This window comes from Citricoccus alkalitolerans (assembly GCF_039528175.1).
Taxonomy (GTDB): Bacteria; Actinomycetota; Actinomycetes; order Actinomycetales; family Micrococcaceae; genus Citricoccus; species Citricoccus alkalitolerans.
Genome location: NZ_BAAALH010000002.1, coordinates 449,205 through 506,389 on the forward strand (window position 1 = coordinate 449,205; position 57,185 = coordinate 506,389).

Genomic DNA, 57,185 nt, shown 5'->3' on the forward strand with positions numbered 1-57,185 from the left:
GGCGTCGTTCTGCGCCTGATCTGGCATTGTCGGGGCAATCCCCACTGGTGCGGACTGCCCGGAAAGTTGTGCGGCTTGAGTTCTGCACGCGACGTCAATTTTACAGGTGTAAAGTTGTCTTTCGTCGGCCACAGAAACAGGAGGCACGGATGGACGAGCAGTCGTCAACGGAGCATCGTGAGCACCAGGGTCAACCCGACGTCCCGCCAGGGCGGTCGCTGGCACCCCTTTTGGGCGCCGTCACGGCGATGCTGGACGAGGACACCGACCCCACCGCACTCAACGTCGCGGACATCTCCCGCCGCGCCGGCGTCAGCCGCCCCACGTTTTACAAGTACTTCAAGGACGTCCCCGCCTTGGTCCGGGCGGCCGCGTTGCAACGGATGGAGGCGACGTTCGAACGCGTGCCCCCGGTGGAGCTCGGGGACACCTGGACCATCTTCGCCCGGGACACCTTCCAGACCCTGCTGACCGATCTGGCCGAGCACCGCCGCTTCTACCTCTCGGCCATCGCCCTGAACCCGACCGACGTGACCAGCGATTTCATCCGCTACATCTCCCACCGGCTCCTGGCCTACTCTTCCCTCGGCCCGATCATCCACCGTCGCAAAGGTCCAGACACCGCCACCCAGCGCGCAGAGTTCCTCGCCGCGGGCACCGTCTGGCTGGTGCAGCAGTGGCTCGCCTCCTCCGCCGACCCGCTCAGCGAGGTCGCAGACATGGTCGAACGCCTCTCAGCCCTGCTCCTGTCCAGCTCGGGCGCCACGGAGCAGGAGATCGCCGCGGTCCGCTCGGCATCGCCGGTCCCCACCACCATCGCCACACACCCCAGCACGACGCCGGCCGGCGCCTCCCCGGAAAGGAACGCCTGATGGCGCAGCACCGGAACCGCAAACCCACCTTCCGGCTGCGGAACAGCACCACACCGTGGGCAACCGCCGATCAGCACGGTCAGCGATACGGCGTGCCTGAGTGTCCTGATGCCGATTCGACCCGCCCGACGGCCCTTTCCGTCACTGCTGCCACCCCTGAGCACCGAGCCAACCACGAGCCCGAGCCGCCCCAGGCCGGGCCGTCCACACTCAAGAAGTACGGCGGCCTGGCCTGGTTCGGGGTGATCCTGTTGGCCCTGGCCATCATCCCCTCCCTGTACTCGGGGCTGCTCACCAGTTCCAACATGGATCCGACGGGCCATCTCGATGCGGTGCCGGCCGCCGTCGTGAACCTGGACGAGCCAGCCGATTCCCAGGGCGAGGCGATCCACCTGGGCCAGGACTTGGCCGAGGAGCTGGTGCACCCAGACCCGGACTCGGACAACCTGGACTGGCGGCCCATGGGTGAGACCGAGGCCATGACCGCTCTGGAGTCCGGGCACGTCATGGCAGTGCTGACCATCCCCGAACAGTTCTCCGCGCACGCGGCCGGGTTGTCCACGGGCGAGGCCACAGACGCGGAGCAGTCCACCCTGCGCATGCAGACCAATGACGGCGCGAACATCATCATGGGCACGATCGCCAAGACCATCGGCGAGACCGCGTCCAGCACAGTGGCCGAGGGCATCGGCCAGGAGTACGTGAAGAACGTGCTGCTCGGCTTCACCGAGGTGCATGACGGCATGCAGGAGGCCGCCGACGGCGCCGGGCAGGTGGCCGAGGGAGCCGAGGCTGCCGAGAGCGGCGCCGGTGACCTGGTGGTCGGGATCGACCAGCTGGCGGACGGCTCCGTCACCCTGGACAGCGGCGCCCAACAGCTGGCCGAGGGAGCGGCCGCCGCCAGCGCCGGCAGCCAGGAACTCGCCGAGGGCGCCTCTTCGGTGGACAACGGCGCGCAGCAGCTCAGCGCGGGGCTGGACCAGATGAGGTCCCAGACCGACTCCCTGCCCAGCCAAACCCAGACCTTGGCGGACGGGGCTGGGAAGGTGGCAGCCGGCGTCGGGCAATTGGACCAGGGGGTCACGGCCCTCGAGGACACCGCGAGAACCCTCTCGGGCGGATCCGGGCAGTTCGCCTCGGGAGTGGATGAGGCCGTGGCCGGCGCGCAGCAACTGCGGGACAGCGCTGGGGCGGCCCTGACCGGCGTGCAGCAGGTGCAGGGCGATGCCTCCTCCTTGCAGGAACGGATCTCGAATCTGCAGGCCGCCTACGATTCGATGACCGACGAGGAGCGCCAGACCGCCCTCGCCGAGCTGGCTGACGGCGCGGGACGGGTCTCCACGGGCGCCGAGCAGGCCGTGGCCGGTGCGTCCACCGTGAACGAGGGGCTCGGCGGGATCGTGGGGGACCCCTCCTCCGGCTCGGGGCTGTCCGGCCTGCAGGACCACGTGGACCAGCTCGGCTCCGCAGCGTCCACAGCCACCGCGAAGGTCTCCGAGGTGGCGGACAACATCCACATCCTCTCGGACGGCGCCGACCAGGTGGCCACGGGGGCCCAGACCCTGGCGGACAGCTCCGTCACACTGACGGACGGGATCTCCACGGCGGCCACTGGTGCGCAGACCCTGGCTGATGGCACCGCCCAACTGAGCGACGGCGCCGGTCAACTGGCCGGGCAGATGCCGGCGCTGTCGTCCGGCGCGCAGGAGCTGGCCGCTGGCAGCTCGGATCTGTCCTCCGGACTGGCCACCGCCGATGACGGGTCGCGCGAGCTCGCCTCCGGACTGGGTGAGCTCTCGAGCGGATCTGGCGAGCTGTTCACCTCTCTGCGGGACGGCACGGCGGAGGTGCCGAGCTATACGGACCAGGACGCCTCGAGCATCGGCTCCGTGGCCGCCTTGCCGGTCAGCGCGGACATGGAACGCACTAACGAGGTCCCCTCCTACGGCTACGGACTGGCACCGTACTTCATGGCCCTGGCCCTGTGGGTCGGCGCCCTGGGATACTTCCTGATGCGCCCGGCGGTTCGCGAGAGCATGATCGCCGAGGGCAAGCCCCTGTGGCGCGTGATGGTGCGCTCGGCGGCGTTGCCCTCGCTGATGGGCGTGGTGCAGTCCCTGGTGATGGTCTCGGTGCTGGTGTTCGGACTGGACATGACACCGGCGAACGCCTGGGGGCTGGCGGGCTTCGCCGTGCTGACCTCGGTGACGTTCATGGCCATCAATCAGGGACTGGTCGCGTTGCTGGGACCGCCCGGGCGCTTCTTCGCCCTGATGCTGATCGTGCTGCAGCTCTCCGCCGCAGGCGGCACCTACCCCGTCCAGACCGCACCCGCGTTCTTCCAGGCGATCCACCCCTGGCTGCCGATGACCTACGCCGTGGAGTCATTCCGTTCCCTGATCGCCGGTGGCACGATCGGCGTGGACCACGGGATCACGGTGATGCTGATCTGGATGGGCGTCGCGGTGGCGATGGTGGCCGCGGCCGTGGCGCTGAAGGGTGTGAAGGCTCGGCGGGCGGCCTCCAGCTCGAACCACTCTGCAGGGTGGACCCTTCCAGCGAAGGCGTGACTCGGCAGTCCGTTGCCGGGGAAGTGTCACCTCAGGCGGTCAGTCCGAAGATGAACTCCTCGGCATGCCGCACGGCCTTGGTGAACGCCTGGTTTCGCAGCGCAACCAGTTCCCGGTCCACCCCGTTCGGCGGCTCGGTGTACTGCGTCGGTCCGGGGTGCAGGATCCAGATGTCGCCGTGCGGCGGCAGGTAGAACACGCCGAAGGACCGGTGTTCGGACTCGTCGGCCCACATCGGCACCACCGCCACAGCGGCGCCGGTATCCACGTTGATCCACTGCGCACGCGGCATCGGCGGCTCCAATGCCTCGGGATCAAGAAAGGGCGCGGTGCCCTTACCCCAGCGCTCCTCGAACCGCTCGTGGAACGCAGGCAACAGCGAGTGGTTGTACGGGCGCCATGAACTCATGCCGATCTCCTCGACTCGACGGCCTTGAGACAGTCCTGGTCGACCACGCCGCCGGGGCCGGCGCGGCTGTCAGAGCACGGGGCCCCAGAACGGCGTCCCGGGACCCCGCAAGGTGGGCGGACCCTAAGATCCGGACTCCACCAGTTGCCTCTGCTCTCCGGTCGCCTCGACTTGGATCCGCCGCGGCTTGGCGTGTTCCGCCACGGGGATCCGCACCGTCAGGACACCGGCCTCGTATCCGGCCTTGATGGCCGTGGTGTCGAGCTGCTCCCCCAGGATGACCTGGCGGCTGAAGACGCCGCGCGGCTGCTCCGAGGCGAGCATCTCAGTACCCTCGGGGGCCTGCGGCGATCGCTCGGCCCGAACGGTCAGGGCATTGCCCTCGATCCCCAGGTCGATGGAGTCCGCCTCCACTCCGGGCAGGTCGAACGCGATGACGAACTGATCGTTCTCCCGCCACGCCTCCAAGGGCATGGCGGCCGGCCGGGAACGGGTTCCCAGCACCTGCTCGGCGAGTCGGTCAAGTTCGCGGAATGGATCGGTACGCATCAGCATGATTGCTCACTCCCAACAGATGATCGATGTTCTTTTCTACACCCACCAGGTTGATAGATCTAGACTGGCTGGTAGATATTTTTATATCTCACCGCGAGAAGGTGTGCAAGAGTGGATCCTCCACCGGGCAGAGAGGTTTCGAATGGCGGACAGAAGGGACGATCAGGGCGTCTACAGCATCTCGGTCACTGCCAGGATGGTGGGGATGGAGCAGCACAACCTGCGCCAGTACGAGAGCCGTGGGTTACTCGAGCCTGACCGGACCTCGGGTGGCACCCGCCTCTACAGTGACCGGGACGTCGACGTGCTCCGACGCATCGGGGAACTGCTGACCGAGGGCCTGAATCTAGCCGGCGTCCGCCTTGTCCTGGAACTCGAGGCCCGCAACCGCCACCTGACGCGGCAGGTGGACCGCCTCAAAGACCAGTCCTAACCAGCCCTCACCTGCAAGTGGACAAGGCAACGGCCTCCACGTGTTGCTCCCCGAGGATGATACGGCCGGCATCCCCGTCCACGGTCAGGCGGGGTCCGCCTGTCAGCACCTCGGCGGCCCGCGGCACTGCGAGCACGGACGCCAACGCCGTCGAGCATTCCCTCCTCAACATTCCATTGCTGTCTGTGCACCGGCCCCCCGCTGAGCCCGCAGTCCACAGTGATGTGGCGGGCCGGACGGTGACGCCGGACGTTCTCGACCCGGCGATAATGAACGCATGCCGTCCGCCGACGAACTTCTGGGGCCCACCGCAGCCGCCACCCTCACCCGGTCCGTCCGGGACGTCATGCCCCGGACCGAGCTTCACGAACTGCCCCGTGCCGCTGAGTCCCTTGACGGACTCGCCCTCCGCGAGCGCTCCGACCTCCTGCGGGACGCGCTCCTCGCGGACATACCGGGCAGTTACCAGGCTTTCGCCCGCGTCATGCGTCAGGCACGGGACCAGAGTGCTGATTTCTCCGGTTGGCTCATCTGGCCGGTCACCGGGGCGGTCGCCACCCGCGCGGTCCAGGAAGACACCGATGCCGCATACACGGATGCCATGGCGCTCCTGGCCGAGCTCACGGGCCGGCTCACCTCCGAGTTCGCCCTCCGCACGCTCCTGCGTCACGACCTCTCCCGGGGCTTGGAGATCATCGCGGGGTGGACGGACTCCGCGGACGAGCACGTGAGACGCCTGGCCAGCGAGGGCACCCGCCCCTACCTCCCCTGGGCGGTGCGCGTCCCGGAGATCACCACCCATCCGGGCATCACCGTGCACATCCTCGATGCTCTCTACCGGGACGGCAGCGAGTACGTGCGGCGTTCGGTGGCCAATCACCTCAATGATCTCAGCCGGGACGCCCCGGATCTCGCGGTCCACACGGCGCAGCGGTGGCTGGACGACCCTGAGCCGACGACGCCCGCGCTCGCCCGCCACGGCCTGCGCACTCTCGTCAAGAAAGGTCACCCCGGGGCGCTGGCCCTGCTCGGGTTCACGCCCGCCTCGGTAGACGTGGACGGTCCGCACGTCACCGAGTTCCGGGTGCCCTGGGGAGGGGAGGTTCGCTTCACCGCAGTACTGCGCAACAGCGGACCGGAGCCTGCCCGTCTCGCGATCGACTATGTGATGCACCACCGCAAGGCCAACGGCACCCTCAGCGCCAAGGTCTTCAAGCTCTCCACCCGGGACCTCGAGTCCGGCGAGGAAATGGTCATCGACCGGGCCCATTCCTTTCGATCCATCACCACTCGCCGCTACTACCCCGGCGACCATGCGGTCGCGCTCCAGGTCAACGGGGTCGCCACGACTCCGGTGCCGTTCGAGCTACTGCCCGCGGACGCCGCCCCCTGAGTCAGACCCGGCCCGCACTTGACGCACCACCGGACAAGTACAGGCTGAGCCCTCAGGCCTCGGCCTCCTGGCGCGAAGCCCGCGCCAGCCGTTCGACGAGCTCGTCCGGGATCGGCTTGCGCGGCGAGAAGGTGATGCCGGTCTTGGTCGCCTTCAGTCCAGCCGCCGCGATGTCCTCGGCATGGGCGGAGATGGCGCCCGGTAGGAGATACAGCCCGCACTGCTTGCTGAACGCCGCATAGCTCGCCACCACGGTGCCGCCGATGCTAAACCCCGGCATGTTGTACGCGACCATCTCCTCCGCCTCCGGCAAGGTGCGGGCAAGAATCGAGCGCAATCGTTGCAGCTCGGGCTGGAAGGGCTCGGCTGCTGCGGCGATGTAGGCGTCGTGGTCTGCGATCGTCGTCATAGTTGTGGCTCGCCTCCGATTCCAGTTGCTCTCATGATCCTCGTTCCCTGCTGCCTTATACGGTCCCATAGTTCGGCTCACCCGCATCATCACGACGCCGGCCGCCCGGGTCCCGGCGCGCGTTGGGCATTCGCGGATCGAGACCCGGACTTCCCCGGCGTCAGGAGCGCGGCCCCGGAGAGGTCCAGCGGACGGTTGCCCGGATCGTCGTCATCACGTGCTCGGGAAGATAGGGATTGGACGCCCCGCCGTCATGGTCACCCCAGCGGATCTCAACCACATCCCCTGCGGAGACCTCCGACTCGCTGACCACACCCAGGGACACCCACCCGACGTTGACGGTGAAGGCGTGCACGTGGGTGGTGCCCACCATCTGGTCCCCGAAGGTGATCTCGTCATGGTGCAGCGCGGACATCTTGTACGGGTCCAGCGGCCGGTACTGATCGGGCCGGCCCAACTCGGAACCGGCCGTGATCCGCTGGGCGTCATCCGGGTCCCAGACCAGCCAGGCTTTGCGGCCGTGGGGTTCGTCCTTCACACGTTCCAGCGCCTCGCGGCCGACGAAGTCATGGTCGAACTTCACCATGTGCCCGTAGCCGAGGTCCCACGGAGTACGGTAGTAGTCCTGCACGGCGTCCGGCCGGTAGCTGCCGGCCAGCACGACCCCGCGGCTCTCGAAGCCGGGGTCGGGCAGCCATTCGCGGTAGGGGCGCATGGAGTCTCCGGTGTAGATCGCTGGGACCGGCAGCGGGATCCAGCCGCTTTCCGCCAAGGTAGAGCCGTAGGCGATGGATCCGCCCTGCACCATGCCGAATTCCTCACCAGCCTTCAGGATCGCCTGGAGGAATTCCTCGCGGTGTTCCTCCGGCCCGAACATCTCCAGCCCCGTGTTCTCCGCCTCAGGCCAGACGGCCCCGGCCGCGCCGGGTCCACGGACCGGCAGGGCCGGCCCAGTGAGTTCGCCGTGGCCAGCCGGGGTTCCGACTAGATCCGGAGTTCGCCGCACGGTCACTGTGTTGATCCGGTCAGTCCGCGAACCCCGCCAGCACCTCCCGCACCACCGCACCCGGGTTCGCCGCCTCCATCAACGCACGGACCATCACGACGCCGGCCACGCCCGTTCCAGCAAGGGCGGCGGCATCGGCGGGGGTCACGTCCCCGGCTTCATCCGGCCGGTAGACGGCTGCCCAACCCTCTGAAGTGTCCAGCCAAACATCTCAGTTGCCCTGTCGAGCTGAGTCCGGTTGGCCGCTGCGGGCTCCTGTCGCGGGGATTCCCCGCGATCATGAGTTTTCCCCGTGATCATCGGCGGGAGATCTCACGATCACCGGGAATTGCGGGAAGCGGGAAGGGAGAGGCGCCAAAGCCCGCCAGCACCTCCCGCACCACCGCGCCCGGATCCTCCGCCTCCATCAACGCCCGCACCATCACGACGCCGGCCACGCCCGTCCCAGCCAACGCGGCAGCATCGGCCGGGGTCACGTCCCCGATCGCGACGATCGGCAGGGTGGTGGCGGCCACGAGCTCCCGGTAGCCGTCCACCCCGAGTGGTGGGCGGCCGGAGTCCTTGGTCGGCGTCAGGCGGAAAGGCCCGGCGCCGATGTAGTCGAGCATCTCGCGCTGGGCCTCTGCGGCGTGGACCAGCTCGAGGGTCCCGGTGGTCAGCCCGATGATGGCCTCCGGCCCCAGGAGGGCGCGGGCGTCGGCCACGGGCAGGTCGTCCTGTCCCAGGTGCACGCCGTGCACTGCGGCTCCCCGCAACCGGGCGGCCCACGCCACGTCCGGCCGGTCGTCCACCAGCACCCGGGTGGCCGGGCGGACGGCGTGCACCGCCTCGGCCACGGCACTGGTCAACTCCAGCAGTTCGGCCGCGGAGGCCTCCTTGGCCCGCACCTGCACCACACCGGCTCCGGCGGCCGCCGCTGCCGCGGCCACCTCCACGGTGCGCCGGCCAGTGCCGGAGGTGACCAGGTAGCAGCGCAGGTCGAGAGGATCCTGGGGTGCCCTCATGGGGCTAGAAGAAGTCACGCGGACATCCCTTCGCTAGTCCGAACTAGATCAGGTGCCACGGGTGTGATCTCAGCGCCGGACGGCGCACCCCGTGTCCAGGAGTCAGTGTAGGGCAGAGACCACACACCACCTCTTGCAGGACCGGCCCAGGGTTGAGTCACTCCGCAGAGCTACCGGACGTGCGCCCTCCGGGGTGACGATCCGCGGGCCCGTGCTCCGTAGCGTGCACTCCGCACGGCAACAACGCCGGAGACGAGGAGCCCCCATGCAACCCACACCCAGACCTGCATCCCCACCCGCGCCCCTGAGCCAGCCGCCGACGCCGTCGGTCCAGAAGACCCCGTTCTGGACCCGCCCGTCCGTGCGAGCCAGCACCATGGTGCTCGCTTTCGCTGCCCTGATGATCATCACCAATTCCGCCGCGTCCGCACTCGGCAGCCCGGCCGCCGCACTGCTGATCGGCCCCGCCCTCGGTGTCCTCGTGCTGTGGCTCTACTCCGCCGCCGTCCGCCGCATCGAGCAGCGTCCCGTCATCGAGCTCGCCCGGCCCACCGCTGCGAGACGGCTGCTCCTCGGCACGCTCGGCGGACTCACTCTGGCGGTCGTCTCCATCGGCCTCATCGCCGCCTTCGGCGGGTACGAGATCGTCGGCTGGGGAACACTCGCTGGAGCACTCACCGTCGTCGGGATGATGTTCGCCGTGGCCGTCGCCGAGGAGGTCCTCTTCCGCGGAGTGATCTTCCGACTCGTCCAGCATCGCTGGGGTACGTGGATGACCCTCGCGGCGTCCGCGCTCCTGTTCGGCCTCGTCCATCTCGTCAACCCCGGAGCCACCCTCTGGGGAGCCCTCACGCTCGCCGTCGAGGCAGGTCTCATGCTCGGCGCCGCCTATGTGGCCACGGGTTCGTTGTGGCTGCCCATCGGCCTCCACCTCGGGTGGAACATCACCACCGTCGCGATCTTCGGCACTATCGGCTCCGGAGGCGACGCGCGCGAAGCTCTCGTGGAGGCAGTGACTCCCGGCCCCGTCTGGCTCACCGGCGGCAGCTTCGGACCCGAAGCCAGCCTCATCTCCGTGGCGGTCTGCTCCATCGCCACCGTGCTCCTGCTGGTCTCCGCCCACCGAAACGGCCGGATCACCCGCCCTCAGAAACCCGTCAGTACCTCACGCACCGCGGCCCGCTGATCATCGGCCTCCCTCGGCGCCCACCCCGTCCAGCGCGTCGAGCAGGTGCATCCGGAAAGAGCCCGGCCCGGCGGCCCGCTCCGCGGCGAGTTCCCCGGCCACGTTCATCCACACCGTGGCGGCCAGCGCGGCCTCGAAGCCGTCCTCGGCCACCACCGAGCACGCCGCGGTCAGCGCCCCGAGCAGGCACCCCGTGCCGGTGACCCGGGTGAGCTGGGAGGTCCCGCGCGCCACCAGGGTGCTGCGGCCGGCGTCGAGCACCAGGTCTGTTGCCCCGGAGACCGCGACGGCTCCCCCGGTCCTCCGCACCACCTCCCGGGCTGCCTCGTCGGCGCCCGCCGGCGCCGAGAGAGAATCGGCACCGCGCCCGCCCGTACCGGAACCCACCAGGGCGAGTACCTCCGAGGCGTTGCCGCGTACCACCACGGGTCGCGAGTCCAGCAGCCGGCGAGCCAGGGGCGTGCGGACGGGGGCGAGGCCGATGGCGGTGGGATCGAGCACCCAGGGGCGGCCGTCCCGCACGGCGGCGGCCACGGTGGCGGGGATGCCGTCCATCGCGTCCGTGCTGAGGGTGCCGAGGTTGACCGCGAGCGCGTCGGCCACGGTGGTCACCACGGGCGCCTCGGCCTCCGTCTCGGTCATCATGGGGCGGGCGCCGGCGGCCAGCAGCCCGTCCGCCACGATCCCCATGGACACGGTGGCGGTGATGCAGTGCACCAGTGGCGCGCGCTCTCGCACCGCGGAGATCACGTGCGCGACGGCGGCCAGGTCCGGATCGTGTCCCAGGTCCGGTCCCAGCGGCGTCTGCGCGGCGTCCCGGGTCACGATCCCGGGGACAGGTGCGGCCACACGGCCGTCACCAGGCTCGCGATGACGACGGCCGCGCCAGCCGCGTACGGCCACCAGATCCCCGTGATCTCCGTGGTCTCCGGTGGGGCGGGATTCGCCGTGGGCCCCGCCCCGACCGCGCGGTCCGTTGCGGCCTCGGACACTCCTCGGCGCGAGGTGTCCCAGAGACTGGGCTTTGCGGCGTAGTAGGCCTCCGGGCCGGTCAGGGTAGCTGAGGACGCGGAATCCTCGGCCTCCGTGCCGGACGCGTCAGGATGACCGGGATGACCGGCGCCGCCGGGCTGGGAGCCGCCGGCGCGCCCCGGCTTCTGCCCGTCCGTCCAGCCGACCAGGCCCAGGTTGGACGGCAGGAGGATCGCCGCGGCGAAGATGACCAGGTAGAGGCCGATGAGGGCCAGGAGCAGCCCGAAGTACATATCCCCGACCCAGGTGCTGCCCAGCACCTCGGCGTCGACGGCGGCGGCGTACCGGTGCAGGCCACCGCGCCAGCGGCCCACCGGCCAGTAGTAGCCCGCCAGGCCCACGAGCATGAAGGCCGTCACGGCCACGGCCAGCCCCATGCCCACCCCGGCCCAGCGGTTCCTGCGCGGCGGGACGGGGCGCCCGGGCCATCCGATCCAGGCCACCATGTAGGCCAGGAATCCGAGGATGGCCGGCGCCATGACCACCAGGGTCCCGAGCATCAGCCCCAACCAGTGGCCGGCGGTCTCCGGGCCTCTCGAGGCATCCACGCTGCCGAGCCCGGTCACGCCCAGCATGGTCCGGACGAACCAGCCTCCCCAGAGCCACGAATAGCTGAGGAAGACCACCAGCCCCGCGAGCGCCCAGAGGAACCTCCGTCTCAGAAACCCCAGATAGACGTTCATGTGCTCCCTTCCTCCGCGTGACCGCCTGGACCCGACCGCATGGGGAGAGGTCCCCATCGCGCGGCCCGATGTCTTCGGCAACAATACCGAGGAGATGTCCTGTCCAGACAACGAGAGAGTGAGGCTTGCCGGACCATGACCACCTACGATCTGGACCCGGATGGGCTGCGCGGCGTCGCGACGTCCACCGCATCGGCCCTGGAGCCATTGGAGACCCATCGCTCCGACTGCAGCACGGCCGTGGATGAGGCCGCCGCCTCCGTCCAAAGTGCCGAGGTCGCCGGGGCGCTGCTCAACGTCTGGAACCTGCTGCTGGCCCCGCAGTTCGAGGGTGTCGAACAACGGCTCGCGAAGATGACCACGGGACTGACGAACGCCGCCTCACACTACGAACAGGGCGACAACGGCATGATCGAGGACGCGATGCGCTCGACGGACGAGACGGTCGAGCTGGACATCACGGACGCCAAACAGGTCACGGCGGAGGAGAACTGATGAGTCTGGACACCTCCGGCCTGTACGCGACCTGGCCGATCGGCGCGGAGGTGCGCGCCGACGGCAAGGACATCCAGAAGGCCACCCAGGCCTATGGCCAACTGATCATCGACTCCCAGTCGACGTGGACCGCACTGGACCAGTCCTTCCGCCAGCCGGAGTCACAGGCCGAGACCGCCAAGGCCGCCTACGACGATCTCGTGGTCGGCGGCACCGCCATCGGCACCGCGGGCAGCCGGATCCGGGACGCCCTGGTGACCTACGGCGACACCGTGGATGACCTGCAGCGGGACCGGCGCCTGGCCAAGACGGCCGCGCGGGAGTACAACACCGCTGCCGGCGCCGGCGACGAGATCCCCACGAGCGGCCCGGGATCCCGGGCAGCCATCCAGGCGCAGATCGACTCCGTGACCCGACGGCTCCAAGAGGCCATGGACACCTGTGCCGAGACCCTCAACGGCCTGGAACTCGAGCTCGACGTCGCCAGCTTCACGGACGGTCCGGTGCCCGGCATCATCACCACCGCGTTGAAGGACGGGCTGGGCAAGCTGTCCTTCTCGGACATCTCGTACACCGATTTCCACCACGTCGAGACGATCCGAAACCCCACGGTGGTCAACCGGCTGACGAACACGAGCATCAGCATCGGGACCCGGCCGCACTTCCCGTTCTTCGGTGTGGACGTGGACACGCCCACCAGCACCACATCGACCTCGGCGCACTCGACCACCCGCATCGAGACCAGGTCGAACTTCCTGTTGCCGGCCCCCATGGGCTGGATGGGGAAGATCCCGGGCCGGCTCGGTGACAGCTACCGCGCCCGCGTGGACGCCGACGGCCGGGCCCACCGGGTGGAGACCACGCGGACCCGCGTGCGGGACGGCGGGATCTTCGGCCGCAACGGCACCGTCACCACCACCACGACCACCACTCACACGGACACCTCGAACAACCGGTGGCGTCCGAGTGACGTCACCGCGACCACCGACGGGTGGCGGGGCGGCCTCAACCGCGCGGCCCGCGTGGCCGGACCGGTCGGTGACATCGTCGGTGTCGCGTTCACCTTCGAGGGCGCCTACAACGAGCACTACCAGGAGATCGGCAACGATCCCCGATACGCGGACCTGTCCCCGGCGGAGCGTGAGAACGAGGTCCTCGAGAACACCGTCGTCACCACGGTGACGGACACGGGCATCGACTTCGCCGCGGGTGGAACGGGCGCCGCCATCGGTGCCGCCGTGGGCGGGCCGGTGGGGGCCGTCGTCGGGTTCGGCGTGGGGCTCGGCCTGAGCTGGGCGTCTGACCAGGATTGGTTCGGCGGCAAGTCGGTGAAGGACTGGGCCTCCGACGGGGCCAACGCCGCGGTCGATGGGATCAAGGACAAGTGGAACGATTGGTTCGGATAGGCACCCCCTGATCCAGTCCAGCCCAGACCGGTCCAACGCAGCCCAGACCGGCGATCGTCCTCGAAGGAGCACCGACCACGTGAATCACGACGAGCAGTTGCCGTCCGGGTGGACGTCCAGCGGTATCCCCGGTTCCGACGTCCTGGTGCCTCCCGGGTGGACGGTGGCGGCCACTCCCTCGGCGGACCCGCTGGCAACGATCTATGCGCCGGCGGAATCGGACGACGGTCTCCGGCCGACGCTCGTCATCCGGCGCGGGCCCACGGGAGGGGCCTCTCTGGCGGCCGTGTCCGCGCAGGGCATGACGACGATGCTCGTCAGTTGGCCCGGCAGCCATCTGGTGTCCAATGACGCCATGGAGATCCAGGGCTTCGAGGTCCGGGCGCAGCGCTACCTCGTCGACGGGCCGGGACGGTCCGCCGTGGTGGAGCGGTGGCTGGTCCTCACCGGGGCCACCGTGGTGGAACTGACGGGCACGGTCCCGGTCTCCAGGTTCCTGGAGGTGATGCCGGACATCGAAACGATGATCATGAACGGCACCTACGCGGATGCGCCCCCCTCGGCCCCCGAACCACCGCCCGGGACCTATGGTGAGCCCCGCATCGACGAACAGTTCTCGGAGACTGTCGGCCACCGGCTGGAGGCCGTCGACGCCCTGCGCCGCGATCAGCCGCTCGCTGTACGGGGGGCGGCGGTCTCCGAGTCCGCCCTGGACCTCCTCCAGGGCGCCGCGTCGACGGGATGCCTCGGCAGTCTCGCCGAGGAGCAGTGGCCGGAGGAGGTGGCGATGCTGCGGTCACAGGGCCTTCTGGAGGATCGGACCCTCTCCGCGGAGGCGACGCGCCTGCTGGAGCCGGTCACCGATCAGTACGCGTATCTCCGGGTCAGTGCCAGCCATCGTCAGCGGGAGAGCCACCTGCACCTGTGGCTGGGCCACGGAGGGTCTGCCCTGGCGGCCGTCGGCGCCCCGATCCAACACCTCGTGACGCTGGACGCGGAGGACCACCACCGGCTCCGGGACGTCCTGGTGCTGGACGCCACCGCCGCGGAAGAGGTCCCCGGCGTCATCGCCCGGTGGATGGGACTCGGCCCGACGTGGCCGGTCACCTCCACCTCCCACGAACTCACCGCCGATGAGCTGGAGGACCGCCTCGCCACCGGCCCCCGCACCGGCGCGGATCCCTCCGCCTCGCTGGCCGCCCGATGGGCTGACAGCGAATGGGTGATGATCACCATCGAGGAGGTCGGCGTCGGGGACGGGCCCAACATCACGTTGCTCCACGCCGAGGGGGCCGGCTACGCCCAGCCGACGCCGGTCGACGGTGACTGGACCGACGTCGCCGATGCCACGCGCCTGCGCTTCGTCCCCCTGGCACCGAGGCAGGTCTGGGACGTGGTGGTGGGCATCGTGGACCACCTGGTCACCGCGGGGTGACGTCGAGGTCACCGTCCAGGTCCCGGGGCGCCAGCCTCGGCCCGAGCGCAGCGCCCAGGGTGAGCAGCGCTCCCCCGAGGCCCACGAGCACCATGACGGAGCCGTGGCGGCCCAGCGCCGGTTCGATCAGCGGCAGGTAGAACGGGTAGAGCGCCGGCACCACCAGGGACAGGCTGTAACCCATGCCGTAGCCGGTGGAGCGGATCTCCGTGGGGAAACGTTCGGAGAGGTAGGCGGCCACCGGCCCGTAGGCGGAGACCGTGATGACCTGCAGCACCGCGGCGAACACGGCCGCCAGCACCAGGGTGGGGGCGGTGAGGGCGAGCCACCACACCACCGGACCGGCCAGGGCGGCCACCAGCCCCCAGAGCATGAACAGCCGGCGCCGGCCGGTGAACGTGGAGAGGTGACCGGCCACGGCCATCACCACGGCCTGGGCCACCGAGGCCAGACCGATGACCACCGGGACGGCCGCCGGATCCAGGGCGGAGTCCGTGGTCAGGCGTTCGGTCAGCAACAGCACCGTGCTGTAGGTCAGCAGCCAGAGCCCGGTCATCAGCAGGAAGACCTGCCAAAAGGCGCGGGCCCATCGGCCGGTCAGCAAGGATCCCAGGCCCGACGCCGGCCGTTCGCCCGCGCGCTCGACCGGCTGTCGGGCGCTTCGGTGGAACACGGGAGCGTCGGCCACCTGACGGCGATAGTAGACGAGCATGCCGAGGGAGAGGGCGGCGCCAATGACGAACAGCAGCCGCCAACCCCACAGGGCATACTGCTCCGGGCCGATCAGCGCGAGCAGCCCGGCTACGGAGAACGCGATGGTGGCCTGCGCCCAGGGTGCCATCGAGAGAATCAGCCCGCTCATGAGGCCGCGCTTGCGGCCGGTGGACCATTCCATGGCCAGCGGGATGGCCGCGGAGTACTCCCCCGCCACGAAGATCCCGCCGAGGAACCGCAGCGCCAGGATCAGCGCCACAGTCCACGCGCCGAGCAGCTCGTGGGTGGGCATGGCCGCGATGGCCAGTGCACAGGCGGCCGTGCCGGCGATCGCGATGCGGGTGGTGCGGGTGCGCCCGAGCCGGTCGGAGATTCGCCCGAACACAATTCCGCCGACCGGCCGGCCGAAGAGCATCGCCACGATGATCAGTGCCCCTGTGGACGCAGTGGCGGCCGGGCCGGCGAGCACGAGCATGGCCGGGGCCAGTGCGGTGACCGGCAGGAAGACGTGGATGTTGTCGATCCAGTTGCCCACCACGCCGGCGCGCAAGGCAGCTTTGCCCTCCGGTGGCATGGCCGCGACGCCGGCCTGCGCTGGCGTTTGGTGCGGGGGTTGCGGCGGGTCCTGTTGCGGGCCCTGTTGCGGGGCGAGTCCTCGCGTGAGCTTGGGGGCGGTGGTCATCGGGCAGCCACGGCGAGATCTGCGGTGGCGCGGTCGGCCGAGTCACCGGATGACTCCCCCGCCGACTGGCGCGCCGGGGCCGCCTCGGCAGATCGCTGCGGCGGTGCCGCCGCTTCGGGTTCGAGCCGCGTCGCCTGCTCGAAGAACTCGAGCTCGTGCCGGCAGGCGATCAGGTACGCCCGGGCCGCGGCAGCCCGCACGGACGGGCTGGCACCGGCGAGCTCCAGCTCCACCTGCTCCAGGGCCCCTTGCACGGCGGTGACGAAGGCGGGGTCCCGGTAGGTGTCCAGCCAGGCGGCATAGGGGTGATCAGCTGGGACGTCCGGGATCCCGCCGCCCACCTGGGCGTAGAGCCAGAAGCACGGCAGCACCGCGGCGACCCCCACGGCCCGGTCCTCGCCGAGGGTGGTGGCGAGGAGGAAGTCCGTGTAGGCGCTGGTCACGGGGCTGGCGGTGGTGCGGGCGGACTCGGGCCGGGTGGCCATCCACGTCCGGTGCAGGTCGGCCTCCTCGGTGATGGCCCCGGTGGAGGCCTGGGACCAGAACTGCTGCGACTCGGTGCTGGCAGAACGCGCGGCGAGGGCAGCCAGGGCCCGGGCATAACGGTTCAGATAGAGCGCGTCCTGGGCCAGGTAGAAGGTGAAATCAGCCTCGGACAGGCTGCCGTCCACCAGGGCTTGCACGAAGTCCGACGCCCCGATGGCTGCCGTCGTCTCCGCGCCAGCTTCCCAGAGGGCTGCAGTCCAGGGACCGACCGGTGTAACAGCGGGGGCAACAGAAGGCACGGTCTGAACGACGTCGGCTGGCGTCTCCGTCGTGAGAGTCCGGCCGCGCTGGGCGTCGGGATCCCGCGGGGCATCCAAGTCCTGAGGGGCCTCGAGAACGGGCGGGACGGCGTCGTGGGCCAACCAAGGATTGGCAGCGCCGGCAGCCTGCAGCCGGCGGGAGCGGTGCGCGTGATCCACGGGGCCGTGGCCGGAGCCGACCTGCAGGGCTGCTCCGTGGAGGATGGCCTCGTGTAGCCAGCCAGTGGCCCAGGTCAGTGCGGCTTCCGGGGTGTCTCCGCGGCCGAGGCGTGTGGCCAGGGCGGATGACAGGGAGCAGCCGGTGCCGTGGGTGCTGGTGGTGTCCACGCGGGTGGAGGGTACGGCGATGCGGGTGCCGTCCGGGCCGACCCAGGTGTTGGTGACTCGCTTGCCGTCCAGGTGCCCGGTCTTCACGACGACGGCCACGCCCGTCTCGGCGGACCAGCGGCCAGCCTGGTCGAGCGCCTCGTCCTCAGTGGTCGCGCGGGGCTGGCCGGTGAGGACGGCGAGCTCGTCGATATTGGGAGTGACCACGGTGGCGCGGCGGCAGAAGGCGACCATCGCCTGCTCGGCCTCGGGCTGCAGGAGGCGGTCCCCGCTGGTGGCGATCATGACCGGGTCCACCACGAGGATGCTCGGCGGATTCTGGTCGAGCCAGGCGGCGACCGTGGCGATGATGTCAGCGGTACCGAGCATGCCGGTCTTCACCGCGTCCAGGGTGACGTCGTCACTGACGGCGGTCAGCTGGGTGGCGAGAAACTCCGTGGGCGGGACGTGGACGTCTCGCACGCCGTGGGTGTTCTGGGCGACCAAGGTGGTCACGACGGCCATGCCGTAGCCGCCGGCCGCGGTGATCGACTTGAGGTCTGCGGCAGTGCCGGCGCCTCCGGTCGGATCGGTCCCAGCGATCGAGAGCACGCAGGGAACAGAGGAATTCTGGGTATGGCAAGAAGAAGTCACGCGGACATCCCTTCGCTAGTTCGAACTAGATCAGGTTCCACGGGTGTTATCTCAGCGCCGGTCGGCGCACCCCGTGTCCACGAGCCAGTGTAGGGCAAGTCACCATTGGGCCGTCGGTAGGTTCGCGCTCAAATCAGTGCGACACCGGGCGCGACACCAAGGGCGAGGCAAGGGCGGACTGACTTAGCGACCACACACCAACATAACTTCTCTGGTCAACGGCGAGAGTAAGGTCAGCCTGCCCAAACTTACGTCAGAGTTTTTGACCAGCTGCTCAGTGACGAGGACGATCAGTGTAGACCGCTGGAAATCGGGGCTACTGGTAGAGGCAAAACAACTGGGCTTGGCGGGACACTTGCTTCACGTCAAATCCGCTAGTAGTAGTCGCATCCAAGGCTCCCTCGAATCCCGCGCCAGAGCCCTCATCACGAACGGAACTGGCGAGCTCTCAACCGTGCGCTGGGCAAGAGTTGCAGATGCCAGAGTTTCGATTCCGTTCCCGCAAGGCTCCGTTCGACGGCGTTGACCCGCTGGCCCGCACCTATGGGGGTCTGCGCATTCGAACCTGCGACCCCTTGGAGGATCCGGTCAGTTTCCGGTCTCCGCCGATCGTCTCGGGAACTCGCGGATTCCCTGGGTAGTGCACGTCAGTGCGTCGTTATCGCCCGAGTCGTGTGATTTGGGACAATCGAGAGATGACGTACTTTGCGCTGTCTCGGGAGGCTCTGCTCGGCCGCTCGGTCGAGGTGCTCGCGCCGCTGGGGTGGGCGTCGTACGGTCTTTGGCATCAGCTCGGCACGGAGCAGATTGTGAAGCTCGCTCGCCGCGGCGCCGACCCCGCAGAGGTTGACGCCCTGGTCACCGAGCAGTGGCACACTGAGAGCGAGGTGTTCCTCCGCAACGTCGCGGTGCCCCTTCGTCGGTACGGCAAGGACGTCGACCACCAGTTCCAGCGGCTCCAGTTCCAGCGCGGCAATCTCATCGACCAGGCCGTGAAGTGCCACAAGGCCGGCAACTACGCGGCAGCGACGCTCCTCACGCTCGCACAGATCGACGGGCTCACGCGGGACATCACAGGCGCCACGTTCTTCTCCAACTCCACGAACGATCCCTACCTCGACGACTCAACGCTGGCCGGCATCGCTACGAACTTGCCGATCGTGCGAGAACCATTCAAGGAGAAGGTCGCTTTGACCGGCTTCTACGGCAAGCTCTCCCGGCACGGCGCCGCGCATGGCCGGGACTTGTCCTTTGGCACGAAGGTTACCTCAACGAAGAGCCTCGTGCTGATGGGCGCCCTGGTGGAGTACCTGGAAGAACGTGCCGCAAAGGTCGCTAAGAAGTACCGCAAGCAGCGAGAGATCGAAGCACAACGACAGTCCGGAACAGACGGCAATGGCAGGTTGAACGACGACCGGCACCTCGACCAGCTCTACTTCCTCGCCGCTGACCTCGACAGCCACATCCTCTCCCAGGCGATACTGCCCTTCGCTCGACCAGAGAGCTGGCCTGAGAAGGCCCACGAGCTGATCGAACAGAGGATGCTCAGCCGCCGCTCCTTCACCTGGGGAGGCGTGGACGCAACCTCCTACTGGTGGTCCTACCGCACGCCCGCTGGCCGGCACCTCGGTGCCGCAGCACGACGGTACGGCTCCGGACTACCGCTCGACTGGCGACAGTGGCGCTGGGACGACACCGACCCTCCTGCCGGAGCCCCGTGGGACCACGACGGGTGGGCCGAGTACGACGGGAACAACGCCTCGCCGAACTGGACCATCGATCCGCTCCCAACAGGATGACGGGTCATCAGCCACAAGCCTGCTGCACACTGCAGCAGCCACGACTCGTCCCAGGACGACTGGTCGCACCGCTACCAGTCGCAACCCAGGGCCTACATTGACCCCTCACCTGAGGGTCTCCTGGTTGAACTACGAGCCGAGGTCGTGGCACTCGACCTCCACCCGCATGGTCCGGCTGCGAGCTCGGGTGCTGGCGCTCAGCCAGTCGGCGTCTACCCATCACGGGGCGCGCCGGAATGCGGCCTGAGACGCGCCATGGATGGCCAGCACGCGCACAAAGACCTTGCGCCTCCACGCACCTTCATCCATAGTGATGACGGTCGCGTGAGCCACATCACATTTCACTCCTCGCGCGGCGATCAGGACCGACCCCGCGGAGGAATCATGCCGTCCACACCTCACACCTCGCACGTCCCCCGCCGCACCCTCCTGGGCGCCGGTGGCATCGCTGCCCTCAGCGCCCCGATCCTGAGTGCGGGCGCCGCCAGCGCCGCCACGGGACCCGTGCTGGCCACGGCCGCGAACGTGCCGGACACCGGCATGCACCTGGTAACCCTCGGAACCGCTGCCGGACCGGCGATCCGCGGGACCCGGCACGGGATCGCGAGCGCCGTCGTCGTCGATGGGCTGCACTACCTGGTGGACTTCGGGCTGGGGATGCCGCGGCAGGCCGTCGAGGCGGGCCTGACGGGCAACAAGCTGCGTCAGGCGTTCGTCACGCACCTGCACTCGGACCACATCTCCGAGCTGAGCGCCTACATGCTCTACAACTGGGACACCCCGGTGCAGGGCGTCACCTCCCGGGTGGGGATCATGGGTCCGGGCCGCGCCCGCCTGCCCAAGGACATCCGGCCGGTCGTCTCCCCGCCGCAGACTGGCATGAAGGACGTCATTGACAACCTGATGCGCGCCAACGCCTATGACATCAACTTCCGCACCACGGACGAGGCTCGGATCCCGCTCAACGACCTCTTCGAGGGCGTGGACATCGAGCTGCCCCGGCGCCCGCGGGCGGATCCGGACCGCAACCCTGTTCCGGACATGGAGCCGTTCACCATCTACGAGGACGACCGCGTGCGGGTGAAGGCCACCCTGGTGGAGCATCTGCCGGTGTTCCCGGCCTTCGGGTTCCGCTTCGAGAGCGACTATGGCGTGATCACCTTCTCCGGTGACACCGCCGAGACTCCCAACATGGTCCGGCTCAGCCAGGACGCCGACTTCCTGGTCCACGAGGTCGTCAACATGGACTACTACCGGGACCAGGACTTCACCGAGGAGTTCCTGCACCACCTGGAGTCCAGCCACACCTCCCCGGAGGGCATCGGGCGAATCGCCGCCGAGGCCGGGGTGAAGAAGGTGGTGGTCAGCCACATGGCCGGGGTCTTCTCCGACGCCGACCTGGCCGGCATCGCCGAGTTCTACGACGGGCCGTACACCCTGGCCGCCGACCGGCAGCTCTTCAGCGTCTGACGGGGACCGGCGCGGATAGACTGCCCGAATGTCCGCGCCTCCCCCGTCCCAGCACACCCCCGACCGTACCCTGCTCGTGGGCTGCGGCGCACTGGGCACCCGGCTCGGGCAGCGCCTGGCCGCGGACGGCGGGGAGGTGTTCGGCCTGCGCCGCACCACGGCCGGGCTTCCTGTCACCTTCACCGCCCTGCCGGTGGACCTGCGGTCACCCGTGCGCACCGCCCTGCCGGCCGTGGACGCCTTGGTCATCACCCTGCCTCCCGGCGAGCCGGTGGCCAGCTCCGCGCCGGGCACGGCACCCGGGTCGGCATCCGCCAGGCAACCCGCGCACGACGGCGGCTACCTCACCTCGCTGCGGAACCTCGCCGCCGCGTTGCCGCAGGTCCCACCCCGCGTGGTCCTGGTCTCCTCCACCCGCGTGCTGGGTGGCCACACCCACGGCCGTCCCCTCACCGAACTGGACGCTCCCGCCCCGGTGGGCCTGCGCGCCGCCACCCTGCTCGAGGGCGAGCGGCTGGCCACGGAACTCTTCGACGCCCACATCCTCCGACCGGCCGGGATCTACGGGCCGGGCCGCGAGATGTTGCTGCGCAAGGTCCTTGAGGGTGCCCCGGTGCAGTACGCCCGCCGCACGAACCGCATCCACGAGGACGACCTGGTCCGCACCCTGCACGCCCTGCTGACCACGGAGGAGCCGCCCCGCCTGCTGCACGCGGTGGACCGGGCACCGGCACCGCTGGGCGAGGTCATCACCTACATCGCCCAGCGCCTCGGGGTCCCGCCACCACCGGCCATCACGCCGGCAGAGGCCACCGGCACCGTCCTGGACGGCACCCGGCTCCTGGACTTCCTGGGAAGCCTCGAGCATCCCACCTACCAGTCCGGGTATGACCATCTCATCGCTGCCCGGAACGGTGCAGAATCCGGGCAGCAGCCCTAGGGCACGTGGTGGCCGGCTGCCTGGAGCAGCCCGTACCACTCGCCCCGGGTGAGCGGGAGATCGGACCCGGCCACCGCGTCGGCGAGCCGCTGCGGGTTGGTGGTGCCGAGGACCACCTGCATGCGGGCGGGGTGGCGGGTGATCCAGGCCGTGGCGATCGCCGTCGGGGTGACACCGTACTGGGCCGCCAGACGGTCCAGCTCCGCGTTGAGCGCCGGATGGTCCGTGGAGCCGAAGAACACGCCGGACCCGTTGCCCTTCTGGAAGGGCGACCAGGCCTGGATCGTGATGCCCTGGACGCGGCAGTAGTCCAGGATCCCGCCGCCATCGCGCGTCAGGGCGTCCTCCTGGCCGGCCATGTTCGAGGTCAGCCCCTGGGCCACGATCGTCGAGTGCGTGAGGGAGAGCTGGACCTGGTTGACGAGCAGCGGCTGACGGACAGCGGACGTGAGCAGATCGATCTGGCGGGGTGTGTGATTGGAGACGCCGAAGGACCGCACCTTCCCGGCCGACTCGAGCTCGTCGAACGCGCGGGCCACCTCCTCCGGCTCCACGAGCGCATCCGGGCGGTGCAGCAGCAACACGTCGATGTACTCGGTGCGCAGCGCCCGCAGCGACTCCTCCACGGAAGTGACGATGTGCTCGTAGGAGGAGTCATAGTGCCACTGATCGTCCACGATTCCGGTCTTAGTCTGCAGGGTGATCTGCTCCCGATCGGCGCTGCTGAGACTCAGCGCCTCGGCGAAGACGCGTTCGCAGTGGTGGTAGCCGCCAGGGTGTTTGAAGCCGTAGAGGTCCGCGTGGTCGAAGAAGTCGACGCCGGCCTCCCGCGCCGCACCGTAGAGCGCCCGGACGTGCTCGGGCGACATGTCGGCGATCCGCATCATGCCGGCGATGATGTTGGGCACGGGGGACTCGGTACTGCCGAGGGGCACGGTCTTCATGGGGCTCCTTGGGTTTCGGTCGGTCGGCATCGGCCGACGTCGTCCCCCATGATGCCCTGCGAGAGCCCTCCGTGGCAGGGCTCACCCCGACCCGAGGGCTCCGTCACAGGGGTACCACTGGGGACTCCCAGTCCCCCTCACCGGGTGGTTCACTGAACCGGTGACCGTGGCGGGCGACCCCCGCGGCGGCCACCTCCATCCGTACAGACCGTGCAAAGGATCTTGATGACTGCTGTCCCCGCCTACATCGCCGCCAACGCCACCGACCCGATGACCCTCGGGACCATCGAGCGCCGCCCGGTCGGCCCGCACGACGTACGGATCGACATCCGCTGGTCCGGCATCTGCCACTCAGACATCCATACCGTCCGGGGCGACTGGGGGCCGCAGCCCTACCCGCTCACCGTCGGACACGAAATTGCCGGGATCGTGGCGGAGGTCGGCTCCGAGGTGACCACCCATCAGGTGGGCGACCGGGCCGGCGTCGGCTGCATGGTGAACTCCTGCGGCCACTGCACCAACTGCGCGAACGGGGACGAGCAGTACTGCCTGGAGGGCATGGTCGGCACCTACGGCGCCACGGACCGGGACGGCACCACCACCCAGGGTGGCTACTCCACCGGGATCGTGGTGGATGCCGACTTCGTGCTCCGCATCCCCGAGTCCATCCCCTTCGAGAAGGCCGCGCCCCTTCTGTGCGCCGGGATCACCACCTACTCCCCCCTCAGGCACTGGGGCGCCGGGCCGGGAACCCGCGTGGGGGTGGTCGGCTTCGGCGGGCTCGGGCATATGGCCGTGAAGCTCGCCCACGCCATGGGTGCCGAGGTCACCGTGCTCTCCCAGTCACTGCGGAAGCAGGAGGACGGCGAGCGCCTGGGCGCGGACCACTACTACGCCACCAGTGACCCGGAGACCTTCACGGCGTTGTCCCAGAGCCTGGACCTGATCATCAACACGGTCAGCGCCCCGGTGGACGTGGATGCCTTCCTGGGCCTGCTCGCCGTCAACGGCGCCCTGGTGAACGTGGGCGCCCCGTCCGAGCCGATGAGCCTGAACGTCAGCTCCCTGCTGGGCGGACGCCGCACCTACGCCGGTTCCATGATCGGCGGGATCGCGGAGACCCAGGAGATGCTGGACTTCTGCGCCGAGCACGGCATCGCCGCCGAGGTCGAGGTCATCGATGCCGAGCAGATCAACGAGGCCTGGGAGCGGGTCCTGGCCTCAGACGTGCGCTACCGCTTCGTGATCGACGCCTCCACGTTCACGGCCTGATCCGGAGCCGCCGCTGCGTGCACGAACGGACGCAGCGGCGGCGGGTGGACGTCTTCATCCCTGACGGACGACGGCATCCCCTGGACTCGCCGCCAGGGACGCCAGCATCTGCAGCCCCTCCGCCGACGCCGAGCCCGGCTCGGCGGTGTAGACCACCATGGCCAGCCCCTCCTCGGCGGTGATCAGCAGCTCCTCGTAGGCCAGGACAAGCTCCCCGACCTGAGGGTGGTGGAAACGCTTGGTGCCAGCGCCGTGGGTCCGCACATCGTGGGCGGCCCACAGCGCCCTGAAGGTCTCGCTCTGCGTGGACAGCTCGCCCACCAGGTCCTGGATGCCCCGGTTCTGCGGGTCGCGGCCGGCCTCGGCCCGCATGCTGCCGACGCACATGTGCGCGAATCGGTCCCATTCGGGGTAGAAGTCGCGGGAGGCCGGGTCCAGGAACTGGAACCGGGCCAGATTGGGTGTGCGGCCGCCGTCGCCGATCACCGGCGAGTAGAACGCGCGACCGAGGCGATTGACGGCGACGAGGTCCTGGACCGGGTTCCGCACGAAGGCCACGGCCCCCTGCATGGACTCCAGGGTCCACTGCAGGCTCTCGCGCGGCTGCCGTGGCGCGGAGGCGGGCCGGCGGTGCCGCCCGGACGTCGGGATGCCGTCGGCCGCCCGGGCCAGATCGAACAGGTGGGCCCGTTCGGTCTCGTTGAGCATCAGGGCGCGGCTCAAAGAATCCAGGACCGATGCCGACGCCCCGGCGATCGCGCCGCGCTCCAGCTTCGTGTAGTACTCCACGCTGACCCCCGCCAGGGTGGCGACCTCATGGCGCCGCAGTCCCGGAACCCGCCGGTTCCCGCCCGCCGGCAGCCCGGCCCGCTCCGGGGTGACCTTGGCGCGGCGGGACATGAGGAACTCGCGAACCTCGGCCTTGTTGTCCATGACGTCAGCGTAGGCCAGGCCGCGGACGGTGAAGGAGTCCCCCGCAATACCCCTCTCGGCAGGGACTCCCCCGGTGTGGCCGCGCGTGATGGTCTGGAGCAAGATTCCCCGGCCAGCCCCCGGCGCTCAGCACCAGCCATCAGAAGGAGAAGCCCATGCGTGCAGTCATCATGGAACTCGAGGACCTGCTCGCGGCGCTGAACGCCGGTGAGACCATCACGGGTGATTCACCCCTGCACGAGGTCATGCACCACACCAGTCAGGAGGCCCTGCGCCTCACCGCTGAGCTCAATGGCGGGTACCACGAGCCGGCCCGGGTCCGGGAGCTGCTGTCCGAGCTGTTCGGCCGGCCGGTCCCGAAGACGGTGATGCTGTTCCCGCCCTTCCGCACCGACTTCGGCAAGAACACCGTCCTGGGCGAACGGGTCTTCCTCAACTCCGGCTGCGCCTTCCAGGACCAGGGCGGCATCACCATCGGAGACGGCTGCCAGATCGGGCACAACACCGTGATCGCCACGCTCAACCACGCCCTCGACCCGGCGCACCGCCTGGACATGCACCCGGCGCCCGTGGTGATCGGGACGAACGTCTGGATCGGTTCCAACGCGACCATCCTGCCTGGCGTGACCATCGGGGACAACGCCGTGGTGGCCGCGGCCGCCGTGGTGACCAAGGACGTCCCGGCGGGCTCCGTGGTCGTCGGCTCCCCGGCCCGGGCGGTGCGGTCCGTGACCGGGGAGCCGGGCGCCGGGCCCGCATGACCTCGGGGGGTCAGGCCTTGGTGGTCTCCGGTCGAACGGGCGCCTGGATGACCAGGTCCTCCACGTCAGCCGGACGGGCCCCGGCGTCCTCGTCCGGCGCCGGCGTTCCGTCCAGGTCCTGGATGTCCTGACGAGACCGGTCACGGGAGGAGATCAGTGCCGTCAGGCTCACCGCGGAGAAGAGGATCCACATGCCCGCGACCAGAGAGAGAGATCCACCCCCGGCGGTGACCAGCACGGTGGCGATCATCGGCGTGAACCCGGCGCCCAGCGTGGAGGCCATCTGATAGCCGATCGAGGTGCCGGAGTAGCGCACCGAGGTGGGGAACAGCTCTCCGGCGTAGGCGCCGTAGGGGCCGGCGGTGAATCCCTGCACCGTGGAGAGGCCGAGGAAGATCGCGAGCAGGAAGGCCGCCGTCGTCCCCATCTCCAGCATCCACATCACGGGGAAAGCCAGCACCATGGCCCCGATGTTGCCGGCGATCAGGATCTTCCGGCGTCCCAGACGGTCGGAGAGCTTGGAGGCCAGGATGATCATGGCGATGGTGGCCACACCGCCGATCGCCTTCATGTTCAGGACCTCCGTGGGGGCCAGCACTGCCTGCTGCACAGCGTAGGAGATGGCCCAGGCGCCCATGAGTCCCTGGGCCATCTGACCGGAGAGTCCGGCGCCGAGCGCCGTCAGGAGCGCCCGCGGATGCTCGCGGAACAGCTCCGCGACCGGAACGCGCGTCTTCTTCTTCACACTGCGCTCGGAGAGCTCCCGGAAGACCCGCGACTCGGAGACCCGCATGCGGATGAAGATGGCCAGCATCATCAACACGGCGGAGAAGACGAAGGGCACGCGCCAGCCCCATTCCAGGAAAGCATCCCCTGGGAGAGCGGCCATCGCGGACAGGATCAGGGTGCCGGCGATGGTCCCCGCGGGTGCGCCCATGTACGCGAAGGCCGAGGCGAAGCCCCGTGACTCCTTCTTGGCGTTCTCGAAGGCGAGCAGCATGGCCCCGCCCCATTCGCCGCCCACGGCGATGCCCTGCAGCAGACGGAGGGTGACCAGCAGGATGGGTGCCCAGATGCCGATTTGCTCACTGGTGGGCAGCAGACCGATCAGCGTCGAGGCGATGCCCATGATCAACACCGTGCCGATCAGAATGGCCTTGCGTCCGATCCGGTCACCCAGGTTGCCGAAGATGAGGGCGCCGAGGGGACGGGCGACGTAGCCGACGGCCAGGGTACCGAAGGAGACGAACAACCCGGTGGCCGGATCCAGGTCGGAGAAGAAGATCTGGTTGAAGACGATCCCGGCGGCCGTGGCGTACAGGATGAAGTCGTAGTACTCCACGGCCGTGCCGAGGAAGCTGGAGAACAGAATGCGGCGCATCTCTGCCGGCGGCGCGTGATAGGCACCTCCGGGGGCAGGCGTGGTACTCATGGTCGTGTCCTCCTGGTTCATGATGCGCTCGTGACGGAAACGCGGGTCACCGGGCCGGCGTCGTGGATGATGGTGTCCTGCGGGAGAACCGCGCTCTGGCCCCCGGAGTCACCGAAGGGAATGACCTCCAGGTCCTCCGGAATCACCAGCGGACCGCTGTAGGTGCCGCGGGCCTTCTCCCAGGCCTCCGGCGGGGAGTAGCTGGGGACGAGGTGATGCAGTGCCAGGCGCCCGACGCCGGCCGCGGACGCGATCTGCCCGGCCTGTTCGGCTGTGGTGTGGGCACGGCGGTGGTGCGCCATGGTGGCCTGGAGCATCGGGGCATCCGAATACCGGCGCGCCAGTTCGTCCAGGTTGATGGCCTCGTGCAGCAACAGGTCGGTTCCCCGGGCGAGGCGGACCATGTTCTCGCATGGCGCGGTGTCACCGGAGATGGTGACGGACCCTGCCTCGGTGTCGAAGCGGAACGCGAAGGCGGGCGCGGTTGGATGGTGGGAGACCAGGATGGCGGAGACGGTGACGTTCTCATCCCGGAACACCTCGAACGGCTCCATCTCCGGAGACACGTTGTGGTCCGGATCGAAACCGCAGGCCGCCGGGATCTCGATCTCCCGCGGCTGGAACTGCTCGGCCGGACTCTTGGCCAGGGAGTCGAAGATCCGGTCATTGCAGTCCGTGGCGTAGGCGCCCAGCAGGCCCCGCACCAGCCCAGACACCCCGGGAGTCGGGTTCTCCGGAGCCACCGGGACGGGGTTCTCCGTGGCATGCGCGGACAGTGGGGGCAGCTTGCCCCGGTCTCCGGGACCGATGATCGGAATCGGCCCGCGCGGAGAATTCTTCAGCTCGAAGGCTCCGAACAGCAGCAGCGAGGGCAGGTCAACGGTGTGGTCCGAGTGCATGTGCGTGACGAAGACCCCGCCGAGGTCCTTCATCAGCAGGCCGGATGTGTTCGCCTGCCGGCCGGCGCCCTGCCCGCAGTCCACCAGGTACCAGGTGTGGTTGACCACAACCGCGGTGGCGATGCCAGACCGGGACTGTCCCCGGTGGTCCTGCCACCACCGCGGACCGCCGGCGGTGCCGAGGGTGACGACGTAGGGGGTGTGCGCCATGTGTGAATCTCCTTGGGTTGTTCTCAACGGCCTCCAGCTTTGTGCGCTGCATCACTTTTGTCGAGCTATAGTTTCTTGGCAGACGCACAAGGAGAACTTATGAACGACGTGACGCTGCGCCAGCTGGAGTACCTGGCCGCCATTGCCGAGACAGGTTCAGCGACGCTCGCTGCCGAGCAGTGCCATGTCACGCAGGCGGCTGTCAGCCTGGCCCTGACACAGTTGGAACGAAGCCTGGGTGCCACGCTCGTGGTCCGGAGGCGCGGTCGGGGGGTCTCTCTGACGCCTGAGGGGCAGGCCGTGGCAGCCCGAGCTCGCCTCATCGTCGATCAGGTGGAGGAGATCGGTACCGTGGTCCGGGGTCTGCACGGAGAACTCTCGGGGCGCCTCACGGTCGGGGTGTTCAGCACCCTCGCCCGTGACACCATCCCCGCGTTGCTGGACTGGTTCGTCACGCACCACCCGGGGGTGGAACTCGACTTCATCGAGGGATCCGGCCCCGAGATCCAGGAGGCCATGCTGGCCGGGCGCGCCCAGCTGTGCGTGGTCTACGAGGCTCAGCTGTTGCCAGACTGTCAGGGTGAGGCCCTCACCGACAGCCGCCGGCTCGTGGCACTGGGCCTGGACCACCCCCTGGCGGCCCACACCGAGATCCGGCTGGCAGACCTCGCCCCCTACCCCGGGATCTTCGTGGCGGAGGAGCCGGCCTTCCAACGCACCCTGGCCGAATTCGCGGCAGCGGGGGTGGAGCCGCATGTGCCGTGGCGATCCGCCAGCGTGCCCGCCATCCACAACGTGGTGGGACGCAACCTGGCATACTCCCTGTTGATGCAGCCCGTGTCGCACAGCCCCGAGGGGCTGCCACTGATCTACCGGGCGCTCGCCGACGCCAACCCGCGCAATGCCGTCATGGTGGCCCGGCCGCATGGGGTGACGACGAGTGCCCTCGTCCACGAGGCCCTCGTGGCCCTTCGGGAGCACTGGTCATCGTCGGTGGCGCAGCCCCAGAGGTAGCGGCGGGAAGGTGGGTCGGCCGCAGCCTCCCCTCACCCTCCCGACCCGCGACCTGTGGGCGGTCTGCCGCGGAGCAGCGGCAATCAGTCCGTGAGATACCCGTTGGGGTTAAGCACGAACTTCGTCGCCGCACCGGCGTCGAACTCGGCGTAGCCGCGTGGGGCGTCCTCGAGGGAGATCGCCTTCGCATTGACGGCCTTCGCGATCGGCGCCTTGTCGTGCAGGATCGCCATCATCAGCTGGCGGTTGTACTTCATCACCGGACATTGTCCCGTGGCGAAGGACAGGGACTTGGCCCAGCCCGTGCCCAGCGAGAGGGACAGCGACCCCTTCTTGGCGGACTCGTCCACGGCTCCCGGGTCTCCCGTGACGTACAGACCCGGAATGCCGAGGGATCCACCGGCGGTGGTGATGTCCATGAGGGAGTTCAGGACCGTCGCCGGAGCCTCGTGGTCGGCATCCTTGCCGTGCCCGCGGGCCTCGAAACCGACGGCGTCAATGCCGCTGTCCACTTCGGGGACGCCGAGGATCTGCTCGATCTGATCCTGGAGGGGTCCTTCGCCGACGTTGACGGTCTCACAGCCGAAGGTGCGCGCCTGCGCCAGGCGGTCCTCGTTCATATCTCCCACAATCACGACGGCGGCACCGAGCAGCTGTGCGCCCATGGCCGCGGCCAGGCCCACGGGGCCCGCGCCGGCGACGTAGACGGTGGAACCGACACCCACCCCGGCCGTGACAGCACCATGGAAGCCGGTGGGGAAGATATCGGAGAGCATGGTGAGGTCCATGATCTTCTCCAGCGCCTGGTCCCGGTCCGGGAACTTCAGCAGATTCCAGTCTGCGTAAGGGACGAGGACGTACTCGGCCTGTCCGCCGACCCAGCCACCCATGTCCACGTAGCCATAGGCACTGCCCGGACGGTCTGGGTTCACGTTCAAGCAGATGCCGGTCTTGAGCACCTTGCAGTTGCGGCACCGGCCGCAGGAGATGTTGAACGGGACGGAGACGATGTCTCCGACCTCGATGAACTCGACATCCGGGCCGACCTCCACCACTTCACCGGTGATCTCGTGACCCAGAACCAGGTTGGCAGGGGCCGTGGTCCGGCCGCGCACCATGTGCTGGTCCGAGCCGCAGATGTTGGTGGCGACGGTCTTGAGGATGACCCCGTGAGGGACTTTGCGTCCCACGTTGGCCGGGTTCACCCCCGGACCGTCCTTCAACTCGAAGGTCGGGTAGTCGGTGTCGATGACCTCGACGACACCTGGTTCCTTGTAGGCGACGGCACGATTTCCTGGCATATCTGTTCCTCACTTCTGTGTCTGTGTTTCAGCGGGACGCCACGGGGCACACGGATGAAGTTCTCCCGGCGAGCTCCGTGGCCGATGCGCACACTGCCGGGTCAATTCGTCCCGCGTCACCATTGACGTGGCTGTGACACACATCATACCTTTGATACTACCCTGGTATATCAGTTTGCGAACATAGGTCTACCAGGAAGCTATGTATCGAGGGAACGAGTACCGAGAGATGGAGCCGATAGTGCCTGAGACCGCACGGGACCACGTCCTGACCTTTGACAGCCCGGAGAGACCGGGGATCGTGCACGCTCTCACCGGCGTCCTCCTGAGGCACGGTGGCGACATCGTGGAGCTGAAGACCTTCGATGACCCCCGGGCGGCGCACTTCTTCGCCCGCGTGCACTTCCGCCTCGACGATGGGGTGGAAGGGACCGCCGCCGCGGCATCGGTCCGGAGGGACATGGAGGGCCTCGCGGCAGAGCACGGCGCCCGCTGGGATGTCCAGCCGGCGAGCCAGCGACGCCGCGTGCTGATCATGGTCTCGAAGTTCGATCACTGCCTCAATGACCTGCTGTACCGCGCCCGGATCGGTGAACTGCCGGTGGAGATCGCCGCCGTGGTCTCCAACCACCCGGACCATCAGAGGTCCGTGGAGTGGCACGGCATCCCGTTCTTCCACATCCCCGTCACGCCGGAGAACAAGCCGGAGGCGGAACAGCGACTGCTCGACCTCACCGATCGGTTCGAGATCGACCTGGTGGTGTTGGCTCGCTATATGCAGGTGCTCTCCGATTCCCTGGCCACCAAAATGGAGGGGCGCATCATCAACATCCACCACTCCTTCCTGCCCTCCTTCAAGGGCGCCAAGCCCTACCACCAGGCCTTCGAGCGGGGCGTGAAGACGGTCGGCGCCACGGCACACTACGTCAACAGCGAGCTGGACGAGGGGCCGATCATCGCCCAGCAGGTGGTCCAGGTGGACCACACGCACGGCCCGGAAGAGCTCGTGGCCGCCGGTCGGGACACGGAGCGCAAGGCGTTGTCCGATGCCGTCCGCTGGCACTGTGAAGGGCGCGTCATGCTCCACGGGGGCCGGACGGTCGTCCTGCGCTGACCGGCGGTGCCCTCTCCGGAGGGCACCGATCCGGGAGGCACCGTTCCGGGCGGCACCGCCGCCGGACACTACGTGACTGACCCCCGTCCAACGGACGGGGGTCAGTCGTGTCCTACCTGTCATCACGGGTACTGGGTGTCCGAGCAGGTCGACCCCAGCCACGTGATCAGACCCGCTGATCCACGCTGCCCGGATCCTCGAGGTTCTCCATCTCTTCGACGTCGAGGTCCAGCGCCTCCTCGTGGTGCCCACCCTGGTCCAGGAACTCTTGGGAGGACTCGAATTCGGGAGTGTCAAAAACCTCACCGGCGAGCGGATCCTCGGCAGCGGCCACCATGTGGATCACGCCGGTCTCGGGATCCGTGACGGTCTCGCTCGGAGGCACGTGGCGGAAGGTGATGATCTGGGTCTCGCCGGAGCCGTTCTCGTTCCGCCCCTGCACGGGCAGTCCCGCCAGTGCGGTTGCGGCTCCGCCGACCCCGTGCAGCAGACTTCGCTCGCCCTTCCACGATCCATCGGTGTGGGCTCCGTTTCCGGTGTCCCCGTGGCCTATGCCGTCCGCGCCCGCCACGGGGGCATCAGTGGTGTTGATGACCTCCATGTAGTTCGGCATGGTCGCGATCTCGTGCCGGAACGCCCGCAGCAGGGAGATACAGGTGAGCACCATGATGACGGAGAACGGTGCGGCCGTGGCGATCGAGAGCGTCTGCAGGGCGGTGAGCGCGGCATCGCCGCCGACCACCAGCAGCACGGCCGCGGCGATGCCCTCGAGGAGGGCCCAGTACGTCCGGGTGGAGGCCGGCGTCCTCGTGCTGCCACCGCTGGCGAGCATGTCGATGACGAGCGAGCCTGAGTCGGAGGAGGTGACGAAGAAGAACACGATCACCACCATCGCGGTCACGCTGAGCACGGTGGCCAAGGGGAAGGCGTCCAGGAACGCGAACAGGGCCGTGGTGCTGTCCACCGCACCGTCCACCACGAGTTCGGCAGTACCCTCCCGCTGGAAGAGGATGGCACTCTCGCCGAAGACCGTGAACCAGAGCAGGCTGGCCAGCGTCGGGGCCAGCAGCACCCCCACGATGAACTGCCGGATGGTCCTGCCACGGGAGATGCGGGCGATGAACATGCCGACGAACGGAGCCCAGCTGACCCACCACCCCCAGTAGAAGATGGTCCAGCCGTTCTCCCATCCGTCCTCGGAGAGCGGGCCGACGTGGAGCATGGCCTCCGGCAGCAGCGAGACGTAGGCACCCAGGTTGTCCGGGAAGGCCTTGAGCAGGAACAGCGTCGGTCCGAGGATGAAGACCACCAGGGCCAGCAGGGCGGCCAGCGACATGTTGATGTTGGAGAGCCACTTCAGTCCCTTGTGCACGCCGGAGACGACGGACCAGACGGCGATGAGCGTGATGCCGGCGATGAGGACGATGATCAGCCACGTGGAGCGTTCGGCCCAGCCGAGGTAGCTCAGGCCGCCCATGATCTGCTCGATGCCGAACCCGAAGGAGGTCGCGATGCCGAAGAGGGTCCCCACCACGGCAACGGTGTCCACGGCGTGACCGATCCAGCCTTCTACGCGCCGGCGTCCGATCAGGGGCTCAAGCAGCCATCGCACGGCCAGTGGGCGTCCGCGGCGGAAGGACATGTACGCCAGCCCCAAACCGACGATCGCATAGATCGCCCAGGGGTGCAGGCCCCAGTGGAGCATCGTCAGGCCCATCGAGCCGCTTGCCGCCTCAGCGGATCCCGGCTCGTTCCCGAACGCCTCGGGCGGAAGGGCGTAGTGACTCAGCGGCTCGGCGACCCCGAAGAACACGAGCCCGATGCCCATGCCTGCGCTGAAGAGCATCAGGAACCAGGACACGATCCCGAACTCCGGGCTCTCGTCATCCCGGCCCAACCGGATCCGGCCGACCTTGGACGCCGCAACATAGACCGCGAAGACGAGGAAGATGTTGACCGCGATGACGTACCACCAGCCGACGCCGTCCGTGATGGCGGTGTTGAGCTGGGAGGTCGCGTCCGCCAAGGTGTCCCCGGAGACCCGGCTGAAGATCACCGCAAAGAGGATCAGAGCCACAATCACCACGGAGGCGGGGATGAAGACCGGTTTGAGGATCGTGTCCGCCGCACGTGCGCGCGGCGGGTCACTGGTGCCGTCTTCCGCGGAGGAAGTGGTTCTTAAGTTCATACAAAGCTCTTCTCTGAAGGGGTGACGGGGTCAGGCTGACTCAGCCGCGCAGTCGCGTCATCTCCGGGTCGTACAGCGGATCGTCCACCACGGTGGCTGCGATCCGGCGCCCGAGGTACTCGATCTCCACCGCGTCCCCGGTCTCCACCCGGTCCGGCAACCACGCGTAGGCGATCGGCTTGCGCACGGTGTATCCGTAGGCGGCACTGGTGACGTAGCCCGAGACCTCGCCGTCGAGGTACACAGGCTCCGTGCCGAGGACCACTGAGACCCCGTCGTCCACCGTGAGGCACCGCAGTCGCGTGGTCGCCGCCGCGGCTCGCTCCGCCAGTGCGCTCTTGCCGACGAAGTCATCGGTCTTCGAGGCCTTGACGGCGAAACCGAGTCCGGCCTGCTCCGGCTCGTGGTCGCTGGTCATGTCCGTGCCGAAGGACCGGAAGCCCTTCTCCAGGCGCATCGAGTTGAAGGCCTCGCGGCCCCCGGCAATGATCCCGTGGTCCTGACCCGCCTCCCAGATCACGTCCCAGAGCCGGTGGCCGACGTCGGCCGAGGCGTAGAGCTCCCAGCCGAACTCGCCCACGTAGGACAGGCGCATGGCGGTCACCGGGATACCGCCGATCGAGATCTCCTTGGTGCGGAAGTACTTCAGCCCGTCCTTGCTCAGATCATCGCGGCTGACTTTCTCCATGACGGCGGTGGCGAGCGGTCCCCAGAGCCCGATGCAGCAGGTGCCGCCGGTGATGTCCCGGACGGTGACCCACTGGGCCGGATTCTCCTCGTTCTGGTGGCGTGCCTCGCGGGAGATGTAGGCCAGGTCCACGTTGGAGTTCACACCGGCCTGGTAGGTCTGCTCGGACCGACGTGCGACCGTGATGTCACTGGTGATACCGCCGGCCTGGTCCAGGAGGAGCGTGTAGCTGACCGCGCCCGGCGCCCGCAGCATGCTGGACGTCGTCAGCCTATGCAGCAGAGGGCCGGCGCCCGGTCCCGTGATTTCCAGGCGCTTGAGCGGGGTCATGTCGAACATGGCCACGGCGGTCCGCGTCTTCCAGACCTCGGCGGCGGCGATCGGGGAGTGGAACTTGTTGGACCAGTCGTCGCGTTCCGGGGCGGCCCACTCGGAGGGCATCTCGTCCAGCAGGGCGGCGTTCGCCTCGAACCAGTGAGGCCGCTCCCAACCCGTGCCCTCCAGGTAGAACGCGCCGAGGGCCTTCTGTTGCTCGTGGAAGGGACTGACCCGCACGTTGCGTGGGGACAACCGCGGCTCCAGGGGGTGGCGAACGTCGTAGATCTCGACGAAGTTCTGCTGCGAGGTCTCCGAGACGTACTCGGGCGTGGTCTGCACGTCCTCGAACCGGTTCAGATCGCAGTCGGACAGGTCGATGCTCGACTGTCCGGTCGCGATCAGCTCGGCGACGGCCCTCGCGATGCCGGGACCGTGCGTGACCCAGACCGCCTCGGCCGCGAAGAAGCCGTCCACGTGGCGGGATTCGCCGACCAGCGAGCCGCCGTCCGGGGTGAAGGAGAAGATGCCGTTGAATCCGCGCTTGATCTCGGTGTTCCTCAAGTCCGGCAGCAGCTCCTGGCTGGCCTGCCACTCGGCCGCGAAGTCCTCCGGGGTGAACGGCAGGGACGAGGGCATCCGCTCGCTGGTGATGTCCTCCGGCCGGTAGGCCGGGAGTGTGTCGAGGTCGACCGGCAGGGGCCGGTGCGCGTAGGAACCGATGCCGATGGTGTCACCCCACTCGCGGTAGTACAGGTCTCGGTCCTGGTAGCGCAGAATCGGGCGGCTGGCGCCATTGGGAAGTTCGTTGACTCCGTCCAGGGACGGGACCGGCGTAGTCCAGGCGAACTGGTGGGCCAGTGGCAGCAGCGGGATCTCGGTGCCGACCATCTTGCCGATGTTCGGTCCCCAGAAACCGGCGCAGGACACCACGACGTCGGCCGGGAAGCGCTCCTCGCCCGCCACCACCGCGGTGACCCGACCGCCGGACTGCTCGATGTCAGTGACCGTGGTCCGGTCGCGGAACTCGACTCCGGCGGCCCGGGCCCGCTCCATGACGAGCTGGGTCCCCTGGGCGGCCAGCGCCAGGCCATCGCCGGGGGTGAGGAGCCCGCCGAGCGGCATGTCCGGGTTGAGCAGGGGGAAGAGCCGGAGGCATTCGTCGGCGTCGACCACGTGCGCTTCCACCCCATACGAGCGGTTCCAGCCCGCGCGGCGGTGGAGGTCCTGCAGGCGTTCTTCCGTGGTGGCGACCTCGAGGCCGCCCACGGGCAAGAAGGAGCCGCGGCCGTCTGGGCCGGTCAGCGAGGTCAGCTTTTCGATCGTGTACTGCGCGAACGCCGTCATCGACTTCGAGCCGTTGGAGGAGAAGACGAGGCCCGGCGCATGCGAGGTTGAGCCGCCCGGGATCCCCAGCGGACCCTGTTCGAGGACGAGGGTGTTGGTGTGTCCGAGCTGGGCGAGTTCGTCGGCGAGGTTCGCCCCGACGATGCCGGCCCCGATGATGACGACCCGGGGAGAGGGTGTAGGCCTCATTGATCACTCCTAGTTGTGCTGACGTCTGTGTTGCTCCCGGCGATGTGCGGCGCCGGTGATGTTCTGTGGAGGGATGGCCCTCCCGCCGGTCTCCGGCGTCCGGTCCTGGTCTAGGCGTCCACGACGAGGTCGGTCTGCGCCGTCGAGCAGCACGGCAGGAACTTTCCGGCGTCGATCTCGCGGGCACGGATGCCGCCCTGGTGATTCATGTCCACCTCGCCGCTGATCTTGACGACCTTGCAGGAACCACACATGCCCTCCCGGCAGTTCGCCCCGATGCGCACGCCCGCCTCCCGGGCGGCGTCCAGGACGTTCGCCTGCGGGTCGATGCGGACATTCAGGCGGGTGCGCAGGAACGACATCGTCAGGCTGCCCTCCCCGACCACCTCGAAGGTGGACGGGTCAGCCTGCCCGGTCTCGCCCGACTCAGCCGGCCCCGATGGAGTCGGGTTCGCCGGGGCAGACTCGGCAGGCGCCGGGTTCGCAGGAGCAGAGTCGGCAGGCGCCGAGTTTGCAGGAGCAGAGTCGGCAGGCGCCGAGTTCTCGGGGGCCGCCGTGGCACCGTCACCCTCGGCGGCGCTGAGCTCCGCGATCCGGTAGAGATCCAGCGCGCCGGTGGGCGGGTCGATGGCGTCGGCCGGGGCCTCCCGTGCCGCTTCGCGGGCGGCGTCCTGGGCGGCTGCGTACTCCTCGGCGAAACTGCCGGCGAGAGCCACTTCCTCCCGGTATTCCTGCACGATTTCGTGAGTGCCGGAGAACGACTCAACGAAGATCGACGTCTCGTCCACGCCCACCTTCTCCAACAGCTCGGCGGCGACATCGATATACCCCTCCGGGCCGCAGGCGAACACCTTGCGACCGTTGGCGTCGGGGACCACGGTGTCCACCATCTCGGAGGTGAGCCGACCGACCATCCCCTCCCAGGTGCCGGGGACGCTCCGATCACCCAGCGAGTAGTACACGGTGATCCGCGAATCGACTGCGGCCAAGTGCTCGAGTTCGTGAGAGAACGCGAAGGTCCCGGGCGCAGCCCCGTGATACAGCATGACCACGTCGGCGCGGCCCGGGAGGGAGTGAATCGTCCGGATCATCGACATCAGCGGGGTGATGCCCGAGCCGGCCGCCAGGAAGAGGTAGCGCGCCCGGCGGTCATAGTCGGGCAGGTGGAATGCCCCCACGGGGCCGAGCACCTCCAGCACGCTGCCGGGCCGGATGTTCTCGTGGATCCATGGCGAGACCGTGCCACCCTCCTCACGCTTGACGGTGATGGCAAAGGTCCACGGTTCCGTCGGCGCGCTGGACAACGAGTAGCTGCGGTTGACCGGCTCAGCGTCCGGACCGAACACCGGGAAGGCGATGTTGAGGTACTGCCCGGAGCGGAAGGCGAGCGGGGCGCCGTCCGTCCGGCGCATGACGACGGTGAGCATGCCCCCGGCTTCCGGGATGGTCTGGACGCACTCGGCCAGGAACTCCTGCGGGTACCAGGGGTCCAGGGCCCGGGCGGCCGCCGCGAAGGGCAGGTCGGCCGTGGCCCGGGCCACCCGGTTCCACGGCATCTCCAGGCCCCGGACGCGCCGGACCTCCGGGATCGTGGTGAGGGTGGTGCTGATGGTCATGCCACGTGCTCACGCATGCGCTGGGTGTACCAGTTGATGAACGCCTCGACCTGGTACTCGCTCTTCATGTAGGGCCCTGGCTCGTAGGCCGGGCTGCTTGCGCCCTGCTGGCACATCTCCACGAAGTTCTTGTCCTGCAGGTTCGTCTGCTTCCACGTGTGGGTGAGCGCGTCCACGTCGTAGTCCACCCCTTCGACGGCGTCGTCGGCCACGAGCCAGGTGGTGCGCACCAGTGTCTGGTGCTCGTTGATCGGGAACGCAGCGAAGGTGATCACGTGGTCGGAGATCAGGTGGAACCACGAGTTCGGTTGCAGGTGCATGGAACAGCGGCCCAGCCGGAAGTCGCGCAGGTCTCCCAACAGCTTTTTGGACAAGCGGCGGCCGGTAGCGGAGAAGGACTCCCCCGCGCCGTCGAGCGGCTCACGGGAGATCCGGATCCCGGTGACGCGGGTGTCGAGTTCCTCGACGACCTCGAAGGGCAGCCCGTAGCGGGTGCAGCGCCCCCGCAGGGCGTCCTCAGCCTCGACGTTGCGGTTCCAGACGTCCTCCAGGTGGGGCGGGACGATCCCCTCGGAGAGGCCCCAGGTGGGGAAGAGCGAGCAGGCCAGCTCGGGGTGGCCATCGCAGTGGTAGCACTCGCGATTGTTCTCCATCACGAGCTTCCAGTTGCCCTCCTCGATGATGTCCTGCTGGTAGGCCACCCGGGAGTTGGCAATCTCATGCGGGGCCAGGTACGGCTCGAAGATCTCGGCCACCTCGTCGAAGTCGGCGGGCGGCTCGTCCGCCAGGCAGACGAACACGAGCCCGGCGACCACGCGGCCGTGCGCCTTCTTCAGCGCGAAGCACGCCTTGTCGAAGGACGTCTCACCAGGGGAGGAGGCGTGGATCAGATCACCGTCGGGCGAGTAGGTCCAGGAGTGGTATCCGCACACCAGGTTGCCCGTGGTGCCCGTCTTCTCCGGGAGGACCCGGGCACCACGGTGGCGGCACACGTTGTGCAGGACGTTCACCCCGTCGTCAGTGCGGAGGACGATCAGGGAGTACGGACCGTAGTCGACAGTGACATAGTCACCCGGCTCCGGGATCTCGGCGAGACTGGCGGCGAAGAGCCAGTGCCGACCGAAGATCCCCTGCATGTCTGCGGCGAAGATCTCAGGGTCGGTATAGAACGGCGCCTCCAACGAGTAGCCGGTGCGGCGCTCGTCCAACAAAAGGCGCAACTGGGCGGTCTGCTCCTCGGTGGGGGCAACGGCGAGGCGGCCGCGGCTGGCGGCACTGGAGTTCACGGCAAGGGTCACGGTACTGATTCCTCGAGTCTGCGGAGTTCTGGGGCCTGCTGCGGGCCGCGCAGGGGCGGCACCGTTACAGCGATGTGATCAACGACACATCGATCGTAGAGTCCCGACAATGCAATAAAAAGCTCGGATATCCGGCGGGAACCATGCAGAATCAGTGCATGATCGATCGACGCCTCCTCACCCTCCGGACGTTCGCCTCCTGTGGCAGCATCGCGGCGACCGCGGAGCTCACCGGCTACTCCCCGTCCGCCGTCTCGGCGCAGCTGCGGGAGCTCCAACAGTCGCTCGGCATGCGCCTGCTGCTGAAGGAGGGCCGCGGGCTACACCTGACGGCCACCGGGCGCTATCTCGTCGAGCAGACGGACGGCCTGGTTGAAGAGTGCGACCGCATCACCTCGACCATGGCGTCCGTCGCCGGGTCGACGCCCATCGAGTTCGGCCTGGGTGGCTTCTCGACTGCGGCGTCCAGCCTGCTCGTCCCCCTCGCGGCGGAACTGCGGGCCACGCAGCCGAAGGTCACCGTGCGGGTGGTCGAGGCGAGCCCGTCGCGGTGCCTGGACCTCCTCCTCGCGGAGCGGATCGATCTCGCCGTCGTCGTGGCCACCGAGGCCGATGCCGACGTCGGCTCCGATTCCCGCGTCGAGGAGACGCCGCTGCTGGACGATCCGTTGGACGTCATGCTGCCGTTGGACCACCGGCTGGCCGAGAACTCATCCGTCTCGCTGCACGAACTCGTGGGCGAGGTCTGGATCACGGACGCTCCGGGTACCGCCTACCGCGCCCTGTTCTCCTCTGCATTCACTGCGGTCGGCGTGAACCCGAAGGTCCAGCACGAGGTGACCGAATGGGAGACGACGACGGCTCTCGTCGGGGCCGGGATGGGCCTCGGCCTGGTGCCGCGCCTGGCCAGTCTGGCGGGGTCCGAGAACGTGCGGCGTGTGCCCATCGCGGGTCCGGCGCGCCCGACGCGTCGGATCGTGGCTGCGGCGCGCCGGGGCACGGCGACCGCACCCATCATCGCCGCTTCCCTGGCGCACCTGAAGGATGCCGCCCGGCGTCTGCTCTCGGAGCGCCTGGCGGAGAATCCCTAGCTTCAGCCCCCCCATGGACGGCCGTCGTCAGATCGTCGGCTCCGCGCGAGGGCGCGATCGGCAAGGTCCAGGCGGGCTACGACCCGTGTCATTGGCACCGCGCCGCGGGCACGATGCCGAACCCCCGAGACTCTCCCCGCCACCGTCCCGTGCCCACGCTGTGACCAGCACCTCGCTCTGGCCTCACCCTGCCTGTTCCGCGCGGTCCCGCAACCACGTGGTCAGTTCCTGACAGGCCAGGTCCAGGTTCCCCATCTGACAGTGCTGATCGGCATGCTCTGCCTCGGTGAAGGTGCGCACCGTGAGGCTGCGGGCCACCGTGAGCGCACGGGCCTGCGCCCGGGCCAGCACCGGCGGCTGGAACGCGTCGTGCTCACCGCACATCAGCAGCACGTCCTGGCGCACCCGCTCGCTGCCCAAATGTCGGGCGTTCATGCCCATGAACCAGTCAACTACGTCGGCTGGGTCGTCACTGTCCACCATGTACAACACCTGGTCAACCACCGTGCGCAGCGTCGGGCTCAGGCGGACGCGGGTGCGCACATTCCAACGCATGAAATCACGGTGCCTCAACATCCCCCGGACCGGCACCCGCACCACCTGCGGCAGCCGGTGAAGCCAGTCAAAGACAGGGGGCCAGGCCACCACGCGCTGAATGCGGGTCTCCAAACCGGCGGCTCGCAGCGCCCAGTACCCACCCATCGAGAGGCCCACGAGCGTGGCCCGCTCCACGCCGAAGTGATCCAGCACTGCACTCACCGGCTTCTCCCAGTCATGGTCGAAGGTCAGACCATTCAGCGTCCGCGCTCCGCCCTGCCCCGGCCCTTCGAAGGCGATGACCTCGAATCCCGCGGCGGCGAGGCGCTGCCAGATGGCGTGGAACTCCTCGATGACTGAGTCGAACCCGCCGTGCAGCAACACCGTGGACCCGGCGCCCGGGCCGGCTGCGGGCAGCCGATAGGCGGGCAGGCTCGCCGAGGCATAGGGCACCTCGTGGCGCACGAGACCGGTGCCCGCGAACGCGGCCTCGTACAGTTCCCGGAGGCGCCGGTAGCGTTCGGCTTTCTGTTCCGACCGCGGCGGGGTGAAGAACTCCGCCAGGCGCAGATAGCCTGCAGCATGTCGTAGCCTGCCGGCTGCTGCAGACCGCGCCGAAAGGTCTTCGAACACGTCGATGCAGTCGGCCACCGACTGGACACGGGCGGCAGCACCGTACAGCTCGCCGCGGTCGGCGAAGCCCAGTGCGTGCGCCCGGTTGAACTGGTAGTTGATGAAGTCCTTGCGATGGAAGTGCTCAAACCCCACCGGCAGGGCCTCGACCCCTGGACTGGTCATGTACGCAATGTACGGTGGGCTGCTCAGCCTTGGACACAGCCGACTTGCCCGAAGATTCCGCAGACTAGCCCCGCTGGAATGCCACGATCCGCTCGATAGCCTCGGCCACGGCGTCGTACCCGGCGGCGAAGGACAACCGGACGTAGTCCTCCCCGTGCGCGGTGTCGAAATCGGTACCGGGTGTCAGTGCCACGTGGGCCCGCTCCAGCAACGCCTCACAGTAGACGGTCGAGGTGCCATACCGCGCGAGCATGGCCTCCCCCGGCTTCGCCCAGAAGTAGAAGGCACCGTCCGCCGGCGCGGCGTCGGCCCAGCCCAATCTGTCCTGGTTCTTCAGCACCAGGGCGCGGGCCCGGGCGAAGCCGGCCACCTGGGCATCACAGGCGGCGTAGGACTCGTCGGAGAAGGCCTCGACTGCGGCGTACTGGGCGGGGGCCGGCGGGCAGAGGGACACCGAACCGGAGAGTCCGCCGATCGCCGGCGCCAGGTCCTCCGGCATCAGCATCCAGCCGATACGCCAGCCCGGCATGCCCCAGTACTTCGAGAACGAGCTGATCACCATCGCCTCCGTGGAGTACTCCCAGGCGCAGACCCCACGCTCGACGTCGGCTCGGTCACCCGGCGCTGCCGCCGCGCCATCCGCGTCGTTCCCGTCGGACGCGTCAACTGCGTCAGCTGTGGCAGCCCCGCCAATCCCGTCGGAGGAGCCGTACGTGATGCCGTGGTAGATCTCGTCCGACACCAGACGCACCCCGCGCTCCCGGCACCACGTGGCCAGCACGGCCATCTCGGCCCGGGTCGCCATGGTGCCGGTCGGGTTGTTCGGGGAGGCGAGAATCAAACCGGCCAACGGGCCGTGCGTGGACTCGGCCTCCTCGAGCAGCGCGGGGGTGGGCTGGAAGCGGACGGCAGGGCCGGCGTCGATCTCCACCACCTGGCAACCGAGCGCGGCGAGGATGTTGCGGTAGGCGGCGTAGCCAGGGCGGGCCATCGCTACCCTGTCCCCCGGGTTGAACGCGGCCAGGAACCCGGCCATGAAGGCCCCCGAGGATCCGGTGGTCACGGCCACCCGCGCCGGGTCCACGTCCACCCCGTACCAGCGGGCGTAGTGGCCGGCGATCGCGGTGCGCAATTCCTCGATGCCGAGGGTCGGCGTGTAGTTCAGTGCCCGTCCGGACGCGTGCAGTTCGGCGGCCCGGGCGCTGACCCCCGCAGGAGCTCCACCGCCGGGTTCACCCGCGCACAGGCTCACGACGTCGGCCCCCGCCGCCCGCAGCTCCGCCACCTGGCCGAGGATGGTCATCACCTGGAAGGCGGGCACCTGCGAGCGGGAGGAGGGTGCGAGCGGTGGGGCCGGGGGAAGCGACGTGGAGGACTGGCCATCAGGCTGCGGGCTGGAGATCATGCCCCATTGAATCAGCCGGCGGCCGGCGCCGTGAGCCCGTTGACCATGGCATCGATCCGCTGCGGAGACATGGCGTGGTGGATGGCGAGCATGCTGGCACCGAGGACGCCTGCATCCAGTCCAGAGCCCGACTGGACGATCTGCAGGTGCTGTGTGGCCAGCGGGACGGTCCGGGAGTACACCGCCTCGCGGATGCCCGCGATGAAGTGTTCGCCGGTCAGTGTCATGGAGCCGCCGATCACGATCACGGACGGATTGATGAGGCTGATGCAGGCGGACAGGACCTCGCCGACGTCCCGCCCCGCCTGCCGGACCGCGTGGACCGCCTCGGTGTGACCGGCTTGAACCAGACGCACCACGTCCTCCCCCGTGTGGGCATCCAGGCCCTGCGTGCGCAGTTGGGCCGCCACCGCCGGACCGGAGGCCACGGCCTCCAGGCAATCCTGGTTGCCGCAGTGACAGGGGACGCCGCTGCCACGGTGCACGCGGATGTGGCCGATGTCCCCGGCGACGCCGTCAGCGCCGCGCTGCAGCCGGCCGCTGGCGACGATGCCGGCACCGATGCCGGTGGCCACCTTCACGAACATCAGGTCGTCCACGTCCGGCCAGGCGACGTTGCGCTCCCCGAGCGCCATGATGTTGACGTCGTTGTCCACCAGGACCGGCACGTGGAAGTGGTCCTGCAGAAACCCGGGCACATCAAACCCGTTCCAGCCGGGCATGATCGGTGGATTGATGGGCCGGCCGGTGCGGTGCTCCACGGGGCCGGGGACGCCGATGCCGATGGCCAGCAGGTCCCCCGTGGTGCGTTGCGACTCCCCGAGGAGGCTCGTGGCCAGTTCGACGACAGCCTGCAGCACCACCTGGGGGCCTTGAGCTACCGCCATGGTGCGGGTGGCCTCCCGGAGGCGGTGGCCGGCGAGATCCGTCACGGCCAACCGAAGGTGGGACGCCCCGATGTCCACGCCGAGCACCACCTTGCTGCCCGCCTGCAGGGCGATGCGTGAGGATGGACGGCCCCCGGTGGAAACCGCCTCGTCGACGTAACCGACCAGTCCCAACTCCATCAGTGCCTCGATGCGAAGGGTCACGGTGGACCGGGACAGCCCCATGCGCTCCGCCAGCTCGGTCCTGGTGCGGGGGCGTCCGTCCCGCAGGATCTGGAACAGTTCGCTGGCACCCGATCCGCCCAGACCGTCCAGGCCGTCAAACCTGCTTATGTCGTTCATCGACTCATTACAGCACAGGTCTCGACGCAACAATCCACCGGTCTCCGCCATCCGCCCGGAGCACCCTAGACCTTGAGTGGTTTCGCCGCGCCCCGGCGTTCATTGCGGGCGGCGAAGCGTTGCTGCAGGAGGACAGCCACCACGATGATCAGGCCCTTGGCCAACGCCTGCACGGAGGTGTCCATGTTGTTCTGGGTGAACACGTTGGTCAGCGTGCTGAAGATCAGCACGCCGAGGACCGTTCCCATGATGGTGCCACGGCCACCGATGAGCAGGGTGCCGCCCACCACGACGGCGGCGATCGCGTCCAGCTCGTAGAGCAGTCCGTGCGTGGAGGTGCCGGCCGTAGTGCGGCCCATCATCATGAGACCGGCGACCCCGGCCGCGAGCCCGGCCAGAACGTACAGGTAGACGAGGTGCCGTTTGACCTTGACGCCGGCCAGGCGCGATGCCTCGATGTTGCCGCCGATGGCGACGGTGCGGCGCCCGAACGTGGTGCGATTGAGCAGGAACCAGCCGGCCCCGGCCACGAGGGCGAAGATCCAGACCAGCACGGGCACGCCGAGGAAGTCGGCGCGCATGAAGTCCAGGAAGTCGGTGTTGTTCACGATCAGCGTCCTGCGCCCGGAGATGAGCTCGGCGAGTCCGCGCGCGGCCACCAGCATGGCCAGCGTGGCGATGAAGGCCACCACATTGCCGTAGGCGATGATCACGCCGTTCACGAGCCCGGCGATCCCGCCCACGAGGAGGGCCACGAGCACCATCACCAGCCACGTGGACTGCGTGGCGGCCAGCTGGACACTGGCCAGGCTGGCCACCACCGTTGTCAGACCCATGACCGAGCCGACGGACAGGTCGATGCCGCCGGCCGTGATCACGAAGGTGATGCCGATGCCGATCACGCCGATGATCGAGGCATGGCGGAGGATGGTGAGGATGTTCTCGACCGCCAGGAACCTCTCTCCGCTGGTGATGAGGCCGATGGCGATGAGCGCGGCCAGGGCGATGACGAGGCCCAGGCTCCGGGCGCCGGAGCCGTGGAGGAGGTTTCGCCCGGGAGTCCTGCCGCCGGGAGCACTGTGGCTGGACGCCGGAGCCGGATGCCGCTCGGCCACGGGTGTCTTCTGCTCGCTCACGCGGCACTTCCCTTCATCACGAGGTCGAGCACTCCGTGCTCATCGATTGCGTTGGCGTCGGACTCCGCGAGGACCCGCCCATCGTCGATGACGAGGACGCGGTCAGCCAGGCCGAGGACTTCCTCGATCTCACTCGAGATCACGATGATGGCGGTGCCGTCCGCGGCCAGCCGCCGGATGAGCGCGTAGATCTCCGCGCGGGCGCCGACGTCCACGCCACGGGTCGGCTCGTCCAGCAGGAGCACCGGGGTGCCGTGCACCAGCCACCGGGCCAGGAGGATCTTCTGCTGGTTGCCTCCGGACAGCGTCCGCGCCGGGCGGTCAGGATCAGCGGGGCGCAGCTCCAGGGCGTCGATCTGCTCCCGCGCGGCCTGGCGTTCGGCTGACTCGTCGAGCAGGCCGGCCCGGGCAAAGCGCCCGAAGGTGGACAGGGTCACGTTCCGGTAGAGCGGCTCGTCCAGAATGAGTCCCTGGCTCTTGCGCTCCTCGGGGGACAAGCCGAGGCCGACATCCACGGCCGCGCTGACCGAGCCGGGCGTGAGCCTCCTGCCGTTCACGCGGACGCGCCCGGCGGTCGCCTTCCGGGCGCCGTAGATGGTCTCGATGATCTCCGAGCGCTGCGAACCGACCAGGCCGGCGAGACCGAGGATCTCGCCGGTACGGACGGTGAAGCTGACCGGCTCGAAGTGGCCCTCCAGTTCCAGTCCGTCCACCTCGAGCGCCACGGGAGCATCCGCGGCAACGGGCGTTCGCGGCGGGAACACGTTCGCGACCTCACGGCCGGTCATGAGTTGGATCAGCTCCGCCTTCGGGGTCTCCGTGACATGGAGGCCGTTCGCGGTGCTCCGGCCGTCCTTGATGACGGAGATGCGGTCCCCGATCTGCCGGATCTCCTCCAGGCGGTGCGAGATGTAGACCACGGCGATGCCCTGGGCCGTGAGCTCGCGGATCACCCGGAACAGGTTCTGCACCTCTCCGGAGTCCAGAATCGCACTGGGCTCATCCATGATGATCAGCTTGGTGTTCCGCGAGAGCGCGCGGGCGAGGCTGACGATCTGCTGGTTCGCGGCGGAGAGCGAGCCGACCTCTCGCGACAGGGAGAGGCCGCCGTGGCCCAGCCGCTGCAGCAGGGTCCGTGCGGCCGCGTTCGCCCTCTTCACATGCAGCACTCCCCCGGTCGCCTGCTCGTGGCCCAGGAAGATGTTCTCCGCGATGGTCAGCCCGTCCACCACGTCGAGCTCCTGGTACATCGTGGCGATGCCGAGTTCCAGCGCGGTGGCGGGGCTGTCGAGCTCGATGGCGCGACCCTCCCAGAGGATCTGGCCCTCATCCGGTCGATGTGCGCCGGAGAGCGTCTTGATGAGGGTGGACTTGCCTGCCCCGTTCTGGCCCATGACGCAGTGGACTTCCCCCGCGCGCACGTCCAGGTCGACGCCTTTGAGCGCTTGGACGGCAGCGAAGCGCTTGGAGAGCCCCCGCACCTTGAGCAATGGCGTCGCCTGATCCTGTACCGACATGTGACGAAGCTAACACATTATGTCGATCATCGGTACAAGGGCGTCGATTTTTCCCGTGGTTCTGTTATTGTGACTCGCATCACGTCGATGAGCCGTCTTTCGGAAACAGGCTCCACCCGACGCAGACGCACCACTCATCGAGGAGACAGACATGCTCGCAGTTCGTACCGGACGGTCAATGCTCGTCACCACCGGCGCCCTCCTGGCGGTCGGTGCACTCGTCGCCGGTTGCTCATCCGGATCAGCAGGTGACAGCGCCCAGCCCACCAATGCCTCGGTGGAGGGCAACACCGAGGAAGGCGAGACCGTGGTCGTCGGCTTTTCGGGCCCCGCGGCGGACCACGGCTGGCTCGGAGCCATCAACGCCGCCGCCAACGCAGAGGCGGAGCAGTACGGTGACATCGATTTCCGCGTGGCCGAGGGCACCAACGACGCCAACCTGCAGATCAGCCAGGTGGAGCAGTTCATCAACGACGGCGTGGACGCCATCGTCCTGCTCCCCACGGACGGCGCCGCCCTCACGGCCGTCGCGACCAAGGCCATGGAAGCCGGGATCCCGGTGGTCAACGTGGACCGCGAATTCTCCAGCCCGGCAGCGGCTCGCACCACGATTCTCGGGGACAACTACGGCATGGGACAGAGCGCCGGAAACTACATCTGCGAGCAGATGAGTGACACTCCGGATGCCGTCGTCGCCGAGGTCGCCGGCATCGATTCCCTGCCGTTGACCCAGGACCGCAGCCAGGGCTTCGCCGACGCTCTGGAGTCCTGTGGCCTCGACGTGGACAACCGCGTGGCCGCCGACTTCACGGTCCAGGGCGGCGAGGCCGCCACGTCTCAGCTGCTCGCTGCCGCCCCGGAGATCGACGCCCTCTGGAACCATGACGACGACCAGGGCATCGGCGTCCTGTCCGCCATCGACAACGCCGGCCGTGACGAGTTCATCATGGTCGGTGGCGGCGGTTCCGCCAACGCCATGCGGGAGATCCAGTCCGGTGAAAGCGTTCTCCAGGCCACGGTGATCTACCCGTCCACGCAGGCAGCCGACGGCGTCCGACTGGCGCGGCTGATCGCCCAGGGCAAGGCCATGAGCGACCTGGTGGAGGTGGAGGTCCCCAAGCGGATCGTGCTGAACGCCCCGGTGGTTACCAGCGAGAACGTCGAGGAGTATCTCCCCACCGCGTTCGAGTCGTAGAGCCATCCGGTGCGGGGCGGGACGATCCCTTTCGGAACGCCCCGCCCTGCATGCCGCCATCCAGCCGAATCCCCCTGCAGGAGAAACCATGCCCCGCCCCGTACCACCCCTGAGGATCGCCCTGATCGGGCACGGCTTCATGGGAGCCGCCCATTCGCAGGGTTGGCGGGTGGCACACCGGTTCTTCGATCTGTCCGTCCGCCCGGAGATGACGTTGCTGGTGGGCCGCCATGCCGAACGGGTCGAGGCCGCCGCCTCCCGGTGGGGGTGGGCGGAGACCGCCACGGACTGGCGAACCGCGATCGAGCGGGAGGACATCGACGTGGTGGACATCGTGACCCCCGGCGGTTCTCACGCCGAGATTGCCATCGCCGCACTCGAGGCCGGCAAGCACGTGCTGTGCGAGAAGCCACTGGCGAACACCCTCGAGGAGGCCGCGGCGATGGCCGAGGCCGCGGAACGGACCGGGGCGGACGTCTTCGCCATGATCGGGTTCACCTACCGCCGGGTGCCGGCGGCGGCGTTCGCCCGGGACCTTGTCCGGTCCGGTGCGGTCGGCGAGGTCCGCCAGGTCCGCGCCTCCTACCTGCAGGACTGGCTGTACGACGCCGATGCGCCCCTGACGTGGCGGCTCCAGCAGGAGCATGCCGGCTCCGGCGCACTCGGTGACCTGGGGGCCCATGCCGTCGACCTGTCTCAGTTCATCACCGGCCAGGCGGTGGCCGGCGTGAGCGGCATCCTGACCACGTTCGTCGGAGAACGGCCGCTGCCGGGCTCGGCGTCGGAGCGTGGACGGGTGTCCGTGGACGATGCCGCGTTGTTCACCGCCCGATTCGACGGCGGTGCCATCGGCTCCTTCGAGGCCACCCGCATGGCCACCGGACGCAAGAACTCCCTGCGCATCGAGGTCTCCGGATCCCTCGGCGCGATCGCGTTCGACCTGGAGGACTACAACACGTTGGGCTTCTACGACGCGACCGCCCCTGGCACCCGGCAGGGCTTCACCGACATCATGGTCACGGAGCCCGAGCACCCCTATATGTCCGCCTGGTGGCCCACCGGTCACGCGCTCGGCTACGAACACGGCTTCGTGCACCAGGCCCGGGACTTCGTCGAAGCCGTCGCCGGGGGCCTGCAGCCCGAGCCCTCCTTCGCCGACGGCTACCAGGTGCAGCGCGTCCTCGACGGCGTCCAGCGCAGTGCGGAGCACGGCAGCACGTGGACGGCGACCGGCTAGCGACGATGCCCGCCGCACCACCGAGCCACACCACCGAACTGCATCCCTGAACCCCGAACCGAAGGATCAACCGGATGGAACGCAACTACACCCTGTTCACCGGCCAGTGGGTTGACCTGCCCCTCGAAGACGTCGCTGACCTGGCGGCCGGCTGGGGCTACGACGGATTGGAGATCGCGGTCTCCGGCGGACACCTCGACGCCTGGCGCTGGGATGATGACGACTACATCGCCGACCGCCTCGGCATCCTGGAGCGGCATGGGCTGAGCGTCTGGGCCATCTCGAACCATCTGACCGGTCAGGCGGTCTGCGACGATCCGATCGACTTCCGTCACCAGTCGATCGTCGGCGACCGGGTGTGGGGCGACGGCGACCCGGAGGGCGTCCGCCGACGGGCGGCCGAGGAGCTCAAGAACACCGCGCGGCTGGCACGGCGGCTGGGAGTGGACACCGTCGTCGGATTCACCGGGTCCTCGATCTGGCAGTACGTGACCTTGTTCCCGCCCGTGCCGGGGAAGGTCATCGACGCCGGCTACCGGGACTTCGCCGACCGGTGGAACCCCATCCTGGACGTCTTCGACGAGTGCGGGGTGCGATTCGCCCTTGAGGTGCACCCGACCGAGATCGCCTACGACTACTGGTCGACGGTCAAGACGCTCGAAGCCGTGGGCCACCGTGAGGCGTTCGGCTTGAACTGGGATCCGAGCCACATGATGTGGCAGGGAATCGATCCGGTGGCGTTCATCTCCGACTTCGCCGACCGGATCTATCACGTGGACTGCAAGGACACCCGGATGCGGATGGGCGGCGGCCGCAACGGCGTGCTCGGCTCACATCTGCCGTGGGGCGACCCGCGGCGCGGCTGGGACTTCGTCTCAGTCGGACGAGGCGATGTGCCCTGGGAGGACGCCTTCCGTGCCCTGACGGCCATCGGCTACGACGGTCCGATCTCGATCGAGTGGGAGGACGCCGGGATGGACCGGCTGCACGGTGCACCGGAGGCCCTCCAGGTGCTGCGCAAGCTGGACTTCCCCCCGCCCTCCGCCTCCTTCGACGCGGCATTCACCCAGTCCTGACCGGAGCCGGGACCGCAGTCCCGGCTCCGAGGTGAAGACGCCGTGAGCTCCGAGTCCCTGGCGTCGGGGCGCCGAGCGACCAGCTGGGACGTTCTCCTGGCGGCCCGCCTCTATGAGCTCGGGGTGGCGCTCGGATAGGTGTTCTCGAAGTCCGGGATGGCGTCTTCGTGAACCTCCACGGACGACATCATCCGCTCCAGCTCGCGATACTCCGTCGTCGAGAGGAATGCCTGCATCGCCTCGTCGCCCTGCTCGGCGGTGAGGGCCTCGACCACGGGCAGGGCGATGGACGTGCTCAGGTACAGCCCCGTAAAGTCCTTGGCCGGATGGTCGTCAGTCATCAGGTGTATCCACGCTGCCTGCACGGATTCCGGTGATTCCGGGTCTACGGCGTGGGGTAGGTCCGCGACCTGCACGGACAGTCCCTCCGTTGCCTCGCCCCACAGCGGCGACATGTCGAAGTCCTCGGATTCGGCCAGATGCTGCGTCAGGAGGTACACCGACGCATCGTCCTGGTAGGACGTCACGTCGTCGAGACGTTCTGCCGCCACGGTGCGCACGAGCGTGGGATATGCACCGTCTCCACCCCGGGCGCCGGAGACGGTTGTCAGGCCCACGACGATGTCATCGTCCTTGTCCGTGATCGTGTACCGCTCGGTCACTCCAGCAGGCGGGCCATCCGACGATGCGCTACAAACCTCACAGTCGACGGTCCATCCTGCGGGGATGGACAGGCTGACTGTCCCGGCCTCCGTGGTGAAGACCTCGTCATCCGCCTGGGGCGGCTGACCCGAATCACCGCTTTCCCTGGCAGAGGCGGTGACGCTCGGCGTCGGCTCCGTGGAGCCGCCTGCCGAACTCGAGGCTGAGGCGGACGCGGCGGTGGGGGCCTGACCGGAGGTCCCCGCCGAGTCGGCACCCGCGTCACAACCGGCCACGGTGAGCACCAGGGAGGCGGCGGCCAAGCCGGTCCACGTTCGCCGTCCACGCACGGTGGCCTGTCTCCTCATCGTCTCTCCTCTGCTATGGATGGCGGTCTGACGTCTCGAAACTGAACCGGCCGCTGACCGGATCGGGACCGCCGAAAAGGCTCTGCTTGTACGCATAGTCCCACATCAGACGGTCAGGTTGTCAGTGGAGAGGCACGACCGGATCCCCGGGAGGCGCCGAGGATCGGACGGGTCATCGTCCGTGCGGGGCATCGGGATCCGACGGTGAGGTGCGACGCCAGTGCACCACGAGTTCCTTGGTCCTCACAATGCGCAGCGCCGTCACCAACGCGATGCCGCCGATGATGTTGAACAGCAGGGTGTAGCCGAACCAGCCCAGCCACTGCCAGACGGAGATGTCCGCCCCGGACTGCAGTGCGCCGAAGATCAGCAGGGAGTCCAGGATCGAGTGGAAGAGCTGGAGACCAGCCAGCAGGAATCCCCCGGCCACCGCGGCGATGACCCTGACCACTTCGGACGTCGCGCCCTTCTGCATCCGCGTCATCAACGTCATGGTGCTTCCGCCCAGGAGCGCGAGGCAGACGGTCTGCAGTGAGAAGGGAGCGTCAACGAAGTGATGAGCGGACTCCGCGATGAGCGCGTGCCATTCGGGGAACGCCTGCGTGACCAGCCACATGATGATCCACCCGCCGGCCAGGTTGCTCACGAGCGTCCCAACCCAGAGTTTGGCCAGTTTCCAGATGCTCGCCTGGCGGGTGACGAGGCCCACCACGGGCATCAGGAAATCCTCCGTGAACAGCTCGCTGTGCGCCAGCAGCACGGCAATCAGCCCCACGCTGAAGGCCAGCCCCGCGAGCAGATGACTGTCGGTTTCGTGGAGGACTGCCAGGTAGGCCATCACGCCCAGCCCGACTTCCATGCCACCGAACAGGCCGGTGATGATCACGGCGCGGAAGGAGCGGTGCAGCCGTTCGGCACCCTCCTTCACCGTGCTCTCGAAGGCTTCCTGTAAGTGCTGCTCCACCGGAAACTCGTTGTCGCCGAGCTCCCGGCGCCGGTCCTCGCTCATCCGCACTCCCTGATGTGTCGGTCCCCCGTGGCGGCCCCTCGCGGAAGATGGTGCACTTCAGAGTAGCCCGGTCAGTTATCCGATCCGCAGCACCGGCTTGATGGTCTCACCCGAGGTGGAGTCGGCGAACGCCTGGTCCACCTGGTCGAAGTCGTAGAACCGGACCAGCTCGTCGAACGGAAACCGGCCCTGCTGGTAGAGCGAGACCAAGGCCGGGATCAGGTCCTGAGAGGTGCCGGATCCGCCCAGGGTGCCCACCACGTGCTTGCCCCACAGGGTCCGCTGGTGGTCCAGGCTGAACCGCGCCTCGGCCGGTGCCCCGCCGATCAGGATCAGCGTGCCCAGCATGCCGATGGCCTCAGCGGCCTCCTCGATCACGGCGACCACCCCGGTGCAGTCCACGGCATAGTCCGCCGGTCCACCGCAAATCTCCAGGATGCGCTCCAGCGCGTTTTCACCCCTGGAGTTGATGACGTGGGTGGCACCGTACCGGGTGGCCAGGTCCAGGCGGGAGTCATGCAGGTCGATGGCGATGATCGCGGTGGCCGGGGTGTTCCGTGCCGCCATGACCGCCGCGAGTCCCACTGCTCCCGCGCCGTAGATGACCACGGACTCGCCGGCGGAGGGACGTGCGGTGTTCAGGATGGCCCCCGCCCCGGTGGTGATGCCGCAGGCCAGCACGCCCACCAACTCCAAAGGGACCTCCGGGTCCACCGTCACGAGGGCGTTCGCGTTGGCCAGGGCATAGGTTGCGAAGGAGGACTGGCCGAAGAAGTGCCCGGACAGCGCGGATCCGTCCGCACGGGTATACGCGGAGGTTCCGGCCTGCGGGCCGATGAACCGCTGTCCGCTGGCCACGGCCGGACCGAGCAGGTCGCAGTAGCGATGTTCGCCGCGGCGGCAGTTCCGGCACTGGCCGCAGTAGGGCCAGCCCATGATGACGTGGTCGCCCACCGCCACGGTGGTGACCCCCTCCCCGAGCGCCTCCACCACGCCCGAGCCCTCATGGCCGAGCACACCGGGCAGCGGCAGGGGCATGTCCCCGGCCTTGGTGATGGCGTCAGTGTGGCATACGCCGGAGGCGACCACCCGCACCAGCACCTCGCCCGGGCCCGGCTGCTCGAGCTCGAGCTCCTCCCGGACGAACGGGGCGTTCTTCTCCTCGACAACCAGTGCTTCGATCTTCACAGTGGCCTCCTAAGCCATGATCAGGGCGGGCTGATACCCGTCCGGGCGTTTGCGGTAAATCCGGGCCGGACGGCCCAGTCCGTTGCCACCCGGCGGCACGGCGCGCTCCTCGAGTGCCTCGAGGAGTGGCTCCATGGTCCGCCGGAAGGTGTCCTTCTGATGGACGGCTCCCACCACGGCGTCATGCGCCTGGCGAAGCTGGGTCATGGTGAATTGGGAGTCCAACAGGTTCCACGGGTCCGGGGCCTGACCGTACTCCCAGCGCACCATCTTCACGGCCCACGCGATGATCTCGTCGTGGCTGAAGGGCAGGCCGTGCACCTGGGACACCGGTCGCAGCTGGCCATGCCCGTGCTGCAGACCCAGTTCGAGAGCGGATAACGGCAGCACGTCCAGGTGCGTGACGGTGAGGACCCAGCCGCGTTCGTCACGCTCGGGATCATCGAAGACATGGAGCTGCCTCGGCGAGCGGCCCTGGATGTGCATCCGGGTGTCCAGGCACCGCAGCACCGCGTCACCCAACCGCTCGCGTTCGCGCAGCATGGTGCCGGGCAGCATCCACTCCCCCGCATGGCTACCCTGGTCCCGCTTCCGCAGGACCACGTTCAGTTCCCCGTCGGCCACGGTCAGGAGCACGACGTCGGCCGCCACCGAGGGGCGGGGATAGGCCAGCAGGTCATCGCGTTCCGGGGACATGCCACCCAATCTATCCACCCCGGCCCGGTGCCTCACGCCGACCATGGGGCAGGTCTCGGTCAGGTCCTCCGGCAACGCCTCAAACGAACAGGCCGGCAGCATCACGGACGAACTCCTCGCCCGTGCGAAAGGTGGTGTCCCAGATCTTCAGCGCATCGGCCACCGGCTCCTGCATGGTGGCGCGGCTGAATCCCTCCACGCCGTACCGGCCCGAATAGCCCAGGGCCTGGACCCCCTCCAGGATCCGGACGAGGTCCAGGGAGCCCGTGGAGAGCAGTCCGCGGGAGGACTGTCCGAACTCCACGTACCCGAGGTGGGGAAGGGCATGGGCCACCGCCCCGAGCAGGTCCGGTTCCTCGATCGCCATGTGGAAGGTGTCCAGATGGATCTTCAGGTTCCTCGACCCGGAGAACTCCACGAACCGCACGGCCTGGGCCGCCGTGTTCAGCACGGAGGTCTCGTACCGGTTGACCACCTCGAAGGTCATGAGGACCCCAGAGGCGGCTGCCTCATCAGCCACGTCACCCACCAGTTGCGCCGTGTTGGCGAGGGCCCCCTCCGAGGGCCGATCGGTGGTGTCACCGTGGACGCCGTAGGGCACGCCGTTGAGCTGGTCCCCGCCCATCCGCGCAGCCATCTCCACGAACCGGCGCAACTGCTCGAATCCGCGCCGGCGCACGGTCGGCTCGTCAGACATGACGTTCGCCCCCGGGGACTGGACGGCCATCGTGATGGGAGCCAGGCCGGCGTCGTGAATCCGCTGTCCGAGGGCCTCGATGCCGCGACTGGACGGGTCCAGTGGGCCGAGCACCACGCGCCGGTATCCGGCGTCCTTCAAGACAGGGAGCGAGCGGGTGAACTCCTCGCTGAAGGGGTCCGTGGTGAAGGCCGCGCTCTGACAGGCCAGGTCCACCCGCACCTCAGAACTCCGGCAGCTCGAAGCGGTGCTTGAACACCGAGTAGCCGTCATCCACGTTCACCACGGTGCCGTTCATGGCATTGGACTCCTCCGAGAACAGGAAGGCCACCACGTTGGCGATCTCCTCTGGCTCGGTCATCTTGTTGCGCAGCTGCTCGGAGGCGAACAGCTCCCGCAGGTGCTGGGGGAACTGCTGAATGATCGCGGTGTTGGCGCGGCCGGGAGTGATCGCCAACACCCGGGTGCCGTGTTCGGCCAGCTCGTAGGCGGCCGAGCGGGTGAAGGAGATGACGGCGGCCTTGGCGGCGCTGTAGGTGAAGGACAACTCCGCAGCCTGCTCGCCGTAGATGGAGGACGTGTTGACGATGACCCCACCGCCGCCCTGCTTCACGAACTGCCGTGCTGCGGCCAGGATGCCGTAGTACACGCCGTCCTGGTCGACCCGGATCATCGGGTGATAGTCCCTGGCCGGATCGTGGTCCAGCAGCGGCTTGCCGCCGGCGATGCCCGCGTTGTTGAAGATCCCATCCAACTGGCCGAAGGCGTCCACGGCGGACTGTACGGCCTGCTCGACGGCGGCGAAGTCCGAGACGTCTACGGCCACGGCATGTGCCGTACCACCGGCTGCCGCCACCTCGTCGGCCACCGACTGGGCGCCGGCGAGGTTCAGGTCGGCCACGACCACCCTGGCGCCCTTCTCGGCGCAGCGGCGCACGGTGGCTCGGCCGATGCCGCTCGCACCGCCGGTGATCAGCAGGACTTTGTCCGTCAGGGTGGTCATGGATTCTCCTTGGTGGGTCAGGGTCGGGTTGGTTAGAACATGCCGTGCGAGAGGGCCAGCGCCCCACCGTCGACGGCCAGGACGGCGCCGGTGACGAAAGAGCTGCCCGGCGCCACGAGGAAGAGCATCGGAGCCTGGATCTCCGCCATGGTGCCCATCCGGGCCAGCGGGATGGTCTCCTCCCACATCTGCTCCCCCGCCTCGTCCAGCACGGCGTCCCCGCCGATCCGGGTGCCCTTGAAGGGGCCGGGGGCGATCACGTTCACGCGGATCCCTCGGGGTGCCAGTTCCAGGGCGGCCTGCCGGGCGAGGTTGATGATCCCGGCCTTGGTGGCACCGTAGGCGTAGGAGACCATCGGATCGGTGCGCAGACCGGCAGTGGACGAGGTGACCAGGATCCGGCCATGGTCCGGCAGCACGCGGGCGGCGGCCCGGACGGTCTCGAAGGTGCCATTGAGGTTGGTGGCCACCACATTCCGCCATTCCTCATCCGGGTACCGTCCGATGGCCCCGGCCTCCGTGCGGTAGCTGCCGCCACCGGCGATGCCGGCATTGGCCACCACCACCGTCGGTCGGCCCAC

The 57,185-nt window shown here is 68.6% G+C and carries 50 protein-coding genes and 2 riboswitches (1 of these 52 only partly in view); of the genes, 19 read left to right on the plus strand and 31 right to left on the minus strand.

Annotated elements, in window-relative coordinates; all coding sequences use genetic code 11:
• The first annotated feature begins 149 nt into the window (after positions 1 to 149).
• Positions 150 to 872: a TetR/AcrR family transcriptional regulator gene (locus ABD134_RS07925; protein WP_344228428.1), complete on the plus strand. Its 723-nt coding sequence runs from the start codon at positions 150 to 152 to the stop codon at positions 870 to 872.
• Entirely contained in the window at positions 872 to 3,442 is a 2,571-nt protein-coding gene (locus ABD134_RS07930; RefSeq protein WP_344228430.1) for a YhgE/Pip family protein, read from the plus strand. The genes ABD134_RS07925 and ABD134_RS07930 overlap by 1 nt, the downstream gene beginning before the upstream one ends.
• A gap of 31 nt (positions 3,443 to 3,473) precedes the next feature.
• Here the strand turns inward: ABD134_RS07930 and ABD134_RS07935 are convergent, their stop codons facing one another.
• Together ABD134_RS07935 and ABD134_RS07940 are read right to left on the minus strand one after the other, a co-directional pair.
• The gene (locus tag ABD134_RS07935) at positions 3,474 to 3,851 is read right to left on the minus strand and encodes a hypothetical protein (RefSeq protein ID WP_344228432.1); all 378 of its coding nucleotides are present in this window, start codon (positions 3,849 to 3,851) and stop codon (positions 3,474 to 3,476) included.
• Positions 3,852 to 3,974: 123 nt separating this feature from the next.
• The gene (locus tag ABD134_RS07940) at positions 3,975 to 4,406 is read right to left on the minus strand and encodes an Hsp20/alpha crystallin family protein (RefSeq protein WP_344228435.1); all 432 of its coding nucleotides are present in this window, start codon (positions 4,404 to 4,406) and stop codon (positions 3,975 to 3,977) included.
• Positions 4,407 to 4,548: 142 nt separating this feature from the next.
• Here ABD134_RS07940 and ABD134_RS07945 point away from each other — a divergent pair, with 142 nt between their 5' ends.
• Entirely contained in the window at positions 4,549 to 4,839 is a 291-nt protein-coding gene (locus ABD134_RS07945) for a MerR family transcriptional regulator (protein ID WP_344228437.1), read from the plus strand.
• 277 nt (positions 4,840 to 5,116) lie between these two features.
• Entirely contained in the window at positions 5,117 to 6,232 is a 1,116-nt protein-coding gene (locus tag ABD134_RS07950) for a DNA alkylation repair protein (protein WP_344228439.1), read from the plus strand.
• Between the two features lie 52 nt (positions 6,233 to 6,284).
• On the opposite strand, the gene ABD134_RS07955 is transcribed toward ABD134_RS07950, so the two are convergent.
• The 4 genes from ABD134_RS07955 to ABD134_RS07970 all read right to left on the minus strand — a co-directional run bounded on the left by ABD134_RS07955 (position 6,285) and on the right by ABD134_RS07970 (position 8,669).
• The gene (locus tag ABD134_RS07955; protein WP_344228441.1) at positions 6,285 to 6,641 is read right to left on the minus strand and encodes an iron chaperone; all 357 of its coding nucleotides are present in this window, start codon (positions 6,639 to 6,641) and stop codon (positions 6,285 to 6,287) included.
• A gap of 160 nt (positions 6,642 to 6,801) precedes the next feature.
• Positions 6,802 to 7,647 carry a hypothetical protein gene (locus tag ABD134_RS07960; protein WP_344228443.1) on the minus strand — a complete coding sequence of 282 codons (846 nt, stop codon included), beginning with the start codon at positions 7,645 to 7,647 and terminating at the stop codon, positions 6,802 to 6,804.
• Between the two features lie 19 nt (positions 7,648 to 7,666).
• On the minus strand, positions 7,667 to 7,795 hold the full coding sequence (locus ABD134_RS07965; RefSeq protein WP_344228445.1) for a hypothetical protein: 129 nt from the start codon (positions 7,793 to 7,795) through the stop codon (positions 7,667 to 7,669).
• A gap of 148 nt (positions 7,796 to 7,943) precedes the next feature.
• Positions 7,944 to 8,669 carry a thiamine phosphate synthase gene (locus ABD134_RS07970; protein WP_344228447.1) on the minus strand — a complete coding sequence of 242 codons (726 nt, stop codon included), beginning with the start codon at positions 8,667 to 8,669 and terminating at the stop codon, positions 7,944 to 7,946.
• A riboswitch (TPP riboswitch) is annotated at positions 8,660 to 8,753 on the minus strand. (Overlaps the previous gene by 10 nt.)
• Before the next feature lie 163 nt (positions 8,754 to 8,916).
• On the opposite strand from ABD134_RS07970, the gene ABD134_RS07975 reads away from it, so the two are divergent.
• Complete coding sequence (locus tag ABD134_RS07975; RefSeq protein ID WP_344228449.1) at positions 8,917 to 9,837, plus strand: CPBP family intramembrane glutamic endopeptidase; 921 nt, start codon at positions 8,917 to 8,919, stop codon at positions 9,835 to 9,837.
• On the opposite strand, the gene thiM is transcribed toward ABD134_RS07975, so the two are convergent.
• Complete coding sequence (thiM, locus tag ABD134_RS07980) at positions 9,838 to 10,686, minus strand: hydroxyethylthiazole kinase (RefSeq protein ID WP_344228451.1); 849 nt, start codon at positions 10,684 to 10,686, stop codon at positions 9,838 to 9,840.
• Positions 10,659 to 11,552 carry a hypothetical protein gene (locus ABD134_RS07985; RefSeq protein WP_344228453.1) on the minus strand — a complete coding sequence of 298 codons (894 nt, stop codon included), beginning with the start codon at positions 11,550 to 11,552 and terminating at the stop codon, positions 10,659 to 10,661. Before ABD134_RS07985 ends, thiM begins: the two co-directional genes overlap by 28 nt.
• A gap of 135 nt (positions 11,553 to 11,687) precedes the next feature.
• On the opposite strand from ABD134_RS07985, the gene ABD134_RS07990 reads away from it, so the two are divergent.
• From ABD134_RS07990 to ABD134_RS08000, 3 genes are all read left to right on the plus strand, one after another.
• Positions 11,688 to 12,047, plus strand: coding sequence for a DUF6507 family protein (locus tag ABD134_RS07990; protein ID WP_344228455.1), 360 nt, complete (start codon positions 11,688 to 11,690; stop codon positions 12,045 to 12,047).
• On the plus strand, positions 12,047 to 13,453 hold the full coding sequence (locus tag ABD134_RS07995; protein ID WP_344228457.1) for a hypothetical protein: 1,407 nt from the start codon (positions 12,047 to 12,049) through the stop codon (positions 13,451 to 13,453). The genes ABD134_RS07990 and ABD134_RS07995 overlap by 1 nt, the downstream gene beginning before the upstream one ends.
• Before the next feature lie 79 nt (positions 13,454 to 13,532).
• Complete coding sequence (locus tag ABD134_RS08000; protein ID WP_344228459.1) at positions 13,533 to 14,888, plus strand: hypothetical protein; 1,356 nt, start codon at positions 13,533 to 13,535, stop codon at positions 14,886 to 14,888.
• On the opposite strand, the gene ABD134_RS08005 is transcribed toward ABD134_RS08000, so the two are convergent.
• Positions 14,875 to 16,284, minus strand: a complete 1,410-nt coding sequence (locus ABD134_RS08005) for an MFS transporter (RefSeq protein ID WP_344228461.1) — start codon at positions 16,282 to 16,284, stop codon at positions 14,875 to 14,877. The genes ABD134_RS08000 and ABD134_RS08005 overlap by 14 nt on opposite strands.
• Positions 16,281 to 18,050: a bifunctional hydroxymethylpyrimidine kinase/phosphomethylpyrimidine kinase gene (locus ABD134_RS08010; RefSeq protein WP_344228463.1), complete on the minus strand. Its 1,770-nt coding sequence runs from the start codon at positions 18,048 to 18,050 to the stop codon at positions 16,281 to 16,283. Before ABD134_RS08010 ends, ABD134_RS08005 begins: the two co-directional genes overlap by 4 nt.
• Positions 18,041 to 18,134: riboswitch (TPP riboswitch) on the minus strand. It overlaps the preceding gene by 10 nt.
• A gap of 611 nt (positions 18,135 to 18,745) precedes the next feature.
• On the opposite strand from ABD134_RS08010, the gene ABD134_RS08015 reads away from it, so the two are divergent.
• The 3 genes from ABD134_RS08015 to ABD134_RS08025 all read left to right on the plus strand — a co-directional run bounded on the left by ABD134_RS08015 (position 18,746) and on the right by ABD134_RS08025 (position 22,259).
• Positions 18,746 to 19,849, plus strand: coding sequence for a hypothetical protein (locus ABD134_RS08015; RefSeq protein ID WP_344228465.1), 1,104 nt, complete (start codon positions 18,746 to 18,748; stop codon positions 19,847 to 19,849).
• A 384-nt stretch (positions 19,850 to 20,233) separates the two neighbouring features.
• Complete coding sequence (locus ABD134_RS08020; protein ID WP_344228467.1) at positions 20,234 to 21,319, plus strand: MBL fold metallo-hydrolase; 1,086 nt, start codon at positions 20,234 to 20,236, stop codon at positions 21,317 to 21,319.
• 28 nt (positions 21,320 to 21,347) lie between these two features.
• Entirely contained in the window at positions 21,348 to 22,259 is a 912-nt protein-coding gene (locus ABD134_RS08025) for a sugar nucleotide-binding protein (RefSeq protein WP_344228469.1), read from the plus strand.
• On the opposite strand, the gene ABD134_RS08030 is transcribed toward ABD134_RS08025, so the two are convergent.
• Positions 22,256 to 23,203: an aldo/keto reductase gene (locus tag ABD134_RS08030; protein WP_344228471.1), complete on the minus strand. Its 948-nt coding sequence runs from the start codon at positions 23,201 to 23,203 to the stop codon at positions 22,256 to 22,258. The two genes, ABD134_RS08025 and ABD134_RS08030, sit on opposite strands and share 4 nt — an antisense overlap.
• 225 nt (positions 23,204 to 23,428) lie before the next feature.
• On the opposite strand from ABD134_RS08030, the gene ABD134_RS08035 reads away from it, so the two are divergent.
• A complete protein-coding gene (locus tag ABD134_RS08035) occupies positions 23,429 to 24,475 on the plus strand; it encodes an NAD(P)-dependent alcohol dehydrogenase (protein ID WP_344228473.1) in 1,047 nt (348 codons plus the stop codon).
• A gap of 54 nt (positions 24,476 to 24,529) precedes the next feature.
• Here the strand turns inward: ABD134_RS08035 and ABD134_RS08040 are convergent, their stop codons facing one another.
• Positions 24,530 to 25,408: a helix-turn-helix transcriptional regulator gene (locus tag ABD134_RS08040; RefSeq protein ID WP_344230788.1), complete on the minus strand. Its 879-nt coding sequence runs from the start codon at positions 25,406 to 25,408 to the stop codon at positions 24,530 to 24,532.
• A 170-nt stretch (positions 25,409 to 25,578) separates the two neighbouring features.
• On the opposite strand from ABD134_RS08040, the gene ABD134_RS08045 reads away from it, so the two are divergent.
• Positions 25,579 to 26,169, plus strand: a complete 591-nt coding sequence (locus ABD134_RS08045; protein WP_344230790.1) for a DapH/DapD/GlmU-related protein — start codon at positions 25,579 to 25,581, stop codon at positions 26,167 to 26,169.
• Positions 26,170 to 26,179: 10 nt separating this feature from the next.
• On the opposite strand, the gene ABD134_RS08050 is transcribed toward ABD134_RS08045, so the two are convergent.
• Both ABD134_RS08050 and ABD134_RS08055 read right to left on the minus strand, forming a co-directional pair.
• Positions 26,180 to 27,601, minus strand: a complete 1,422-nt coding sequence (locus ABD134_RS08050) for an MFS transporter (RefSeq protein ID WP_344228475.1) — start codon at positions 27,599 to 27,601, stop codon at positions 26,180 to 26,182.
• A 17-nt stretch (positions 27,602 to 27,618) separates the two neighbouring features.
• Positions 27,619 to 28,710, minus strand: a complete 1,092-nt coding sequence (locus ABD134_RS08055) for an MBL fold metallo-hydrolase (RefSeq protein WP_344228477.1) — start codon at positions 28,708 to 28,710, stop codon at positions 27,619 to 27,621.
• 99 nt (positions 28,711 to 28,809) lie between these two features.
• Here ABD134_RS08055 and ABD134_RS08060 point away from each other — a divergent pair, with 99 nt between their 5' ends.
• Positions 28,810 to 29,724, plus strand: a complete 915-nt coding sequence (locus tag ABD134_RS08060) for a LysR family transcriptional regulator (protein ID WP_344228478.1) — start codon at positions 28,810 to 28,812, stop codon at positions 29,722 to 29,724.
• Between the two features lie 83 nt (positions 29,725 to 29,807).
• On the opposite strand, the gene fdhA is transcribed toward ABD134_RS08060, so the two are convergent.
• On the minus strand, positions 29,808 to 31,025 hold the full coding sequence (gene fdhA, locus ABD134_RS08065; RefSeq protein ID WP_344228480.1) for a formaldehyde dehydrogenase, glutathione-independent: 1,218 nt from the start codon (positions 31,023 to 31,025) through the stop codon (positions 29,808 to 29,810).
• Positions 31,026 to 31,254: 229 nt separating this feature from the next.
• Between fdhA and purU the strand changes: the two genes are divergently transcribed.
• Positions 31,255 to 32,139, plus strand: a complete 885-nt coding sequence (gene purU, locus ABD134_RS08070; RefSeq protein WP_344230792.1) for a formyltetrahydrofolate deformylase — start codon at positions 31,255 to 31,257, stop codon at positions 32,137 to 32,139.
• A 166-nt stretch (positions 32,140 to 32,305) separates the two neighbouring features.
• On the opposite strand, the gene ABD134_RS08075 is transcribed toward purU, so the two are convergent.
• The 4 genes from ABD134_RS08075 to ABD134_RS08090 form a co-directional block, all read right to left on the minus strand.
• Entirely contained in the window at positions 32,306 to 34,327 is a 2,022-nt protein-coding gene (locus ABD134_RS08075; RefSeq protein ID WP_344228482.1) for a BCCT family transporter, read from the minus strand.
• Positions 34,328 to 34,367: 40 nt separating this feature from the next.
• Entirely contained in the window at positions 34,368 to 36,866 is a 2,499-nt protein-coding gene (locus ABD134_RS08080) for a GcvT family protein (RefSeq protein WP_344228484.1), read from the minus strand.
• Between the two features lie 110 nt (positions 36,867 to 36,976).
• A complete protein-coding gene (locus ABD134_RS08085) occupies positions 36,977 to 38,482 on the minus strand; it encodes a flavin reductase family protein (protein WP_344228486.1) in 1,506 nt (501 codons plus the stop codon).
• Complete coding sequence (locus ABD134_RS08090; RefSeq protein ID WP_344228488.1) at positions 38,479 to 39,780, minus strand: aromatic ring-hydroxylating oxygenase subunit alpha; 1,302 nt, start codon at positions 39,778 to 39,780, stop codon at positions 38,479 to 38,481. The genes ABD134_RS08085 and ABD134_RS08090 overlap by 4 nt, the downstream gene beginning before the upstream one ends.
• Positions 39,781 to 39,938: 158 nt before the next feature.
• Between ABD134_RS08090 and ABD134_RS08095 the strand changes: the two genes are divergently transcribed.
• Positions 39,939 to 40,871, plus strand: coding sequence for a LysR family transcriptional regulator (locus tag ABD134_RS08095; RefSeq protein WP_344228490.1), 933 nt, complete (start codon positions 39,939 to 39,941; stop codon positions 40,869 to 40,871).
• A gap of 183 nt (positions 40,872 to 41,054) precedes the next feature.
• Here ABD134_RS08095 and ABD134_RS08100 read toward each other — a convergent pair whose 3' ends face one another.
• From ABD134_RS08100 to ABD134_RS08120, 5 genes are all read right to left on the minus strand, one after another.
• On the minus strand, positions 41,055 to 42,206 hold the full coding sequence (locus ABD134_RS08100) for an alpha/beta fold hydrolase (protein ID WP_344228492.1): 1,152 nt from the start codon (positions 42,204 to 42,206) through the stop codon (positions 41,055 to 41,057).
• A gap of 64 nt (positions 42,207 to 42,270) precedes the next feature.
• Positions 42,271 to 43,611, minus strand: a complete 1,341-nt coding sequence (locus ABD134_RS08105; protein WP_344228494.1) for a pyridoxal phosphate-dependent aminotransferase — start codon at positions 43,609 to 43,611, stop codon at positions 42,271 to 42,273.
• An 11-nt stretch (positions 43,612 to 43,622) separates the two neighbouring features.
• The gene (locus ABD134_RS08110) at positions 43,623 to 44,840 is read right to left on the minus strand and encodes an ROK family transcriptional regulator (protein ID WP_344228496.1); all 1,218 of its coding nucleotides are present in this window, start codon (positions 44,838 to 44,840) and stop codon (positions 43,623 to 43,625) included.
• Positions 44,841 to 44,905: 65 nt separating this feature from the next.
• Positions 44,906 to 45,976, minus strand: a complete 1,071-nt coding sequence (locus tag ABD134_RS08115; protein ID WP_344228498.1) for an ABC transporter permease — start codon at positions 45,974 to 45,976, stop codon at positions 44,906 to 44,908.
• Positions 45,973 to 47,493, minus strand: coding sequence for a sugar ABC transporter ATP-binding protein (locus ABD134_RS08120; RefSeq protein ID WP_344228500.1), 1,521 nt, complete (start codon positions 47,491 to 47,493; stop codon positions 45,973 to 45,975). The genes ABD134_RS08115 and ABD134_RS08120 overlap by 4 nt, the downstream gene beginning before the upstream one ends.
• A 151-nt stretch (positions 47,494 to 47,644) precedes the next feature.
• Between ABD134_RS08120 and ABD134_RS08125 the strand changes: the two genes are divergently transcribed.
• The 3 genes from ABD134_RS08125 (at position 47,645) to ABD134_RS08135 (ending at position 51,001) form a co-directional block, all read left to right on the plus strand.
• The gene (locus tag ABD134_RS08125) at positions 47,645 to 48,688 is read left to right on the plus strand and encodes a substrate-binding domain-containing protein (protein WP_344228502.1); all 1,044 of its coding nucleotides are present in this window, start codon (positions 47,645 to 47,647) and stop codon (positions 48,686 to 48,688) included.
• An 88-nt stretch (positions 48,689 to 48,776) separates the two neighbouring features.
• A complete protein-coding gene (locus ABD134_RS08130) occupies positions 48,777 to 49,925 on the plus strand; it encodes a Gfo/Idh/MocA family protein (protein WP_344228504.1) in 1,149 nt (382 codons plus the stop codon).
• Between the two features lie 74 nt (positions 49,926 to 49,999).
• On the plus strand, positions 50,000 to 51,001 hold the full coding sequence (locus tag ABD134_RS08135; RefSeq protein WP_344228505.1) for a sugar phosphate isomerase/epimerase family protein: 1,002 nt from the start codon (positions 50,000 to 50,002) through the stop codon (positions 50,999 to 51,001).
• A 110-nt stretch (positions 51,002 to 51,111) separates the two neighbouring features.
• Here ABD134_RS08135 and ABD134_RS08140 read toward each other — a convergent pair whose 3' ends face one another.
• The 7 genes from ABD134_RS08140 to ABD134_RS08170 form a co-directional block, all read right to left on the minus strand.
• Positions 51,112 to 52,011 carry a hypothetical protein gene (locus ABD134_RS08140; protein ID WP_344228506.1) on the minus strand — a complete coding sequence of 300 codons (900 nt, stop codon included), beginning with the start codon at positions 52,009 to 52,011 and terminating at the stop codon, positions 51,112 to 51,114.
• Positions 52,012 to 52,183: 172 nt separating this feature from the next.
• Positions 52,184 to 53,020: a formate/nitrite transporter family protein gene (locus ABD134_RS08145; RefSeq protein WP_344228507.1), complete on the minus strand. Its 837-nt coding sequence runs from the start codon at positions 53,018 to 53,020 to the stop codon at positions 52,184 to 52,186.
• 75 nt (positions 53,021 to 53,095) lie between these two features.
• The gene (locus ABD134_RS08150) at positions 53,096 to 54,208 is read right to left on the minus strand and encodes an NAD(P)-dependent alcohol dehydrogenase (protein WP_344228508.1); all 1,113 of its coding nucleotides are present in this window, start codon (positions 54,206 to 54,208) and stop codon (positions 53,096 to 53,098) included.
• Between the two features lie 9 nt (positions 54,209 to 54,217).
• Positions 54,218 to 54,904, minus strand: a complete 687-nt coding sequence (locus tag ABD134_RS08155) for an NrtR DNA-binding winged helix domain-containing protein (RefSeq protein ID WP_344228509.1) — start codon at positions 54,902 to 54,904, stop codon at positions 54,218 to 54,220.
• Between the two features lie 79 nt (positions 54,905 to 54,983).
• Complete coding sequence (locus tag ABD134_RS08160) at positions 54,984 to 55,817, minus strand: sugar phosphate isomerase/epimerase family protein (RefSeq protein WP_344228511.1); 834 nt, start codon at positions 55,815 to 55,817, stop codon at positions 54,984 to 54,986.
• 7 nt (positions 55,818 to 55,824) lie between these two features.
• Positions 55,825 to 56,604, minus strand: a complete 780-nt coding sequence (locus tag ABD134_RS08165; RefSeq protein ID WP_344228512.1) for an SDR family NAD(P)-dependent oxidoreductase — start codon at positions 56,602 to 56,604, stop codon at positions 55,825 to 55,827.
• A 32-nt stretch (positions 56,605 to 56,636) separates the two neighbouring features.
• Positions 56,637 to 57,185 carry the 3' portion of an SDR family NAD(P)-dependent oxidoreductase gene (locus ABD134_RS08170; RefSeq protein ID WP_344228514.1) on the minus strand. The gene runs 297 nt beyond the window's last position, so 549 of the gene's 846 nt are visible here — the last part of the coding sequence; the start codon falls outside the window, past its right edge — the gene reads right to left on this strand; the stop codon is at positions 56,637 to 56,639.

Coding starts and splice junctions, on each gene's coding strand:
- ABD134_RS08085 (WP_344228486.1), bottom strand. CDS start 38,482: ATGACCATCAGCACCACCCTCACCACGATCCCGGAGGTCCGGCGCGTC.
- ABD134_RS08075 (WP_344228482.1), bottom strand. CDS start 34,327: ATGAACTTAAGAACCACTTCCTCCGCGGAAGACGGCACCAGTGACCCG.
- ABD134_RS08130 (WP_344228504.1), top strand. CDS start 48,777: ATGCCCCGCCCCGTACCACCCCTGAGGATCGCCCTGATCGGGCACGGC.
- ABD134_RS07925 (WP_344228428.1), top strand. CDS start 150: ATGGACGAGCAGTCGTCAACGGAGCATCGTGAGCACCAGGGTCAACCC.
- ABD134_RS07945 (WP_344228437.1), top strand. CDS start 4,549: ATGGCGGACAGAAGGGACGATCAGGGCGTCTACAGCATCTCGGTCACT.
- ABD134_RS08025 (WP_344228469.1), top strand. CDS start 21,348: ATGTCCGCGCCTCCCCCGTCCCAGCACACCCCCGACCGTACCCTGCTC.
- ABD134_RS07975 (WP_344228449.1), top strand. CDS start 8,917: ATGCAACCCACACCCAGACCTGCATCCCCACCCGCGCCCCTGAGCCAG.
- ABD134_RS07940 (WP_344228435.1), bottom strand. CDS start 4,406: ATGCTGATGCGTACCGATCCATTCCGCGAACTTGACCGACTCGCCGAG.
- ABD134_RS08035 (WP_344228473.1), top strand. CDS start 23,429: ATGACTGCTGTCCCCGCCTACATCGCCGCCAACGCCACCGACCCGATG.
- ABD134_RS07935 (WP_344228432.1), bottom strand. CDS start 3,851: ATGAGTTCATGGCGCCCGTACAACCACTCGCTGTTGCCTGCGTTCCAC.
- ABD134_RS08055 (WP_344228477.1), bottom strand. CDS start 28,710: ATGGCGCACACCCCCTACGTCGTCACCCTCGGCACCGCCGGCGGTCCG.
- ABD134_RS08110 (WP_344228496.1), bottom strand. CDS start 44,840: ATGAACGACATAAGCAGGTTTGACGGCCTGGACGGTCTGGGCGGATCG.
- ABD134_RS07990 (WP_344228455.1), top strand. CDS start 11,688: ATGACCACCTACGATCTGGACCCGGATGGGCTGCGCGGCGTCGCGACG.
- ABD134_RS08015 (WP_344228465.1), top strand. CDS start 18,746: ATGACGTACTTTGCGCTGTCTCGGGAGGCTCTGCTCGGCCGCTCGGTC.
- purU (WP_344230792.1), top strand. CDS start 31,255: ATGGAGCCGATAGTGCCTGAGACCGCACGGGACCACGTCCTGACCTTT.
- ABD134_RS08095 (WP_344228490.1), top strand. CDS start 39,939: ATGATCGATCGACGCCTCCTCACCCTCCGGACGTTCGCCTCCTGTGGC.
- ABD134_RS08060 (WP_344228478.1), top strand. CDS start 28,810: ATGAACGACGTGACGCTGCGCCAGCTGGAGTACCTGGCCGCCATTGCC.
- ABD134_RS08135 (WP_344228505.1), top strand. CDS start 50,000: ATGGAACGCAACTACACCCTGTTCACCGGCCAGTGGGTTGACCTGCCC.
- ABD134_RS08005 (WP_344228461.1), bottom strand. CDS start 16,284: ATGACCACCGCCCCCAAGCTCACGCGAGGACTCGCCCCGCAACAGGGC.
- ABD134_RS08020 (WP_344228467.1), top strand. CDS start 20,234: ATGCCGTCCACACCTCACACCTCGCACGTCCCCCGCCGCACCCTCCTG.
- ABD134_RS08030 (WP_344228471.1), bottom strand. CDS start 23,203: ATGAAGACCGTGCCCCTCGGCAGTACCGAGTCCCCCGTGCCCAACATC.
- ABD134_RS07955 (WP_344228441.1), bottom strand. CDS start 6,641: ATGACGACGATCGCAGACCACGACGCCTACATCGCCGCAGCAGCCGAG.
- ABD134_RS07995 (WP_344228457.1), top strand. CDS start 12,047: ATGAGTCTGGACACCTCCGGCCTGTACGCGACCTGGCCGATCGGCGCG.
- ABD134_RS07930 (WP_344228430.1), top strand. CDS start 872: ATGGCGCAGCACCGGAACCGCAAACCCACCTTCCGGCTGCGGAACAGC.
- ABD134_RS08080 (WP_344228484.1), bottom strand. CDS start 36,866: ATGAGGCCTACACCCTCTCCCCGGGTCGTCATCATCGGGGCCGGCATC.
- ABD134_RS08050 (WP_344228475.1), bottom strand. CDS start 27,601: ATGAGTACCACGCCTGCCCCCGGAGGTGCCTATCACGCGCCGCCGGCA.
- ABD134_RS08040 (WP_344230788.1), bottom strand. CDS start 25,408: ATGGACAACAAGGCCGAGGTTCGCGAGTTCCTCATGTCCCGCCGCGCC.
- ABD134_RS08120 (WP_344228500.1), bottom strand. CDS start 47,493: ATGTCGGTACAGGATCAGGCGACGCCATTGCTCAAGGTGCGGGGGCTC.
- ABD134_RS08140 (WP_344228506.1), bottom strand. CDS start 52,011: ATGAGGAGACAGGCCACCGTGCGTGGACGGCGAACGTGGACCGGCTTG.
- fdhA (WP_344228480.1), bottom strand. CDS start 31,025: ATGCCAGGAAATCGTGCCGTCGCCTACAAGGAACCAGGTGTCGTCGAG.
- ABD134_RS07950 (WP_344228439.1), top strand. CDS start 5,117: ATGCCGTCCGCCGACGAACTTCTGGGGCCCACCGCAGCCGCCACCCTC.
- ABD134_RS08105 (WP_344228494.1), bottom strand. CDS start 43,611: ATGATCTCCAGCCCGCAGCCTGATGGCCAGTCCTCCACGTCGCTTCCC.
- ABD134_RS08045 (WP_344230790.1), top strand. CDS start 25,579: ATGGAACTCGAGGACCTGCTCGCGGCGCTGAACGCCGGTGAGACCATC.
- ABD134_RS08155 (WP_344228509.1), bottom strand. CDS start 54,904: ATGTCCCCGGAACGCGATGACCTGCTGGCCTATCCCCGCCCCTCGGTG.
- ABD134_RS08145 (WP_344228507.1), bottom strand. CDS start 53,020: ATGAGCGAGGACCGGCGCCGGGAGCTCGGCGACAACGAGTTTCCGGTG.
- ABD134_RS07985 (WP_344228453.1), bottom strand. CDS start 11,552: ATGAACGTCTATCTGGGGTTTCTGAGACGGAGGTTCCTCTGGGCGCTC.
- ABD134_RS08125 (WP_344228502.1), top strand. CDS start 47,645: ATGCTCGCAGTTCGTACCGGACGGTCAATGCTCGTCACCACCGGCGCC.
- ABD134_RS08100 (WP_344228492.1), bottom strand. CDS start 42,206: ATGACCAGTCCAGGGGTCGAGGCCCTGCCGGTGGGGTTTGAGCACTTC.
- ABD134_RS08165 (WP_344228512.1), bottom strand. CDS start 56,604: ATGACCACCCTGACGGACAAAGTCCTGCTGATCACCGGCGGTGCGAGC.